At 69.0% G+C, this 56,628-nt stretch carries 52 protein-coding genes (1 of these 52 only partly in view); 20 read left to right on the forward strand and 32 right to left on the reverse strand.

Features of this window, described 5'->3' with window-relative positions:
- Positions 1–112: 112 nt before the first annotated feature.
- From ACWGID_RS31500 to ACWGID_RS31525, 6 genes are all read right to left on the reverse strand, one after another.
- Complete coding sequence (locus tag ACWGID_RS31500) at positions 113–958, reverse strand: helix-turn-helix domain-containing protein (protein WP_452202757.1); 846 nt, start codon at positions 956–958, stop codon at positions 113–115.
- On the reverse strand, positions 955–2,355 hold the full coding sequence (locus tag ACWGID_RS31505) for a polysaccharide lyase 6 family protein (protein WP_452202759.1): 1,401 nt from the start codon (positions 2,353–2,355) through the stop codon (positions 955–957). Before ACWGID_RS31505 ends, ACWGID_RS31500 begins: the two co-directional genes overlap by 4 nt.
- Positions 2,356–2,358: 3 nt before the next feature.
- Complete coding sequence (locus ACWGID_RS31510; RefSeq protein WP_452202761.1) at positions 2,359–3,225, reverse strand: carbohydrate ABC transporter permease; 867 nt, start codon at positions 3,223–3,225, stop codon at positions 2,359–2,361.
- A complete protein-coding gene (locus ACWGID_RS31515) occupies positions 3,222–4,142 on the reverse strand; it encodes a carbohydrate ABC transporter permease (protein WP_452202762.1) in 921 nt (306 codons plus the stop codon). Before ACWGID_RS31515 ends, ACWGID_RS31510 begins: the two co-directional genes overlap by 4 nt.
- Positions 4,139–5,476: a sugar ABC transporter substrate-binding protein gene (locus tag ACWGID_RS31520; protein ID WP_452202764.1), complete on the reverse strand. Its 1,338-nt coding sequence runs from the start codon at positions 5,474–5,476 to the stop codon at positions 4,139–4,141. The genes ACWGID_RS31515 and ACWGID_RS31520 overlap by 4 nt, the downstream gene beginning before the upstream one ends.
- A 158-nt stretch (positions 5,477–5,634) precedes the next feature.
- On the reverse strand, positions 5,635–6,213 hold the full coding sequence (locus ACWGID_RS31525; RefSeq protein WP_452202766.1) for a TetR family transcriptional regulator: 579 nt from the start codon (positions 6,211–6,213) through the stop codon (positions 5,635–5,637).
- Between the two features lie 48 nt (positions 6,214–6,261).
- On the opposite strand from ACWGID_RS31525, the gene ACWGID_RS31530 reads away from it, so the two are divergent.
- The gene (locus ACWGID_RS31530; RefSeq protein WP_452202768.1) at positions 6,262–7,086 is read left to right on the forward strand and encodes a class I SAM-dependent methyltransferase; all 825 of its coding nucleotides are present in this window, start codon (positions 6,262–6,264) and stop codon (positions 7,084–7,086) included.
- 133 nt (positions 7,087–7,219) lie between these two features.
- On the opposite strand, the gene ACWGID_RS31535 is transcribed toward ACWGID_RS31530, so the two are convergent.
- Genes ACWGID_RS31535 through ACWGID_RS31550 form a run of 4 tightly spaced genes read right to left on the reverse strand, consistent with a single transcriptional unit; the run spans position 7,220 to position 11,097 of the window.
- Positions 7,220–7,795 (reverse strand): hypothetical protein, encoded by a 576-nt coding sequence (locus tag ACWGID_RS31535; RefSeq protein ID WP_452202770.1) that lies wholly within the window; start codon positions 7,793–7,795, stop codon positions 7,220–7,222.
- A gap of 8 nt (positions 7,796–7,803) precedes the next feature.
- Positions 7,804–9,033 (reverse strand): ABC transporter permease, encoded by a 1,230-nt coding sequence (locus ACWGID_RS31540; protein WP_452202772.1) that lies wholly within the window; start codon positions 9,031–9,033, stop codon positions 7,804–7,806.
- Complete coding sequence (locus tag ACWGID_RS31545) at positions 9,033–9,725, reverse strand: ABC transporter ATP-binding protein (RefSeq protein ID WP_452202774.1); 693 nt, start codon at positions 9,723–9,725, stop codon at positions 9,033–9,035. Before ACWGID_RS31545 ends, ACWGID_RS31540 begins: the two co-directional genes overlap by 1 nt.
- Complete coding sequence (locus ACWGID_RS31550; RefSeq protein ID WP_452202776.1) at positions 9,715–11,097, reverse strand: efflux RND transporter periplasmic adaptor subunit; 1,383 nt, start codon at positions 11,095–11,097, stop codon at positions 9,715–9,717. The genes ACWGID_RS31545 and ACWGID_RS31550 overlap by 11 nt, the downstream gene beginning before the upstream one ends.
- 256 nt (positions 11,098–11,353) lie before the next feature.
- On the opposite strand from ACWGID_RS31550, the gene ACWGID_RS31555 reads away from it, so the two are divergent.
- The 4 genes from ACWGID_RS31555 (at position 11,354) to ACWGID_RS31570 (ending at position 14,156) form a co-directional block, all read left to right on the forward strand.
- Entirely contained in the window at positions 11,354–11,725 is a 372-nt protein-coding gene (locus ACWGID_RS31555; protein WP_130448290.1) for an RNA polymerase-binding protein RbpA, read from the forward strand.
- Positions 11,726–11,818: 93 nt separating this feature from the next.
- Positions 11,819–12,400 (forward strand): TetR/AcrR family transcriptional regulator, encoded by a 582-nt coding sequence (locus tag ACWGID_RS31560; protein WP_452202778.1) that lies wholly within the window; start codon positions 11,819–11,821, stop codon positions 12,398–12,400.
- The gene (locus ACWGID_RS31565) at positions 12,397–13,536 is read left to right on the forward strand and encodes a GDSL-type esterase/lipase family protein (RefSeq protein ID WP_452202780.1); all 1,140 of its coding nucleotides are present in this window, start codon (positions 12,397–12,399) and stop codon (positions 13,534–13,536) included. The genes ACWGID_RS31560 and ACWGID_RS31565 overlap by 4 nt, the downstream gene beginning before the upstream one ends.
- A 131-nt stretch (positions 13,537–13,667) precedes the next feature.
- Positions 13,668–14,156, forward strand: a complete 489-nt coding sequence (locus ACWGID_RS31570; protein WP_452202782.1) for a DUF6328 family protein — start codon at positions 13,668–13,670, stop codon at positions 14,154–14,156.
- A gap of 34 nt (positions 14,157–14,190) precedes the next feature.
- On the opposite strand, the gene ACWGID_RS31575 is transcribed toward ACWGID_RS31570, so the two are convergent.
- Complete coding sequence (locus tag ACWGID_RS31575) at positions 14,191–14,334, reverse strand: GPGG-motif small membrane protein (protein WP_387779924.1); 144 nt, start codon at positions 14,332–14,334, stop codon at positions 14,191–14,193.
- Positions 14,335–14,503: 169 nt separating this feature from the next.
- Here ACWGID_RS31575 and ACWGID_RS31580 point away from each other — a divergent pair, with 169 nt between their 5' ends.
- Positions 14,504–14,986 (forward strand): SRPBCC domain-containing protein, encoded by a 483-nt coding sequence (locus ACWGID_RS31580; protein ID WP_452202784.1) that lies wholly within the window; start codon positions 14,504–14,506, stop codon positions 14,984–14,986.
- A 3-nt stretch (positions 14,987–14,989) separates the two neighbouring features.
- Here the strand turns inward: ACWGID_RS31580 and ACWGID_RS31585 are convergent, their stop codons facing one another.
- The 10 genes from ACWGID_RS31585 to kdd form a co-directional block, all read right to left on the reverse strand.
- Positions 14,990–17,284, reverse strand: coding sequence for an FUSC family protein (locus ACWGID_RS31585; RefSeq protein ID WP_452202786.1), 2,295 nt, complete (start codon positions 17,282–17,284; stop codon positions 14,990–14,992).
- Between the two features lie 100 nt (positions 17,285–17,384).
- Positions 17,385–18,179, reverse strand: a complete 795-nt coding sequence (locus ACWGID_RS31590; RefSeq protein ID WP_452202788.1) for an MBL fold metallo-hydrolase — start codon at positions 18,177–18,179, stop codon at positions 17,385–17,387.
- A 423-nt stretch (positions 18,180–18,602) separates the two neighbouring features.
- On the reverse strand, positions 18,603–19,598 hold the full coding sequence (locus ACWGID_RS31595; protein WP_452202790.1) for a hypothetical protein: 996 nt from the start codon (positions 19,596–19,598) through the stop codon (positions 18,603–18,605).
- Positions 19,599–19,931: 333 nt separating this feature from the next.
- Positions 19,932–20,423 (reverse strand): FxsA family protein, encoded by a 492-nt coding sequence (locus ACWGID_RS31600; protein WP_452202792.1) that lies wholly within the window; start codon positions 20,421–20,423, stop codon positions 19,932–19,934.
- Between the two features lie 75 nt (positions 20,424–20,498).
- Entirely contained in the window at positions 20,499–22,070 is a 1,572-nt protein-coding gene (gene lnt / locus ACWGID_RS31605; RefSeq protein ID WP_452202793.1) for an apolipoprotein N-acyltransferase, read from the reverse strand.
- Between the two features lie 547 nt (positions 22,071–22,617).
- The gene (gene kal, locus ACWGID_RS31610) at positions 22,618–23,007 is read right to left on the reverse strand and encodes a 3-aminobutyryl-CoA ammonia lyase (protein WP_452202795.1); all 390 of its coding nucleotides are present in this window, start codon (positions 23,005–23,007) and stop codon (positions 22,618–22,620) included.
- On the reverse strand, positions 23,008–23,760 hold the full coding sequence (gene kamE, locus ACWGID_RS31615) for a lysine 5,6-aminomutase subunit beta (RefSeq protein WP_452202797.1): 753 nt from the start codon (positions 23,758–23,760) through the stop codon (positions 23,008–23,010).
- The gene (kamD, locus tag ACWGID_RS31620) at positions 23,757–25,319 is read right to left on the reverse strand and encodes a lysine 5,6-aminomutase subunit alpha (RefSeq protein WP_452202800.1); all 1,563 of its coding nucleotides are present in this window, start codon (positions 25,317–25,319) and stop codon (positions 23,757–23,759) included. The genes kamE and kamD overlap by 4 nt, the downstream gene beginning before the upstream one ends.
- On the reverse strand, positions 25,319–26,896 hold the full coding sequence (locus tag ACWGID_RS31625; protein ID WP_452202802.1) for an amidohydrolase: 1,578 nt from the start codon (positions 26,894–26,896) through the stop codon (positions 25,319–25,321). The genes kamD and ACWGID_RS31625 overlap by 1 nt, the downstream gene beginning before the upstream one ends.
- A gap of 3 nt (positions 26,897–26,899) precedes the next feature.
- Positions 26,900–27,943, reverse strand: a complete 1,044-nt coding sequence (gene kdd, locus ACWGID_RS31630) for an L-erythro-3,5-diaminohexanoate dehydrogenase (RefSeq protein WP_452202804.1) — start codon at positions 27,941–27,943, stop codon at positions 26,900–26,902.
- A gap of 142 nt (positions 27,944–28,085) precedes the next feature.
- On the opposite strand from kdd, the gene ACWGID_RS31635 reads away from it, so the two are divergent.
- The 6 genes from ACWGID_RS31635 to ACWGID_RS31660 all read left to right on the forward strand — a co-directional run bounded on the left by ACWGID_RS31635 (position 28,086) and on the right by ACWGID_RS31660 (position 34,829).
- Positions 28,086–29,552 carry a KamA family radical SAM protein gene (locus tag ACWGID_RS31635; protein WP_452202806.1) on the forward strand — a complete coding sequence of 489 codons (1,467 nt, stop codon included), beginning with the start codon at positions 28,086–28,088 and terminating at the stop codon, positions 29,550–29,552.
- Between the two features lie 136 nt (positions 29,553–29,688).
- The gene (locus tag ACWGID_RS31640) at positions 29,689–29,886 is read left to right on the forward strand and encodes a hypothetical protein (protein WP_452202808.1); all 198 of its coding nucleotides are present in this window, start codon (positions 29,689–29,691) and stop codon (positions 29,884–29,886) included.
- On the forward strand, positions 29,883–30,230 hold the full coding sequence (locus ACWGID_RS31645; protein WP_452202810.1) for an ArsR/SmtB family transcription factor: 348 nt from the start codon (positions 29,883–29,885) through the stop codon (positions 30,228–30,230). Before ACWGID_RS31640 ends, ACWGID_RS31645 begins: the two co-directional genes overlap by 4 nt.
- The gene (locus ACWGID_RS31650) at positions 30,227–31,912 is read left to right on the forward strand and encodes a SulP family inorganic anion transporter (RefSeq protein WP_452202812.1); all 1,686 of its coding nucleotides are present in this window, start codon (positions 30,227–30,229) and stop codon (positions 31,910–31,912) included. The genes ACWGID_RS31645 and ACWGID_RS31650 overlap by 4 nt, the downstream gene beginning before the upstream one ends.
- Positions 31,913–31,973: 61 nt before the next feature.
- Positions 31,974–32,957: a hypothetical protein gene (locus ACWGID_RS31655; protein WP_452202814.1), complete on the forward strand. Its 984-nt coding sequence runs from the start codon at positions 31,974–31,976 to the stop codon at positions 32,955–32,957.
- Between the two features lie 81 nt (positions 32,958–33,038).
- Positions 33,039–34,829, forward strand: coding sequence for a hypothetical protein (locus ACWGID_RS31660; RefSeq protein WP_452202816.1), 1,791 nt, complete (start codon positions 33,039–33,041; stop codon positions 34,827–34,829).
- A 54-nt stretch (positions 34,830–34,883) separates the two neighbouring features.
- Here ACWGID_RS31660 and ACWGID_RS31665 read toward each other — a convergent pair whose 3' ends face one another.
- Together ACWGID_RS31665 and ACWGID_RS31670 are read right to left on the reverse strand one after the other, a co-directional pair.
- On the reverse strand, positions 34,884–35,549 hold the full coding sequence (locus tag ACWGID_RS31665) for an HAD family hydrolase (protein ID WP_452202818.1): 666 nt from the start codon (positions 35,547–35,549) through the stop codon (positions 34,884–34,886).
- Positions 35,546–35,986, reverse strand: coding sequence for an Lrp/AsnC family transcriptional regulator (locus tag ACWGID_RS31670; protein WP_452202820.1), 441 nt, complete (start codon positions 35,984–35,986; stop codon positions 35,546–35,548). Before ACWGID_RS31670 ends, ACWGID_RS31665 begins: the two co-directional genes overlap by 4 nt.
- Before the next feature lie 71 nt (positions 35,987–36,057).
- On the opposite strand from ACWGID_RS31670, the gene ACWGID_RS31675 reads away from it, so the two are divergent.
- Both ACWGID_RS31675 and ACWGID_RS31680 read left to right on the forward strand, forming a co-directional pair.
- The gene (locus ACWGID_RS31675; protein WP_452202945.1) at positions 36,058–36,978 is read left to right on the forward strand and encodes a 5'-3' exonuclease; all 921 of its coding nucleotides are present in this window, start codon (positions 36,058–36,060) and stop codon (positions 36,976–36,978) included.
- On the forward strand, positions 36,975–38,168 hold the full coding sequence (locus ACWGID_RS31680; RefSeq protein WP_452202822.1) for a M20 metallopeptidase family protein: 1,194 nt from the start codon (positions 36,975–36,977) through the stop codon (positions 38,166–38,168). Before ACWGID_RS31675 ends, ACWGID_RS31680 begins: the two co-directional genes overlap by 4 nt.
- A gap of 62 nt (positions 38,169–38,230) precedes the next feature.
- Here ACWGID_RS31680 and ACWGID_RS31685 read toward each other — a convergent pair whose 3' ends face one another.
- Genes ACWGID_RS31685 through ACWGID_RS31700 form a run of 4 tightly spaced genes read right to left on the reverse strand, consistent with a single transcriptional unit; the run spans position 38,231 to position 43,218 of the window.
- Complete coding sequence (locus ACWGID_RS31685; RefSeq protein WP_452202824.1) at positions 38,231–39,184, reverse strand: nucleoside hydrolase; 954 nt, start codon at positions 39,182–39,184, stop codon at positions 38,231–38,233.
- A complete protein-coding gene (locus ACWGID_RS31690; protein WP_452202826.1) occupies positions 39,153–40,472 on the reverse strand; it encodes a hypothetical protein in 1,320 nt (439 codons plus the stop codon). Before ACWGID_RS31690 ends, ACWGID_RS31685 begins: the two co-directional genes overlap by 32 nt.
- A 39-nt stretch (positions 40,473–40,511) precedes the next feature.
- Complete coding sequence (locus tag ACWGID_RS31695; protein WP_452202828.1) at positions 40,512–41,174, reverse strand: response regulator; 663 nt, start codon at positions 41,172–41,174, stop codon at positions 40,512–40,514.
- Positions 41,167–43,218: a sensor histidine kinase gene (locus ACWGID_RS31700; RefSeq protein ID WP_452202830.1), complete on the reverse strand. Its 2,052-nt coding sequence runs from the start codon at positions 43,216–43,218 to the stop codon at positions 41,167–41,169. Before ACWGID_RS31700 ends, ACWGID_RS31695 begins: the two co-directional genes overlap by 8 nt.
- A 164-nt stretch (positions 43,219–43,382) precedes the next feature.
- Between ACWGID_RS31700 and ACWGID_RS31705 the strand changes: the two genes are divergently transcribed.
- Positions 43,383–44,021 (forward strand): hypothetical protein, encoded by a 639-nt coding sequence (locus tag ACWGID_RS31705; protein ID WP_452202832.1) that lies wholly within the window; start codon positions 43,383–43,385, stop codon positions 44,019–44,021.
- A gap of 52 nt (positions 44,022–44,073) precedes the next feature.
- Here the strand turns inward: ACWGID_RS31705 and ACWGID_RS31710 are convergent, their stop codons facing one another.
- The 4 genes from ACWGID_RS31710 to ACWGID_RS31725 are packed head-to-tail and all read right to left on the reverse strand — an operon-like array spanning position 44,074 to position 49,369.
- Positions 44,074–46,167, reverse strand: a complete 2,094-nt coding sequence (locus ACWGID_RS31710; RefSeq protein ID WP_452202834.1) for an ABC transporter ATP-binding protein — start codon at positions 46,165–46,167, stop codon at positions 44,074–44,076.
- Positions 46,164–47,897: an ABC transporter ATP-binding protein gene (locus ACWGID_RS31715; protein WP_452202836.1), complete on the reverse strand. Its 1,734-nt coding sequence runs from the start codon at positions 47,895–47,897 to the stop codon at positions 46,164–46,166. The genes ACWGID_RS31710 and ACWGID_RS31715 overlap by 4 nt, the downstream gene beginning before the upstream one ends.
- Positions 47,897–48,556 (reverse strand): TetR/AcrR family transcriptional regulator, encoded by a 660-nt coding sequence (locus tag ACWGID_RS31720; protein ID WP_452202838.1) that lies wholly within the window; start codon positions 48,554–48,556, stop codon positions 47,897–47,899. The genes ACWGID_RS31715 and ACWGID_RS31720 overlap by 1 nt, the downstream gene beginning before the upstream one ends.
- Before the next feature lie 42 nt (positions 48,557–48,598).
- Positions 48,599–49,369, reverse strand: coding sequence for a TetR/AcrR family transcriptional regulator (locus tag ACWGID_RS31725; RefSeq protein ID WP_452202840.1), 771 nt, complete (start codon positions 49,367–49,369; stop codon positions 48,599–48,601).
- Between the two features lie 155 nt (positions 49,370–49,524).
- Here ACWGID_RS31725 and ACWGID_RS31730 point away from each other — a divergent pair, with 155 nt between their 5' ends.
- From ACWGID_RS31730 to ACWGID_RS31740, 3 genes are all read left to right on the forward strand, one after another.
- Positions 49,525–51,396, forward strand: coding sequence for an ABC transporter ATP-binding protein (locus ACWGID_RS31730; protein ID WP_452202947.1), 1,872 nt, complete (start codon positions 49,525–49,527; stop codon positions 51,394–51,396).
- A 433-nt stretch (positions 51,397–51,829) separates the two neighbouring features.
- Positions 51,830–54,202 (forward strand): DEAD/DEAH box helicase, encoded by a 2,373-nt coding sequence (locus tag ACWGID_RS31735; RefSeq protein ID WP_452202949.1) that lies wholly within the window; start codon positions 51,830–51,832, stop codon positions 54,200–54,202.
- Positions 54,199–55,362, forward strand: a complete 1,164-nt coding sequence (locus tag ACWGID_RS31740; RefSeq protein ID WP_452202842.1) for an SWIM zinc finger family protein — start codon at positions 54,199–54,201, stop codon at positions 55,360–55,362. The genes ACWGID_RS31735 and ACWGID_RS31740 overlap by 4 nt, the downstream gene beginning before the upstream one ends.
- Before the next feature lie 10 nt (positions 55,363–55,372).
- Here the strand turns inward: ACWGID_RS31740 and ACWGID_RS31745 are convergent, their stop codons facing one another.
- A complete protein-coding gene (locus ACWGID_RS31745) occupies positions 55,373–55,792 on the reverse strand; it encodes a DUF4232 domain-containing protein (protein ID WP_452202844.1) in 420 nt (139 codons plus the stop codon).
- Between ACWGID_RS31745 and ACWGID_RS31750 the strand changes: the two genes are divergently transcribed.
- Positions 55,773–56,063, forward strand: coding sequence for a hypothetical protein (locus ACWGID_RS31750; RefSeq protein ID WP_452202846.1), 291 nt, complete (start codon positions 55,773–55,775; stop codon positions 56,061–56,063). The genes ACWGID_RS31745 and ACWGID_RS31750 overlap by 20 nt on opposite strands.
- Before the next feature lie 208 nt (positions 56,064–56,271).
- On the forward strand, positions 56,272–56,628 hold the 5' portion of the coding sequence (locus tag ACWGID_RS31755) for a GNAT family N-acetyltransferase (RefSeq protein WP_452202848.1). It continues 144 nt past the right edge of the window; only the first 357 of its 501 coding nucleotides appear in the window; the start codon lies at positions 56,272–56,274; the stop codon falls past the right edge of the window.

Here is a 56,628-nt window from a genome sequence, read left to right on the forward strand (position 1 = left end):
CATCGCGGTGCGTGGTCAGTGGCCTCGATGCGGAGCATCGTGGGCGCTGGGCACGTGCCGTGAGGTGCGTGCCTGGGCGCCGAAAGCGCCGCCGACCGTCCGACCCAGGTCACTAGCTGGGGCGGTAGAGCTTTCGGTACTCGCTGGGGGTGACTGAACTGACCTGACGGAACACCTTGGAGAAGTACGACTGGTCCATCCCGACGGCGGCCGCGATCTCCTCCATCGGGCGGGCGGTCGCCATCAGTTCGCGCTGGGCCCACTCGATCTTGGCCCGCTTGATGTACTGCTTCGGCGACAGCCCGAACTCGGTGCGGAAGTGCCGCAGGAAGCTCGCCAGGTCATAACCCAACTCGGCGGCGAGCTCCTCCACGCTCGGCAGCGTGGCGAGGTTCTGCTGGATGTACTGCACGATCCCGGACTCACTCGTCTGCTGCGCGGCCAGCCGCACCGAGCCCGCCGGCGCGCTGTCCAGGTAGTGCGCGAACAGCGCGGTCAACGCGGACCGCAACCGCAACGGCGTCGCGAGCCCAGGTGGATCGCGATCGGCCGCGCCGACCTGCTCGAACAGGGCCGCCGCTTCCTCGGGCGCCTTGCTCGGGACGACGTACGGCAGGGTCAACAGCTCGCCGATGTCGCGGTCGCCGATCAGCGCGTTGAAGTGCAGCCAGTGCTTCCGGAACACGTTGTCGCTGATCGTCTCGTAGGACACCGGGACGTCGGCGGGCATGTACACGAGCTCGCCCGGCTTCGGGAACAGCTCCGTGTCCCCCACGACGAGCCGGCCCTCGCCCTCGAGGATCAAGTACAGCCTCGAGAACTGATCGGGCATCAACGCGCGCGACCACTCGCGGTGCACCTTGGTGATCCGCGCGGCGACAACCAGGTCCAGCCGGAGCCGGTCGAGGTACGTCCGGATCGTCTCCTGGTCGGCGTCGACGTGCTGCGCGGTCCTCATCGCGCGTGCGGCCCGACGTCGGAGGCTGTCAGCGGACGGAACTTCACCCGCGAAGGCGAGTACTCGTCCGCGCCGACATCGGCCCGCCCCATCCGGTGGTGCCCGTCGAGATCGAGGTCCACGTCCGGGTAGCGCTGCGACGCCGCGTTGATGGCCGGGCTTCCCGAGCTCAACCGCCGTACGCCGTCCGCGCCCGCCGCGAGCCGCGGGTCGACGCGGGTGAACGCGGCGGCCGGAGCGTTGCCGTCCACGGACTGTCCCCAATGGATGTTGCCCGACCAGGTGATGCCGTCCTGGAACGGCATGTTCACCAACTGCCCGCTGTCCGCCATCAGGAGATTGTCCGTCACCGCGCACTCCAGCGGCGGGAGGGTCCGGTGGCTCTCGCCGATGATCGCGGACCCGCAGTCGAGTACCGAGTTCAGCGCGATCCGGACCCGGTCCGGTGCGTCGTTGCCGGTGCGCGACTTGGACGGCTCGCCCGGGTAGTGGTCGCGGACGCTCCCGCTGCCCAGGACGACGCCGGCGCCGCTGATCCGCTCGAGGTAGTTGTTCACGATCAGGTGGTCGTTGCCGTAGATCCGGATCCCGTTCTGGCCGGACAGCAGATAGTTGCCCTCGACCCGGGTCGCGTTGCCGTGCCGGAGCACGATGCCGCCGAGGCTGTCGCGGATCGTGTTGTGCCGGATGGTGTTGCCCGACGACTTCACCGAGATCGCCTCGGGGTCGCCGTTGGCGCGCTCGAACAGGTTGAACTCGACCACCGCGCCGGCCGTCGACAGCGCTCGCGGACTGACCCCGAGCCGGATCGGCTCACCGCCGTTGTCACCGGGGAACGTGTGGTCGCGGAAGTAGTTCCGGGTGATGTGCACCCCGCGCGCCATCTGATCGGTCCCGGCGCCCTCGATCCCGAGGTAGATCCCGAGCTTCGACTTGTCGTGCCACTCGTTGTGGTCGAGCGTCGTCTCGTCGGCCTGCACCATCACCCAGTGCAGTCCGTCGAGGTCGGCCAGCTGGAAGTCGTTGCGCGTCAGCCGGATCCGCCGGCAGTCGGGCGGTACGTCGAACGTCGTACGCTGCCGGAACGCGAAGCCGCTGAGGGTGATGTCCGACGAGCCGGTCAGCACGAAGCTCTGCTCACCGGTCAGTACGACGCCACCGATCGACTCGGCCCGGATCAGAATCGGTCCACGCTTCCCGGCGACCGCGATCGGAGCTTGTACGTCGTATGTGCCGTTGGCAACTGTGATGACGGTGTCCGGCGTGGCCCGCTCGATCGCGGTGCGCAGCTCGTCCAGCGAGCGAACCAGGGTGCCGGCCGAAGCCCGGCTGGGAAGTGTGACGGTCAGGCCGAGCCCGGCGATGCCGGTGGCGGCGAGGAAAGTACGACGATCCATGTCTCACCCCTTGAGTGCGCCGGAGGTCAGACCCCGGGCGAACGAGCGTTGGAAGAAAAGGAACACCAGCACCGACGGGAGCAGTGCGAGCAACGAGGCCGCGAGGACGACGCCGGGCGTGACCGCCTGGTCGATCCGCAGCGTCCGCAGCGCCAGCGGCAGCGTGTACGACGAGGAGTTCTGGGCCACGAGCAACGGCAGCAGGTACTGGTCCCAGATCATCGTGAAGCCGAACACCCCGATCACCCCGAGCGCGGGCTTGCACAGCGGCAGGATGATCTGCGCGAAGATCCGGAACTCGCCGGCGCCGTCGATCCGGGCCGCCTCCTCGAGCTCCCGCGGTACGTCCTTCATGAATTCGGTCATCACCAGGATCGAGAACGCCCACGCGCCGAGCGGCACGATCATGCCGGCCAGCGTTCCCATCAGGTCCAGGTGCAGCAGCGGCAGGTCGGCCAGCACCAGGGTGAGCGGCAGCGCGAGGATCTCCTCGGGCAGCATCATCGTGGCCAGGATCGCGACCATCACCAGCGTCATCATCGGGAACACCTTGCGGGCCAGCGCGTAGCCGGCCAGCACCGAGACGGCCACCTGGAGCAGCAGTCCGAACCCGACCACGAAGAACGAGTTCAGCAGATACCGCAGTACGCCGTGGTCGAACGCGATCCGGAAGTTGCCGAGCGTCGGCCGGTTCGGCAGCACGCTCAACTGGGTCGGGTCCGACACGTGGCTGAACGAGCCGACCAGCAGCGCCAGCAGCGGGCCGGCGAAGACGACGAACAGACCGATGTAGATCACGAACTTCGCCAACCGGGCCCAGATGCCCTTGCTCTCGGTCAGCCCCAACGCGGTCTCGGTGGCGGCACTCATGCGGCCCTCCTTCGGCGCAGCAGCTGGACGCACACCGTGAGCACGAGCGTCGCAGCGAACAACAGCACCGCACCGGCCGAACCGACGCCGAGGCGACTCTGCTCGAGCCCCAGCTTGTAGATGAGCGTCATGACGACCTCGGTCGAGCCGTTCGGCCCGCCGTTGGTCAGCAGGAACACCTCGGTGAACGTCCGGAACCCACGGACGGCGGCCAGCACGAACAGGATCGCGAACACCGGCCGCAGCCCCGGCAGCGTGACGTGCAGGATCCGCTTCCAGGTCGAGGCCCCGTCTACGGTCGCGGCCTCGTACAGCCCGCGGTCGATCCCGGCCAGCCCGGCGAGGAAGATCATCATGTCGTACGGCGCCCCGCGCCAGATGCCCGTCACGGCGATCGAGGCGAGCGACGTGTGCGGATCGTTGATGAACCCGGACGGACCGAGCCCGATCAGGCCGATCACCTGGTTCATCAGTCCGTCGCTCGTCGGGTGGTACATGATCCGCCACAGCTCCGCGGTCACCGCGAGCGGTACGACGACCGGCAGGAACGCCGCGGACCGGATGAACGTCAGCTTGCGCGTCTGTCCCTCGACGAGCAACGCCAGCCCGAACCCGAGCACCATCGAGCCGAAGGTCTGCCCGACCGCCAGCACGATCGTGTTCCACGCCGCCGACCGGAACCCGTCCGAGGACAGGATCTCCGCGTAGTTGGCGCCGCCGACCCAGGTGTTGCCGAGGTACGGGCGTACCTCCTGGAACGACATCGACACGGCCCGCGCCATCGGGATGAACTTGAAGTAGAGGAACAGGATCAGCGCGGGTGCCAGGAACAGCCACGGCACCCACCACTGACCACTGATCCGGCGCCGCTCCCGGGTCGCGGTCCGCACGACCGGCGCGCTCAGGGATGCGGTCACGACGCGCCGATGCCCTGCTGGCCGAGCGCCTCACCGAGCTTCGTGTCGAGCTTCTGGAGCTCGGAGTTCACGTCCAGGCCGCAGTCCGCGATCAAGGCGTTCACGGTGTCCGCGGAGCTCTGCCGTACCACGGTCCAGTTCGGGATCGAGGGGGCGTAGCGACCGTGCTCGCGGTACACGTCGGCGTACAGCTTCCAGCGGGGGTCGGGGCGGACCGTGCTGATGTCGACGTTCTTGTTGACCGGCAACTGGACGATGAAGGCCTTCTCGCCCTCCATGCCGATCTTCTGGCCCTCGGCGGAGATGGCGTAGCCGGCGAACGCGTTCTGGCCCGCCTCGTTCTTCGAGCCGGCCATCAGGTAGACGCTGCCGCCCTCGGCCAGGACGGTCGAGTCCTTCGGGCCGGCGGGCATCGGCACGACCTCGTACTTGTCCTTGCCGAGCGAGCTGTCGAAGCGCGGCATCAGGTACGGACCGACGACGTACATGCCGGTCTTGCCCGCCTCGAACGTCTCGTTGGTGGGCGGGGTGTCCATCGTCGCGGCGCCGGGCTGGATCACCTTCGACGTACAGGCGAGGTCGCGGAACCACTTGGTGGCGGCGACCGACTCCGGGGTCGACATCGCGGGCTTGTACTTGCCGTCGGGCTGCTTCGCGATGAAGTCACCGCCGGCGGCCCAGAGGAAGTTCGAGAAGTACCACGAGGCGTAGCCGCGCTTGGTGGAGCCGGGCACCGCGAGGCCATAGGTGTCGGCCTTGCCGTTGCCGTCCGGGTCCTGAGTGGTGAAGGCCTTCGCCAGGGCGGCCATCTGGTCCCAGGTCGTCGGCGCGGGCAGGCCGGTCTTCGCGCGCCAGTCCTTGCGGATCAGCAGCGCCGAGGCCTGCGCGGAGTACGGGACGCCGTACGTCTTGCCGTCGGAGGCACGGGCGGCCTCGATGGCGGGCTCCAGCAGTTGGTCGCCGCCCTTGATCTGGCTCAGGTCGACCTGGCGCACGATGCCCTGGCCGACCATCGTGCCGAGCTGCGACGAGTCGTTCATGACGATGTCCGGCAGGTCCTTCTGCGCGGCGCGCTGGGACAGCTTGGTCTCGAAGTCGTCGAAGATCGCCGTGACCTCGACCTTCTGGCCGGTCGCCGCCTCGAAGGCCGCCGCGAGCTTCTTCATTCCCTTCTCCCCGTCACCACCGGGGGTCGTCCGCGCCCACAGCTCCAGCGGGGCGGACGAGTCCTGTGCGGTCTGACCGGCGCCGCCGGTCCCGCAGGCGGCCAGGGTCAGGACCGCTCCGAGCCCGAGGGCGAGCAGTCTGAACGGCCGGATCACGGACACACTCATGCCAGGTTCCTGTCTACGAAGAGGCCGATTTGTACTTTTTTGGCCTCATTTCGTCGCAAGATAGCGCTTTCCAAGCTGAGCCGTCAATGAGTCATCCGATCTCTCCCCACAGACCGTAGGCCGACCCGCGGGTCGGGGACGGCGTGGTTGGGTGGCGACTAGGCGGGGACGACTGAAGCGACGAACGCCCGCACCTGCGCGACCGTCGGGCGTGTCCCGGTGCGGTCGGCGAACAGCAGGTGGGTGGAACCGATCAGGGTGAGACCCAAAGTGTTCAGATCGGCGCCGGCCGGGATCCGGCCGATCGCCTGCTCCGCCGTCAGGTACTCCAGCAGGATCCGGCCGGCATCGGTCAGGATCGGTACGCCGGTCGGCACCGCCGCGCGCAAGCGGGCCCGCAGGCCGTCGCGCGAGATCGTCAGGCTGACGATCGCCACCGCGACCGACCCGAACAGATCGGTCAGCATCGCGGTCAGGTTGTCGACGACCGTCCCGTGGCCGACCGAGTCCCGCAGTACGGCGGCCTGGTCGTCGAGGCGACGGATGCGGTCCAGGACGAGCTCGGCGAGGAAGCCGTCGAAGTCGGTGAAGTGCTTGTGCAGGACACCTTTCGCGACGCCGGCCTCGGTGGTCGCCGCGCGACTGGTGAGCGCTTCCGGCCCGTCCCGGAGCAGCACCCGCTCGGCGGCGTCGAACAGTTGCTCCCGCGCGTCCCGCATCGCCACGCCCGTCGGCATACGCACCTTCCTTGACGCGAGTGGGCAACCGCCCACTATCGTGGGCACATGCCCACTCTACCGTCGCCCGAGCCCGGAGGACCGGCCCGTGCACGCGCCCATTCCCGGCGCGACATGGCCGAATCCTTCGGCACCGATCCCGCTCTCTACGACCGCGCCCGCCCGCAGTACCCCGAGGCCTTGATACACGCGGTCGCCGCCTCAGCGCCCGGAACCGACGTGCTCGACGTGGGCTGCGGGACCGGGATCAGTTCCCGCCAGTTGCAGGCGGCCGGTTGCCAGGTGCTTGGCGTCGAGGTGGACGAGCGCATGGCGGCGTACGCGCGCACCACCGGTGTGGACGTCGAGGTCTCCCCCTTCGAGTCCTGGGACGTGGCCGGACGGGCCTTTGATCTCCTCACGGCCGGGATGGTGTGGCACTGGATCGACCCGGCCGTCGGCAGCGCGAAGGCCGCCGAAGTCCTCCGGCCCGGCGGTCGCTTCGCCGCCTTCTGGTACGTCCTGCAACCGCCTGCCGACCTCGGCGCCGCCTTCGCCGCGGTCCATCGCGAGGTGATCCCGGACAGCCCGGCCGCGTCCCACGCCGCCGCGTCACCCCTCGGCGCGTACGAGCACTTCCTCGATCAGACGGCCGACAGCCTCACCGCGACCGGTGCCTTCACCGACCTCGAGCGCCCGACGTTCCCGTGGTCGCGGGAATACACCCGCGACGAATGGCTCGACCAGCTCCGGACGAGCGGCCTGGCGAAACCGCTCGCCGACGCCGGCAAGCTCGACGCCGTCCTCGAAGGGACCGGCGCCGCGATAGACGCGGTCGGCGGCAGCTTCACGCTCGACTCCGTCGCCGTCGCCCTCACCGCGACCAGGAAATGAACGTGCGCCCGGCCGGGGTGCTGGCCGGACGCACGGATCGTGGCGGATCTGCAGGCCATCACAATCCGGAGATCGCGGCTGCCGGCACGCTCAGGCGGGCGGTGCGTTCGCGATTGTGATGGCCTGGGGATCCTCAGCGCGAGGACGGGGTCGCGCTCGGGTTGTTCGGGTTGCGGAAGCCGCCGCCGAACGAGCCCTGGCGGACGCTGTTCGCGGTGATCGAGCCGTTCGCGTTCTGACCGGTGACGACCACCTGCTCCCCCGCCTTCAGATCTGCGGCGGTCCCCTTCGCGGTGATCTCGTATGTCGTGTCGCCGGTCAGCTTCACCGTGACGTTCCCGGACTGGGTCTTCACGACCAGCTCGGAACTGTTCGCCGACACGACGGTGCCGATCGTGCCGCCGCCACCCTGACCACCTGGCTGCCCCGTACCGTTCGGTCCACCGTTCTGGCCGCGGAAACCGCCGTACCCACCGGCTCCATACCCGCCCGCACCGCGGCCGCCGGCCTGCGGCTGGTTCGACGAGCTGTCCGAGGCGAATGCGGCGTGCAGCCCGGCGCCGCCCCCGAGACCGACGGCGAGCACGACCACACCGGCGAGGATCGCCGTCGCCAGCGGCAGGTTGAGGGTCTTCTTCGGCTTCAGCGCCGCGTCGACTTCCTCGTCGGACCCGATCTGGGCGAACTCGTCGGGCGTCTGGTTGCTCATGGTGCCTCTCACTCGTGTCGTAGTGCGTCGATGGGACGGAGTCCGGCGGCTCGGTGCGCCGGCATGCTGCCGAAGAACAGGCCGACCGCCGCGGACACGCCGAGCGCGAGTCCGATCGACGACGGCACCAGCGCGGGCGTCACGCCGGCGAGCTGGAAGCGGGTGACGATCAGCGCGGCCCCGACGCCGACCGCGCCGCCGATCAGGCTGAGCAGCGTCGCCTCGATCAGGAACTGCCCGAGGATCGTCGGCCGCCGCGCGCCGAGCGCCTTCCGGATTCCGATCTCGCCGGTCCGCTCGGTGACCGTGACGAGCATGATGTTGGTGACACCGATCCCGCCGACCACCAGGCTGATCGCGGCGACGGTCGCCAGCAGCGCGGTGAAGGTCGCGGCGGTGTCCTGGCTGGTCTGCAGGATCTGCGCCGAGTTCGTGATCCGGAACGGCGATGTCTCGGTCGCAGGCACCTGGTGCCGAGCGGTCAGCAACTGTGTGACCTCGGCCTGCGCGGTGTCGACCCGGTCCTTGTCAGACGCCTGTACGACGATCTGGTTCAAGGCGCCGTACCCGGCCTGCGTCGCGCGGAGCGTGGTGATCGGGACGATCGCGGTCGCGTTCGGGTCGTTGAACCCGGTGCTGTCCTTGCTGGACAGGACGCCGAGGACGGTGAAGTCGACGGCGCCGAGTTTGATCGTCTGCCCGACCGCACTCGCCGGGCGGGTGAAGAGCTCGGTGGCGGCGGTCTGCCCGAGCACGATGACGCGCTGCGAGCTGTCGACGTCCGCCCGGGTGAACGACCGGCCGATCTGCACCGGGGTGTTCGTGGCGGGCAGGTAGTCCGGCGTGGTGCCGATCACCTGGTTGACGGTGTAGCTGGTGTCGCCGTTGGTCGCCGTACCGGAGCTGGTCATCACCGGGGCGACCGAGGCCACGTCGGGCGCCAGCTTCTTGTCCGCGAGTGCGGCGGCGTCCTCCAGGGTCAGGCTGTACTGCTGGTTCGCCGGGCCGGCCTGGCCGCGGACGAAGCCGCCACCGCCTCCGGTCGTGGAGACCGTGAGCAGGTTCGTGCCCATCGCCTCCAGCCGGTCCTGCACTGCCTTGCCGGAGCCGTTGCCGACCGCAACCAGCACGATGACCGCGCCGACCCCGATCGACACGCCGAGGACGGTCAGCAGGGATCTGAGTTTGTTCGCTGTCAGACCGCGCAGGGCGGCGCCCATCAGATCGCGTGGTGACATCAGCGGGTCACCTCGTCGGAGACGATCTGGCCGTCGGACACCTGCAACACCCGCCGGGCACGAGCCGCGACCTCGTGCTCGTGCGTGATCACCACGATCGTCCGGCCGTTGGCGTGCAGGTCGTCGAACATGCCCAGCACCTCGTCGGTCGAGTGCGCGTCCAGGTTTCCGGTCGGCTCGTCGGCGAGCAGGATCCGCGGACCCGTCGCCAGCGCGCGGGCGATCGCCACCCGCTGCTGCTGACCGCCGGACAGCTGGTTCGGCCGGTGGCCGGTGCGGTCCGCGAGGCCGACCAGCTCCAGCGCCCGATTGGCCCGCCGGCGGCGCTCGGCCCGGCGCAGGTGCGCATAGGTGAGCGGCAGTTCGACGTTCGCCAGCGCGGTCGTGCGGGGAATCAGGTTGAACGACTGGAAGATGAACCCGATCTTCCGGCCGCGGACGAGGGCCTGCTGGTCCTCGGACAGTCGCGCGACGTTGCTGCCGTCCAGCCAGTACTCCCCGCGGGACGGTACGTCGAGGCAGCCGAGGATGTTCATCAACGTCGACTTGCCGGATCCGGACGAGCCCATCACCGCGACGTACTCGCCGGCGTCGACCCGCAGCGACACGCCCCGCAGGGCACGCACCGTGGTCTCGCCGTGGCCGTAGGTCTTGGTGACGTCCCGGATCTCGATCAGGGACTCAGCGGCCACGGAAGCCTCCGGCCCCGGTACCCGCGCCCGCTCCAGCACCCGTACCGGCGCCGGGGAACTGACCGCCGCCTGGCTGACCCTGCCGGTTCTGACCGTTCTGGGTGCCGGTGCCACCGATCGCACCCTGCAGGAGCTCGACCTGGTCGCCCTCGTTCAGACCCGAGGTGATCTGCGTGTAGCTGTCGCCACGAACGCCGACCTTCACCTCCCGCGTGCCACTCCCGTCAGCCATCGTGACCGTGTACGTCGTACCGCTCGTCGCGATCGCCGTACTCGGGACGAAGAGGGCGTTGGCGGCCTTCGCGGTCTGGACCGTGACGTTCGCGGTCTGGCCGATCCGAGCGTTCGCCGGGAGCTTGGCGAGGCTGAACGTCGCGGAGTACGAGACGACGCCGTTGGTGGTGGTCGGCGTCGGCGAGACCGTCGCCAGCGAGGCGGTCAGCGACGTACCGGGCTGGGCGTTCAGGGTCACGGTCGCGGACTGGCCGGCCTTGATCTTGATCGCGTCGGCCTCCGCGAACGCGGCCACCACCTGGAGCGACTTCAGGTCGGAGATGTCGACGAAGCCGGTACCCGACGTGGACGACGTACTCGAGCTCGTCGAGGATGAACCTTGACCTGAGGTCGAGGCTTGGCCGGTGCCGCTGCTGCTGCCTGAACCTGAGCTGGACCCGCCGGCCACCGAGCCGACCGAGCCGTTGATCGCGGTGACGGTGCCGGCGATCGGCGCTTTCAGGGTGGTCGCGTCGACGGCGGCCTGGGCGGCCTCGACGTTCTGGTCGGACTGCTCCTTGTCGGCCTTGGCCTTCGCCAAGCTCGCCTCGGCGTTGCTGACGGCAACTTCCGGACTCTGACTCTGCCCTTGACCTTGAGACTGTGTCTGAGATTGGGACTGCTGTTGACCGTTGGAAGCAGTGGGGGTCGGGGACGGCGAGGCCGAGGCCTCCTCGGCCGCCTCGAGCGCGTCCTGCGCGTCCTCGAGCGACCCCTCGGCGGCGGTCACCGAGTTCGCCGAGGCGATCTGGTTCTGGTCGGCGATCCGCAGCTGCCGCTCGGCCGCGGCCGGGTCGATCTTCGCGATGGCTGCGCCCTTCGCCACAACCTGGCCGACCTTCACCAGCACCTGGGTCACCGTGCCCGAGGTCTCGAACTGCGGCGACGCGGTCTGGGAGCTCTGCAGGGTGCCGCTGGAGCTCACGCTCGCGGTCACCGCGCCCCGCTGCACGGCGACGGTCGGCCGGGTCGCGCTCGCGGCCGGCGGGTCCTTCTTGAAGAACAGGAAATAGGCGGTGACTGCGATCACCAGGACGATGGCTACCAGAGCCACGTTCACGAAGTTGAGGCCACGGATCTTGTGGCGGGGTAGCACCATGGCAGCAGACGGTAGGCACGGTTGCTGAGGAGGAGATCCTCACTTCCTGGCAACAACCTGTGAACCAGATATCGATTTGGGGCGTCGTACGTCAGGTGCCCGGCGACACACCGTGGTCTGTGAACACTCGATAACAGCGGGTCACGACCGCGTTATCAAGGGCTGTCAGGTGCGTACATATGGCTCGGACATGCCAAAATGGGAATGATCCGGGCCGGCCGACCGTTGGCACGGATGACGATCTCGGAGGTTTGACATGTCTAATCGCGTACTGCGTGGTTCGGGGCTGGGTGGGGTCAGCTTCGAGGATGACCGCGGTGTCGAGTTCGCGCCGCGCCAGATGATCACGTATGACTGCCCCCGCGGCCACGTGGTCGAGGTGACCATGGCGCACGACGCCGAGGTGCCCGCGGTCTGGGAATGCCCGCACTGCGGCAGCGAGGCCGCCCGGTCCACCGGTGAGAAGCCGGAGCCGAAGCAGGAGAAGCCGGCCCGTACGCACTGGGACATGCTGCGCGAGCGCCGGAGCATCTCCGAGCTGGAGGAGCTGCTGGCCGAGCGGGTCGAGCTGCTCCGTAAGGGCGAGATCGGTCCGGCGCACCTGCACCGGACCAAGCGCACGGCCTGAGCCTAAGCACAGGGACCCTCACCGCAACGGCGCGGTGAGGGTTTCTTTGTGATCCGATTTGCCTAAAGGGTTTAGGTAATTTCATAATGAGCTATGGCAAGAGCGGGGTTGAGCGGCGTGCGGCTGGCGCAGGCGGGTGCCGAGCTCGCCGACGAGGTTGGCTTCGAGCAGGTCACCGTGTCGGCGCTGGCGCGGCGGTTCGGCGTCCAGGTGGCGAGTCTTTACTCACATGTGAAGAGCTCGCAGGACCTGAAGGCGCGGATCGCGACAGTCGCGCTCTCCGAGCTGGCCGACCACGCCGCTGCCGCCCTGGCCGGTCGCTCCGGGCGTGACGCGCTCACCGCGTTCGGGAACGTGTACCGCGACTATGCGCACAACCACCCGGGTCGGTACGCCGCTGCCCGGTACCTGACCGCCGCGCCGTCTCCGGAGTACATCGAGGCGGGCCGGCGGCACTCCGAACTGAACCTGGCGCTGCTGCGCGGGTACGACCTCGGCGAGCCCGCGCAGACCGATGCGATCCGGCTGCTCGGGAGCGTCTTCCACGGGTACGTCAGCCTCGAGCTGACCGGCTCGTTCAGCTACAGCTCGCCGGACAGCGCGGACAGCTGGCCGCGCATCCTCGACTCCCTCGACTCCCTCCTCCGCAACTGGCCCGAGAGGCATCTTTCGTGATCACCACCGACATCACCACCGACCTGCTCCGCGGCAGCCTCGACCTCGAGAAGGCCGAGCGCGGACTCCTCCCGCACCGCCTGCCCGCCTGGGCGCGGACGCAGTACGACGACGCTCAGATGTCGATGGTCGAGACGCAACCGTCCGGGGTCCGGCTCGTGTTCCGCACCGCGGCGACCGTGATCGAGCTCGAGACGGTGCCGACGAAGCGGGACTACGTCGGCGCCCCGGAGCGGCCGGACGGCGTGTACGACGTACTCGTCGACGGACAGTTGTTTCGTCAGCTGACCGCGCGTGGTGGTGATGTGATCACCATCGATCTGCGGACCGGCGCGAGCGAGCTCCAGGTCGGCGAGCCTGACACGCTGCGGGTCGACGGGCTGGACGGCGTACCGAAGACGGTCGAGATCTGGTTGCCGCACGCCGAGACGACCGAGCTTGTTGCCCTGCGCACCGATGCGCCCGTCGAGCCGGTGCCGTCGGTGCGCCCGGTGTGGGTGCATCACGGCAGCTCGATCAGTCACGGTTCGAACGCGACGCACCCGACCGGCACGTGGCCGGCGCTGGCCGCGGCTCAGGCCGGGGTCGAGCTGGTGAACCTGGGCTTCGGCGGCAGCGCGTACCTGCAGCCGTTCATCGCGCGCACCATCCGCGAGACGCCGGCCGATCTGATCAGCGTCAAGCTCGGGATCAACATCGTGAACGCCGACGCGATGCGCCTGCGGTCGTTCACCCCCGCCGTCCACGGCTTCCTCGACACGGTCCGCGACGGCCACCCGGAGACGCCACTGCTCGTGGTCTCCCCCATCCTCTGCCCCATCCACGAGGACACACCGGGCCCGACCGGCTGGGATCTGTCCGCGCTGGCCGCCGGCGAGATCCGGTTCAGCGCCACCGGCGACCCCGACGACGTCCCGGCCGGCAAGCTCACGCTGTCGGTCATCCGCGCCGAACTCGCCCGCATCGTCACCCAGCGCGCCCTGTCCGACACGAACCTCTTCTACCTCGACGGCCTGGACCTGTACGGCGAAGCCGACAACCGCGCCCACCCGCTGACCGACGACTTGCACCCCGATGCGCCCACCCACGAACTGATCGCGAGCCGCATCACCCAGCACCCCTTCTTCAACCGCTGACCCGCCGCTGACCTGCTGCCGACCGGCCGCCCGGCCGGTCCGATACCCGGGCGTCGCGCCGGATTCGGGTGTCAGCGCCGGGAGCCACGGGCACTGCTAACGCTGACGTGGTTCAAGGAAAGGCGCGCGACATGATCACCGAATCGTTGACCTACGAGCGGAACGGGGAGGGTTCGGGGGAACGACTCGATCGGCATTGGAACGAACTGCTGCAGGAGTTGCGGCTGGTACTGACCGGCACGCAGATCCTGTTCGCGTTCCTGCTGGGAATCGCATTCCAGAGCCGGTTCCACATCACCGACGAGTTCACGCACGTCGTGTACACCGGCACGCTCGTCGCCGCGGCGCTCGCCGTCGCGCTGTTCCTGGCTCCGGTCGCCCTGCACCGGCAGCTGTATCAGCGGGGTCTGCGTGACCGTCTGGTCACCACCACGGACCTCCTGGCCCGAGCAGGGATGACGCTGCTCGTGGTGTCGGTGTGCGGTGGCATGCTGATCGCGCTGGACGTCGTACTGCGCCGGTCGCTCGCGATCGCCGTGGTCGCCGGCGTGCTGGTCTGGTTCGCGACGTTCTGGCTGGTGCTGCCGGCGTACGTCGGGAGCCGGCGGACCGACTCCTGACTGTACGACGTGCTGCTCAGGTCAGGTGGTCGGTTCAGGTGAAGATGCTGACGCCGCCGGGGCCGACCAGGAGGCCGATGACGATCAGGGCCGCGCCCCAGAGGATCTGGCCACGGAACAACGACACGATGCCGGAGATGACGAGGATCACCGCGATGATCCAGAGGATGAATGCCATGTCTCTTCCCTTGTGACGGACCGGGCGGCTGCCCGGCGGTACGGGTTCTTGCGGCAGCCAGGTGCCCGCGCGAACCAGCAGCGAAACTCGCAGGGACGGCCCACGATGCAGCTACCGGCCGGACTGCTCGGACATGCATCAAAAGTGCTCTGATGGGCACCAGTAACGCATGGCGACCAGAGAACACCGGGTGCGGGCGACCGGCACGGATCGCTCGCCACAGCTGAGGTACATCAAGACGCTGGACTGTGACGCGGAACGTTTGTGGACGCTGATGACGAAACCGGAGCTGCTCAGCGAGTGGCTGGGGGCAACGATTTTCAGCGACACCCAGTACGGGGGTTTCACGGTGACGACCGGCGCCGGCACACAGCGAACAGGGCTCGTGACGGCCTGCGTCCCACAGCACTACGTGCAGTTGGCGTGGGACGACCCGCCCCACGCGCCGAGCACGGTCATCGCGGACGTGGTTCCCGGCACTCATGACGCGCACCTGATCCTCACGCACGGCGGCCTCGCGCGCGAACTCGTCGCGGGCTACCGCGTCTTCTGGACGGGGGCGTTGGAGCGGCTCACGCAGTACGTCGCGGGCCGGCTGCCGAAGCGGGCACCGTCACCGTGGCAGCTCCCCGGAAGCGCCGGCGGCAGCTGACTTTCACGGTACGGCGCGTGCGGCGCGGGGCTCTGCGCTGCGGGAGGGTGCGCTGCGGGGCTCGCCGGTGACCGTGCGATGCGCGGCGGCCGCGAGGCTCGGTTGCAGGCGACGTACGACTTCCAGGTGATCGTTGGTCCACAGGATCCGGATGGCGGTCGGCGTCGCCTGTCCCTCCACGTCGTACAGATCACGTCGTACGGCGTCGACGAGGCGCGCCTTGGTCGCGTGATCGCGCTCCAGCGGGTCGGGCACATGACCGCGTCCGTCCAGGGCTCCCGCGAGATCGGAGTACCACTGCAGCAGCCGGTAGGCCGACGCGAGCAGCGCTGCCTGTGCGGCGGCCCGATCATCGGTCGGCGCGCGTCCATCGGCGTACCGCTCCCACAGCTCGAGTACGGCGTCCGCCGCCAGCCGGATCCCGACGACTCCGGTGACGAGCGCCGTCATGTCGCTGAGCGGCACCCGCTTCGCTCCGCGTTCGGCGAGGTACGTGCGGAACGTGTCGTCGAGTCGGCGCGCCGCGGCGGCTGCCCGGCGCCCGTCCTGCGGAACTGTCGGTCCGGCCGCGCAGCAGGACACGGCGTACCCGACGACGTCCACCAGGTACCGCGCGCTGTCCGCGTACGCCTCTGCCAGTGCCTTCCCGACCGCCTTCGCGGCGCCGTGCGGCCAGAACAACAGGCCGACGAGCAGACTCACTGCGCACCCGAGCGCGATGTCCTCGATGCGGAACAGGATCAGCGACCAGCCTTGGGGTTGAGCGATGTTGAACAGGATCACCAGCGTCACCGTGAACGCCGCCTGCCCGGTCGCGAACGAGATCGCGGCCGGCACGATCCCGGCGATCAGCACCGCGACCGGGAGCAGGATCCACAGCGCCATCCGGTTCTCGCCGATCAGCGCCAGGAGACCGGCGCCGATGATCGAGCCGACCACCGTCCCGCTGATCGCGCGATACGCGTTCTGACCGGTGTTCAACGCGTTGGAACGCAGTACCGACAACGTCCCGAGGATGACCCAGAAACCGTGCTCTACGCCGGTCAGGTTCGCCACCGCAACCGCCCCGGCCAGACCGACCGCTCCCCTGATGCTGTTGTGCAGCCAGACCGAATGCGGCTCGAGGTGCGCCGTGGCGCGTTCGACCGCGCTGGCCACCGGACCACGCAGCGAACTCGGCTCGCGCCCGAGCAGACGCTCCCCCCACGTCCGCTGCTCCGCGGCCCGTGCGGCCTCGACGTTCTGCGCAACCAGCAGGACGGCGAACGCGATCTCCTGCGCGCGGAACGACACGCCCAGGGTGCTGACCAGCTCGGCGATGCCGACGTGTGATCCGGCCGGCAACCGGGACACCGCGCTCTCCTCGAGCAAGGCGACCACATCCCGCAGAGCCTTGGAGGCGGCGGTCAGCTCGTCGACGGACCGAGCCGGATCCTCCAGCAGGTCCGCGCATAGCTCCAGCACCTCCGCGGCCGCGACATGCACAGCGGCAGACTCGGCGTCGCACGTCGGTCCCGGCGTCATACCCGGCCCGGATTCGCCGAGGATCGCGCTCAGCCAGGTGAGCTCGTCCACCAACCGCACGATGGACCTCGACCCGGTGGACAAGCCGGTCGGCCGGTACGGCGTCGAGGTGAACGCACGCCGCAACTCGTCGCTCAGCTTCGCGGCATGCTCCGTCCGTACGACGCAGACCTCGGGCGTGTCCCGTGCCTCGGAGCGCACCTGCGCGGCCGCCGCCCGGCACACCCGAGCCGCGGGAGCCCCGAGCGGATCGGCCGGCGCCCGCGGCCACAGCAGCCAGGCGGCGAACACGGCCGCAACGCCGGCGATCGCTACCCCGGTCAGTCGATCGGGCACGGCGGACATCGGCGCCGGTGTCGCCACGGACAGGATGAACGCGAGCAAGAGCGACGTACTCGCACCGGCGAGGACCGAGCTGACCACTCCGGAGAACAGGACGCTGAAACCGACGACGGCCGTGGCGACGATCGCCGACCACATCGACTGACTCGCGAGGGTGCCCAGCGAGACCAGCACGAGCCACGCCAGCGCGAGCTGGATCTGCGCCCGGATCCGCTGCGCCGCGGTGCCCGGGAAATCGACCAGCAGCAGCATCGCGAACGCACCGAACGCGGCGAAGGTCCCGATCGCCGGCGCCTTCAGGACCTCGGCACAGAACGCGAACAGAATCGGCATCACCACCGCGGTCCTGGCCGCCCGGCGCGTCGCACCGAGACCAGGGTCCCGTCGGCGCAGCCACGCGACGAGCCGGCCGCCGAGTGCCTTCACCCGCATCCCTGACCCTTCGCTCCCCGACCGCCCGACCCCGATCTGTGCCAGTGTCCTCCACCCGGTCGCTCCGGTCACGCGCCCCGGCTGATCGGATCGGGCAACCTCAGTTCGGCCGCTCGGCGCACAGGCAGCCGACCCCGCGCTCGATCCACTCCGGGAGCCGCCAGTCGGGGTGGCGCTCGATCATCAACGCCCGTACCTCGGCCGCGGTGTCGTCCTCGGACACGTTCGAGTCCCGCCGGCGCCAGGTCTCGTCACGCAACTCCGTGAGGTAGTCGTGGACCTGTCCGAGCAGGCGCGCGTCACCGACCGCTCCATGACCGGGTACGACGGTTCTCGGTGCTTCCGCCACGAGGCGTTCCATCACCGCGATCCAGCGCAGGCCGGACACGTCCACGTCGTACGGCGGGAACCACGGGAAGATCGCGAACTGGCCGGCCTCGACGAGATCGCCGGTGAACCTCACGCCCGCGTCGGGGACCGTGATGACCTGATCGCCCTTGCTGTGCGCGCGTCCGGTCGGCCGGAGCTCGACGGTCCGGCCACCGAGGTCGAGCTCGTACGTGCCGTCGTACGTCAGGTCCGGCGTCGGGAGTTCCACGCCCTCCAGCTCGCGGGCGACGGGCTCGCCGAGTTGCCGGAACATCGTGAGGTAGCCCTCCCCCTTGCCGGCCAGGTCGTCGGCCTGCGCGGCGTTGACCAGGTACGTCGCCTCCTCGGCGAACACCTGTGCGCCGAAGGCGTGCTCGGGGTGGAAGTGCGTGGTGGTCAGGTAGAGGCGACGGCCGTTCGCGTACTCGGTGGCGAACTTGAGCACCTGCTCGGCGTTGCGCGGGCCGAGACCGGTGTCGATCACGAGCACCGAGTGGCTGCCGCCGATCAGGCCGATGTTCGGCACCAGGTCCACGTCCTGGTTCGGGATGACAACGAGGTCGCGCGCGACCTCCTGGATGTCGGTGAGGTCGACGATCGGGTCGGCGTACGCTCAGGCAGACCAGGTCCGGGCGCGGGGCCGATCGCCGCTGGTTCCAGTTCCCCGCCGGCACAGACCCGGTCTGGCAGTCCTATTGGAACGGAGGGACACCACGCGAGGGTCCCGTCGTACGCGCCGTCCAGGAATGTCTGCAGGCAGTCCTCTGGAACGGCACGATCGGTCTCACTCCCCTGAGCCACCACGAGCCCGGCGACGAGTTCGCCACCGTCCCGGTCGTCGACATCCCGCCCAGCCCGGTCGTCGTCGCCTGGCTCGACGCGAACCCTCTCAACCTCTCCTTCGTCCGCACCGCCCGCGCCGTCTACCGGTCGACGACACCCACCGGCGCTACTTCTTCTCCAGCGTGATCGTGACCTTGTCCGGCGTCGGCACCACGACGGTGAAGACCTCGGGATTCGCGGCGAACTGCAGCGCACGACAGGACTTGCCGGGAACCGTCCGCACGACGTACGGCGATTCCGCCGTCCCCTCGCCTGCCGAGATCACCACCGGCACCTGCCCTTTCGCCGTCTCACAGGCCTTCAGGCCGTACGTCGCCCAGAACGCCGCCGCGCGCCCGCCCGAGCCGCTCAGCATCGCCACCTGGCCCGCGGCCGAAGCCTGATCGCTCGAGCCACCGCCGGCCGGTGCCGAGGTCAGCGCGAGCTGGAACCCGAGACCGCCGATGCCGGCCAGGAAGGCCCCGACCCACAACACGATGTGCTGCCCGGAGAAGACCTCGGACAGCTTCGTGTACGCCCCGCGGTCGATGAGATCGGTCCGGATCGACTCGTAGAGCACGAGGTTCGCCGCGTTGTCCTCGATCGCCTCCCGATAAGCCTGCTCGCCGGCGACCGCGGCTTGGTAGGCGACCACGTCGTTCGTCTGCTGCGCCGCCACGGCCGCCCGCTCGCATTCGTCGACCTCATCGGGCAGCTCGACCTCGGCCCGGCGGAACGCGGCGAGCTGATCCCGATACTGCTGCAAGGTCGATGCGTCGGCGGGCAGGACCGAATCCGGATGAGCCTCGATTCTGTCGATCAACGTCTGCGGTAGATCGTCGAGACTCATCTCGACCGGCAGCAGAACCTTGCTGACGCTGAACACCAGCAACCCGATGCCGATCAGACCGGCCGCACCGAGCAGTCCCGCGAGAATCAGCTGGAACGCATCGTCGTGGAAGTCGAGACTCGGCCGGGTAATGATCGGTCCGGCGCCGAAGACCACCGCCGCGACGGCAGCCAGCGCAGTGATCAGCCACTTCGCCGTACTGCGCAGCTCGGCCGACGCCGTCACCCATTTGGTGTCACCCGGAGCGGGAGGAGCCGCGTCAGTCGTTGCCACGTCGCACGCCTCGTGCGCGCCGCCGCTCGGCTACTCGTGTACGCAGCGGACCCGGTCGCCGGCCCCGCTTCCAGGTCGTGCCGTCCCACGTCCAGACCACACCGTCGTGCAGCTGCGTGGCCCCCAGATAGTCCCCGGGATCTGTTGGTGCCTTCGGCGCCATGGTGCCCCCTCCCGACGGCTCGCCCCCACCGACGAGCAACCGCGATGCAAGGAGGTTAAGCCCGCGGCGACACGCCAACAAGACTCTGCGACAATGCGGCGCCCCGGGCCCGTCCCTTGTCATCGGCAACCGTGTCGACCACGACCGCCCAGGCGAGGATCAGGCGAGGATCAGGCGTTCTTCTCCGGGTCGATGACCTCGCCCTGGATCACGTCGCCCTGGGGCGTGCCGGGCTGGTTGGGGCGGGGTTGGTCGGGTCGGGCCATGTAGGGGGCGAACCCGGCAGGCGGGGCGAGGTTGGTGACGCGGCGGTTCACGAAGCCGGTGAGGCCGCGGCGGGCCAAGGGGCGGGTGAACGGGAGGATGAAGAAGACCGCGAACAGGTCGGTGATGAAGCCCGGGACGAGCAGCAGCGTTCCGCCGATCAGGACCAGCGCGCTGTCGGTCAGCTCGCGGCCGGGGAGCTTGCCCGACTGCAGCGAGGTCTGCAGGGCGTTCCAGGCCCGACGGCCCTCACGCTTCACCAGCCACGCGCCTGCGAAGGCCTCGAGGACCAGCAGACCGACCGTCGGCCAGCCGCCGATCGCATGACCGACCTGGATGATCACGTAGATCTCCACGATCGGCACGGCCAGCAGCGCCAGCCCGATCAACCACGGCATGTCCCTACCCCTTCCGGCGACTCCCCCCAGTGTTACAGGTCCGCGGTACAGGTCGGGGAGATCAGGCCAGGGAGATCAAGCCGGAACCTTCTCGGGGGTGCGGGCCGGGCCGGCGGCCGGAGGCGGCGGCATGTCCTTCGAACGCTTGCGGCGGCGGTCGATCAGGGCCAGCACCACGCCGAGCAGGCCGAGGCCGGTGAGGATCCACTGCGGCCAGCCGCCGAGGGTCGTGGCGAGCGTGTGACCGTCCCGCACCGGCACCGTGGCGACGTACACGTCCGACACGAACTGCGCCGACTTGTGCTCGACGGTTCCGTCCGGACGGATCACCCCGGAGATCCCGCTGGTCGAGGCGATCAGTACGGTCCGCCCGGTCTCGATCGCCCGCATCCGGGTGATCGCGAACTGCTGCTCCGGCTGACCGGTCCCGCCGTACGTCGCGTTGTTGGTCTGCACGATCAGCACCTGCGCACCGCCCTTGACCACGTCCTGGATGACGTTGTCGTAGGCGAGCTCGAAGCAGATCACGTCGCCGTACGTGACTCCGCCGATCGGCATCACGCCGGGACCGACGCCCGGCACGGTCTGCGCGCCGATCATCTCGAGCCGCTTGATGTACGGCAGCAACTGGTTGCGGAACGGGATGTACTCACCGAACGGCACCGGGTGCCGCTTCGCGTACCGCTGGCCAGGGCCGCTGACCGGATCCCACACGATGCCGGTGGTCTGCCGCTCGTTCGGCCCGGGGCCCTCGGTGACGGCACCGACCAGGATCGGTACGCCGACGGCCTTCACCGCCTGCTCGATGTCGGCCCGCGTCTCGTCGTCCTTGTACGGGTCGATGTCGGTCGAGTTCTCCGGCCAGATCACCACGTCCGGCTTCATCTCGGTGCCGGCCTGGACCCGCTTCTCCAGGTCCAGGGTCGCGTTCAGGTGGTTCCGCGTGACGGTCCGGGCGCGGCCGAGGAACTCCAGTCCCTTCCCCGGCACGTTCCCCTGCACGATCGCGGCCTTCACGGTCTTGCCGTCGCCTTCGGTCGACAGGTGGATCAGCGTCGGTCCGAACACGATCACCAGTCCGGCCGCGAGGGCGACCGCCCGCAGGCGCAGCGTGCTGCCGCGCCGGAGGACGGCGTACACGAGGACGCCGACGAAGGCGACCAGGAAGCTCAGCCCCGCGATCCCGACGAACGTCGCCAGTTTGCCGAGCGGGACGGCGGCGAACGCCCAGGCGAGCTTGCCCCACGGGAAGCCGCCGAACGGCACGGACGCGGTCGCGAACTCGGTCGCCACCCACAGACAGGGGATCCACAGCATCCACAACCGCAGCTTCAGCACCTGCGTCGCGAACAGCCCGAAGACCGCGTAGAACAGCCCCTCGAGGATCGCCAGCGCGATCGCGGCGTCACCGCCGATCACGCTCAGCCAAGGGACCATCACCGCGTAGTACGCGATCCCGAAGCCGGCGCCGACCAGGAAGCCGGCCTTCATCGAGATCCCGTTCAGCGCGGCGAGGAAGAGCGGTACCGCGACGATCGTCAGCCACGGGTGGTCGTGTGGCTCGAACGCGAACCCGAGCAGTACGCCGGCCAGCACGGCCACCGCCACTCGTGGCAGGAGCCGCCCCAGCGCCTTCAACCGGTCCACGCGGTAACCCCTTGTCCTCACTCACCGGCCGGACGCCGGTCGCACGACCGTACAACGTCCCGGACACGCCAATGTATCCGGTCAGTAGCCACTGGGCACCGAACGCGGAAAGTACTGGGGTCGTCCACAGAGAGTGGTCAGCAGGAAGAGGAAAGAGGCTCGGCGCGCCTTCGGACCAACCGGCGACTGCGCTGGCTGCGAGCCGTCCGGCTGTTGTCTACTGGCCGCCGAGCCTCTTCCACCTCTGCCCCGCGGGGGGCTAACCACCGGCGATCTCAGCCCCCGTCGACTCAGGCCTGGCACTGGCCTGGTCAGCGTCGCGGGATCATCCGGCAGCCGAACTTCGTGTAACCGTTGCACTAACGGGATATGACGACTCCCAAAACGATGCTCGCTGAGAGCGACGGTGTCAACCTCTCCCCCGGCTCTTTGAGCCCGTTGTAACACTATCGCCTGTCCTGCAAGGGAAAACGAGATTCCCTCACCAGAATGACGTTACAGAGCGATGTCGGCACGCCACGTGATCGTTACCCAGGGCAACCATTCGTCACCGAACCGGAACAACGACCGTTCCGGTGGCTTTAGTGATCTGCAGCGGCTCGGTAAGCACCTCGGCGGCCGATTCGGATTGGTCCGGACGTCCGCGGCAGACGACGTACGCGCTGAACTCGAGCTCCCGGCTCCGGTTGCCGACCCGGGTGATCGTCGCTGTCACCTCAACGACGTCACCGGCCCGCAGCGGCTGCAGGAACTGCACGTCGGAGTACGACGCGAACAGGCCCTCGTCACCGTCGGACTGGATGCACACCTCGGTCGCGACGTCACCGAACAGTGCGAGCACGTACGCGCCGTCGACCAGGTTGCCGGCGTAGTGCGCGTGGCTGTAGGGGACGTACCGCCGATGCGTGACGGACAGTCCGATAGTTGCCTTTGACACCTATGCGCTCCTCTTGGCAGGGACTCGCTTGGTCACCAGCGCGTCGACGAGATAACTCGCCACCTCGCCGGGCGTCGTACCGCGGCCGAAGACCCGGTCGACACCGAGCTCGCCGGCCATCTGTTCGGTGAAACGGGGGCCGCCGGCAACCAGTACCGGCCGGGCGTCCTCGGAGTACGCCTCTCGGAACGCCGCGGACATCTCCTTGGTGTTGAGTACGTGCGCCTCGCGCTGCGTCACCACCTGGGACACGAGGATGGCATCCGCCTTCTCCGCCCGAGCCCGCCGGACCAGCTCCGGTACGGCGACCTGGGCGCCGAGGTTCACGACCTTCACCTCGCGGTAGTACTCCAGCCCCTTCTCGCCAGCGAACCCCTTGATGTTCAGGATCGCGTCGATGCCGACCGTGTGCGCGTCGGTGCCGATGCAGGCGCCGACCACCGTCAGCCGGCGGCGCAGACCCTTGCGGATCGCGAGGTTGACTTCCTTCGGCGACAGCAACGGGTAGTCGCGCTCGAGCACCTCGACCTTGTCGGTGTCGACCAGATGGTTGACGGGTCCGTAAACGACGAAGAAGGTGAAATCCGGACCGATCGCCTTCGCGTGCACGACCAGCGCCGGGTCCATCCCCATCTTGTTGGCGAGCTGCACTGCGGCGCCCTCGGCCCGCTTGTCGTGCGGAACGGGCAGCGTGAACGACAGCTGGACCATCCCGTCACCGGTGGTGTCGCCGTACGGCCGGATGATGCTCATCCCACGCCCTCCTCGAGCAGCTCGATCGCCGGGTTGTAGTACTCCGTCGACTTGCGCGCGACGCCGTCCAGACCACGACCGGCGTCCTGCGGGCGCTTCATCAGCCCGAAGGTCCCGTCGGCGATCGCGTTCAGCAGCCCGTCGTCGACGATCTCCTCGAGCAGCTCGACCGACTCACCGAGCACCTGCCGCGCGCGCTGCGCGATGAACCCGTTCGGCTCGGGCCGGAAGTCCTCGTGAAGGTTGCCCGCGGCACCCAACACGTAGCGGACGTTCTGCAGGGCCAGGTCGCGGTCCGAGATCCACGGCGTGACGACCGCCTCGGTCATCATCCCGACCAGCAGGATGCCCTGCCCGGTCATCGCGCCGACCAGGTTGAAGAACCCGTCCAGCAGGTACCCGCGGAACACGTCGCCGGTCATGTGCCGGGTCGGCGGCATCCACTTCAGCGGCGCGTTCGGGAACAGCTGCCGCGCCAGCATCGCGTGCGCGAGCTCGAGCCGGAACGAGTCCGGGATGTCCGGGTTGATCTCGAAGGCGTGCCCGAGCCCGAGTTGCCAGTCCTCGAGCCCGGCCTCCTTGGCGAAGTACTCGTTCAGCAGCTGCGACACCGTCACCGTGTGCGCGGCCTCGACCGCGTCGGCGGTGGTCAGGTAGTTGTCCTCGCCGGTGTTGATGATGATCCCGGCGCGGGCGTGGATCTGGCGGCTGAAGCGCTGGTCGACGAACGTCCGGATCGGGTTGATGTCGCGGAACAGGATCCCGTACATCGAGTCGTTCAGCATCATGTCCAGCCGCTCGAGCCCGGCCAGCGTCGCGATCTCCGGCATGCACAGACCGGAGGCGTAGTTCGTCAGCCGGACGTAGCGGCCGAGCTCCTTGGACGTCTCGTCCAGGGCGGCGCGCATCAGCCGGAAGTTCTCCTGCGTCGCGTACGTGCCCGCGAAGCCCTCCCGGGTCGCGCCCTCGGGCACGTAGTCGAGCAGCGACTGGCCGGTCGAGCGGATCACCGCGATGATGTCGGCGCCCTCACGGGCCGCCGCCTGCGCCTGCGGGATGTCCTCGTAGATGTCGCCGGTGGCAACGATCAGGTAGATCCACGGCCGCTGCTCGGGATCACCGTGCCGCTTGATCAGCCGGTCCCGCTCGCGCCGCCGCCCGTCGATCCGCTTCATACCGGCCGCCGCCACCTTCCGCGCCGCCGACCGGGCCCGGACCGCGTTCCGGCCCTCGGGCATCCGGAACGTCACCGAACCGGATGCCGCCTTCTGCGCCAGCACGGCCAGGTCCTCGGCCTCGCCCCGGACCAGGGCGTCCCAGACCGGCAGCGCGAGACCGTGCTCGAGCCCGACGTCGGCGCGGACGGTGTCGGCGAGCCGGTTCACCCACGGAATCCCTTCCGTGTCCGCACCGGTCAGTCCCGCAAGCCGCAGTACCGCTCGCTCGACCGACACCGTGGTGTGCTGGCGCGCGAGGTTCACGATCGGTTTGCCGGCCTTGCGCGCGAGGCTGCGCGCCTTCCGGACGGTGACCGGATCGAGGTCAAGCTTCTTCGGCATCACAATCCCTCGGATTCATAGATGACACGGCCCCCGACCACGGTCCGCACGCAGGTCGGCGTCCCGTCGCTCAGATCCGGCAGCACCGGTACGCCGGCTCGCGGGTCCGTCGACCATGCGGCGACCCGCTCGTCCGGCGTCTGCACCACCAGGTTCGCGTCGCTCTGCCAGATCGCGTACGTCGCGGCGCTGCCCGGTGCGAGTACTCCGGCGTCGTCGATCCCGGCGGCCCGCCAGCCACCCCGCGTGTGCGCCTGGAACGCGGCGCGCACGGTGATCCGCTCGGACTGCTCGTGATGGAACGCGGCCGCCCGAACGGCCTCCCAACCACCGAGCTCCGTCACCGGCGCGTCCGAGCCGAACGCCAGTACGACGCCCGCGCGGGCCAGCGACCCGAACGGGTTCATCCCCTGCCAGCGGTCGCCGACACGCTCGGCGTACATCCCGTCCGGGCCGCCCCACAGACGGTCGAACATCGGCTGCACGCTCGCCACCACACCGCAGCGCGCGAGCGTCGCGATCGTTGCCTCGTCGACCATTTCGACGTGCTCGAGGCGGTGCCGCGCGGCGACCAGCGCCTGGACGCCAACCTTCTCTTCGGCGAGCTCGAACCCACGGGCGATGTTGTCCAGCGCCTGGTCGCCGATGCAGTGGAATCCGGCCTGCACGTTCCGCTCGGTGCAGGCGATCACGTGTTCGGCGATCTGCTCGGGCGTCAGGTACGCGTGACCGCGGTGGTCGGCGCGGTCGGCGTACGGCTCCCTCAGGGCTGCGGTGCGCGAGCCGAGTGCACCGTCAGCGTTGAGGTCGCCCGCCAGACCGGCGAGACCGTAGGTGCCGACGTGTTCGAAGGTGCCCGGCTCGCCCCAGTACAGGGTCGCTGCCAGACCGAGCTGCTCCGCGACCTCGCGCACGATCGGCAGCTCCCAGAGCGGGCCGATGTGCGGCGCGGCCATCTCGTGGAACGCGCCGATCCCCTTCGCGGCCATCGCCTTCAGCGCGGCCTCGATGTCAGCACGCCGCTGGTCAGGCCCGACCAGATCACTCAACGCGTCCCGAACCTTGTGGTTGGCGTCGCGCTCGACCCGGCCGCTCTCGTCGAAGCCGTCGCCTCGGGCCACGTCGATCAGTGCGGACGAGACCACGCCGGAGTGCCCGTCGACGCGCGACAGGTACACGCGGCGGCCGCCGCCTGCGCGGTCCAGCTCCGCGGCTGTCGGCGGCCGGCCCTCCGGCCAGGTCGTCTCGTCCCAGCCGCCGCTGTCGATCACCGCGTCCTCGGGCAGATTCGCCGCGTACGCCGCGAGGCGGTCGAGCGCGTCGGTCAGCGAGGTGGTGCCGGCGAGGTCGAGGCCGGTCAGCACCGCACCGGTCTGCGCGGTGTGGACGTGGGCGTCGACGAAGGCAGGCGTCACCAGCTTGCCGTCCAGGTCGATGACCTCGTCCGCGCCGTCGGCGTACGGACCGGTGCCGGTGTCGTCGCCGAGCCAGGTCACCACCCCGTCGTCGAAGGCGATCGCAGTCGCGTGCGGGTCGGCGGGCGAGTAGACGGAACCGTTCGTCAGAAGTGTGCGCACGTACTAATCCTCCGCCAGCCTGTTCTCGAACAGACCACGGACACCCGGCTCGGCCCGCAACAACTCCAGCGCGTACTCCGCATGGCCAGGCACGTACCCGTTGCCGACCAGCATCGTGACGTCGGCCGCGAGACCTTCCGCGCCGAGCGCCGCCGCGGAGAACGATGTCGCCATCGAGAAGAAGATCACGGTGCCACCGGCCGCGGTCGACAGCACAGCGCCGTGCTCACACCCCGGTACGTCGACGCAGACGACGGTGATGTCGGCGGGTCCCCCGGCCTGCTCGACCGCCTGCGCCAGCGCCACCGGGTCGCGGGCGTCGGCCAGCGCGACCGCGTCCGCGAGCCCGGCTCCGGTCAGCAGGTCGTGCTCGGCCTGGAACGGCACGACACCGATCGTCCGCGCGGCGCCGGCGGCCCGTGCGGCAGCCAGCGACAGCGAGCCCGACTTACCTGCGCCACCAATTACTGACACGACAGGCTTTATGCCTTTGTCGACATACGAACGCACCACGCGCGCGGTCAGCGCCGGCGCCCCACACACGTCCATCACAGCCAGTGACAGTTCGGGCTTCAGGTCGTCCGGGAGCTTGGCGACGATCGACCGGGCGAACAGGATCGCGTGCCCCTGCGCCGGGACCTGCTCGCTCCGGCCGTCCCAGTCCTTCAGCGCGTCCGTGATCTGCAACGGGGTCAGCGTCAGCGACACCAACGTCGCCACCCGGTCGCCCTTGCGGACCCCGAGCGGTGACTCCGGACCCGCCTCGTCGACGACTCCGACGAGCATGCCGCCCGAGCCCGTCACCGGATTCTGCATCTTGCCGCGGGTCTCGATGATCTCCAGGACCGCGCGACGGATCGCCGTACCGTCGCCACCGTGCGTGTCCGCCAACTGACGGTACGACGCGGCGTCCAGGTTCAGCCGCTCGACCGCGATGCGGACCTCGTCGGGCCAGATCTCGGGACGTGCGTCGAGTCTCTCCGCCGCCTGCGGCAGTACGCCGGACGGCGCGAGTACACGGTGCAGTCCTACCGGGCTCGATGACACGGGTCCTCCTCTGTGCGGTCAGGCAAAATACTACTCAAACAGGGCCGTGACGAGAATTCTTACGGCGTACTGTTGGATGTAGGGGAAGTTCTATCGCTATCCTCACATGAGACCGCATCCTTTGATCCCCCGCGGAGGACCCGTGACCGACCTGATCACCCCGGAGCTGGCTCGTTCCTCCGAACCCGGTGACGGCCAGCCGTACCTGTACCGGCGCGCCGAACTGGCCGAACCGGACTGGACCCGGCTGCCCGGCTGGAAGGACGTGACGGCCGAGGAGTGGCGCTCGGTGCAGTGGCAGCGGTCGCACTGCGTGAAGAACGTGAAGCAGTTGCGCGACGTGATGGGCGACCTGCTCGAGGAGCGGTTCTACGAGGACCTGACCCGCGACCAGGCCGAGCGCGCGACGATGTCGATGCTGCTGCCGCCGCAGATGCTGAACACGATCGTTCCTTCGGGGGCGGCCGACTACACCGAGGCGTTCTACGCCGACCCGGTCCGCCGGTACATGCTGCCGGTGTTCACGGACCGCCGTACCGACTGGCCGTCGCACCCGCACGCGACGCGGGACTCGCTGCACGAGCACGAGATGTGGGCCACGGAGGGGTTGACCCACCGTTACCCGACCAAGGTGCTCGCGGAGATCCTGCCGACCTGCCCGCAGTACTGCGGGCACTGCACCCGGATGGACCTGGTCGGCAACTCGACGCCGGTGATCGACAAGCTGAAGTTCGTCGCGAAGCCGCAGACCCGGCTCGACGACATGCTCGACTACCTGCGCCGCAACCCGGGGGTCCGGGACGTCGTCGTCTCCGGCGGCGACGTGGCGAACATGCCGTGGCCGCGGCTCGAGGCCTTCCTGATGAGCCTGCTGGAGATCGAGAACATCCGCGACATCCGGCTCGCCACCAAGGCGTTGATGGGGATGCCGCAGCACTGGCTGTCCGACGACGTCCGCAGCGGCGTCGAGCGGGTCGCGTCGGTCGCGCGCACCCGCGGCGTGATGCTCGCGATGCACACGCACGTGAACGCGGCCCAGTCCGTGACGCCGCTGGTCGCCGAGGCATCCAAGGCGATGCTCGAGGCCGGCCTGCGGGACGTGCGCAACCAGGGCGTGCTGATGCGCGGCGTGAACGACTCCGTCCACCAGCTGCTCGACCTGTGTTTCGCGTTGCTCGACGGCGCGAACATCACGCCGTACTACTTCTACATGTGCGACATGATCCCGTTCTCTGAGCACTGGCGGGTGTCGGTGCGCGACGCGCAGCACCTGCAGCACGGGATCCTCGGGTACCTTCCCGGCTTCGCCACCCCGCGGATCGTTTGCGACGTCCCGTACGTCGGCAAGCGCTGGGTGCACCAGCTCTCGGAGTACGACGAGGTTCGCGGCATCTCGTACTGGAAGAAGAACTACCGCACCGGGATCGAGCAGCAGGACCCGGAGGCGCTGAACCGGACCTACGAGTACTACGACCCGATCGACACGCTGCCGGCCGAGGGTCAGAAGTGGTGGGGCCAGCACACCGGCACCACGCTCGCCGAGGCCGAGGCCCGCGCCGCCGCCTCCCGCGAGGCAGCCGAGGCCCAGAAGCTCCTCGACATCAACTGATTCCCCCGAACTGCCTTCGGTGCCACAACTGCAGGGGGTGGCACCGAAGGCTTCGTCGTATCCGGCTGTTGACGACTTGCAAAGTTCTTCAATTCGCTACATGCTGAAACTGTCATGTCGGCGAAGGGAGGACCCCGTGAGTGGCAACGAGTTCGCGCTCGACCTGCGCCGCCGGGTGCGTGAGGCCAGGCAGGCACAGGCCGAGGCAAGAGCAGCAGGAGATCTGTACGCCGTCGATGTCCGCGAGGGTGAACTCGACAGCCTCCTGCGGCTGGCGATGGAGAACGGCGTCGACCTGACCGGTGACCGCGAAACCGCGGACGAGAGCCGGTGAGCGCTCCGGTCCCGCTTTACCAGGCGAAGGCGGAGTTCTTCCGGATTCTGGGGCATCCGGTCCGGATCCGTGTCCTCGAGTTACTGCAGGACGGTCCGCGGCCGGTGCGTGATCTGCTCGCCGACATCGGCATCGAGGCGTCCAGCCTGTCCCAGCAGCTGGCCGTACTGCGTCGCTACGGCATCGTGGTGTCGCACCGCGAGGCGTCGAGTGTGGTGTACGAGCTCGCGGGCGGCGACGTCGCGGAGCTGCTACGGACCGCGCGCCGGATACTGACCGAGTTGCTGGCCGGCCAGAGCGAACTGCTGGCCGAGCTGCGCGAGGCCGAGGCCGTCACGCGATGAGCCTTGGCGCCCGGGCCCGTGATCTGCTGCCGGCCCGCGACGACCTCGCCGCCATGCTCCACCAGCCCCGCCGCGACCTGGTCGCCGGCCTGACGGTGGCGATCGTCGCCTTGCCGCTCGCACTCGGGTTCGGGATCTCGTCCGGGCTCGGTGCCGCGGCCGGTCTCACGACCGCGGTCGTGGCCGGGGCGATAGCCGCCGTGTTCGGCGGGTCAGGTCTGCAGGTTTCGGGACCGACCGGAGCGATGACGGTCGTGCTCGTGCCGATCATGCACGCGCACGGAGCCAGCGGTGTGTTGACGGTCGGGTTGCTGGCCGGCCTGATCCTCATCGGCCTGGCGATCGCCAAGGCCGGCCGTTACATGGCGTTCGTTCCGGCTTCGGTGGTCGAGGGCTTCACCCTCGGAATCGCCTGCGTCATCGGCCTGCAGCAAGTCCCAGCTGCGCTTGGTGTCCCGACCCCGGACGGCGACCAGGTCGCCGTTGTCGCTGCCCGCGCCCTTGCCGAGGCTGCCCGGCACCCGCACTGGGTCACCACAGCTCTTGCCACCGGCGCAGCGGTCCTCATTCTCGTCGGGGCTCGGCTGCGCCCCGCCGTACCGTTCTCGATCCTTGCGGTGGTCGCCGCCACAGTGCTCGCCGAAGCCGCCGGTCTGGACGTGACGCGGATCGGTGAGCTGCCTACCGGCCTGGCCGCACCGACGCTGTCGTTCCTCGACCCCGCCGCGCTCTGGTCGCTCACGGGCGCGGCGGTGGCCGTCGCCGCGCTGGCCGCGCTGGAATCCTTGCTGTCAGCCGCCGTCGCCGACGGGATGGGCGTCAACCACAAACACGACCCGGACCGGGAACTGTTCGGACAGGGCCTGGCCAACCTGATCACGCCACTGTTCGGCGGCGTGCCCGCAACCGGCGCGATCGCCCGGACCGCCGTCAACGTCCGCTCCGGAGCAGGTTCGCGTCTCGCCGCGCTGGTGCACGCCGCCGTCCTGGCCGCGATCATCTACACCGCCGCGCCGCTGGTCAGCAAGATCCCGCTGGCCGCGCTCGCCGGCGTCCTGCTTGCCACGGCCGTGCGCATGGTCGAGGTCGGATCGGTCCGCGCGATGACCCGCGCCACCCGGTCGGACGCAATCGTGCTCGTCCTGACCGCGATCGCCACCTTGGCCCTCGACCTGGTCAAGGCCGTCATCCTCGGCCTCGTCGTGGCCGGCGCCCTCGCGCTCCGTGCCGTCGCCCGCAGCGCACGCCTGCGGCAGATGCCGCTGCACCCGGACCTGCCCGGCGACCACAGCCCCGAAGAACGAGCCCTCCTCGACGAACACATCGTTGCCTACCGCATCGACGGACCACTCCTGTTCGCCGCCCATCGGTTCCTGCTGGAACTGTCCGAGGTCGCCCACGTCTCGGTCGTGATCCTGCGGATGTCGGCCGTCAGCGCGATCGACGCCAGCGGCGCCCTGGTCCTCAAAGACGCAATCGAGAAACTCCAGCACCGCGGCATCACCGTCCTGGTCTCCGGCATCCAGCCCGGTCACCACCGCCCCCTGGACGCCCTCGACGTCATCAACACCCTCCGCGCCGAAGGCCGCGTCTTCACCAACACCCCCGACGCCATCCACGCCGCCCAGACCCACCTCCACCACAACGGCCTTCTGCAACTTCCTGCAATCACCCCCGAGTAACCCATTAGATGCACGCAGCAACCGCTACGATCACACCTCGCCACCTACCCGGGGAGCTTGTGTGCGGGGATTCCACGCAGCCGTTGCAGCCACCGCTTTCGTAGCCCTGGCCGGCTGCTCCGCGATCCCCCCGGTCGACACCGTCACCACGCAAAGCCGTCCCGCGATCAGCAACGACGCGGCGCAGGCGGTGATCAAGCACTACACCGAGGTCAACAACACCGCCAACCATCGCCGCGACGACAAACTCATCGCGACGGTCGAAGGCGGCAACCTGGTGCGGCAGAGTCACGCCTTGTTCACGATCGATCGAGCCACGGACAAGGCCGGCAAGAATCTGGCCAAGCCGATCTCCTTCACCAACTCGGTCGTCGGCGCTCCGTCGTACGGTGGGTATCCGATGCGTTTCGTCACCAAGATGGACGCATCGAATTCCAAGGACTACCTGCTGGTCGGCGTGTGGGAGCGCGCGAGCGCCGGGAGTCCCTGGCTGCACACGTTCTCGGGTTGGGTGCCGAAGGCCACCAAGCTCCCGGAGCTCAAGGAGCTGCGAGAGGTGACGTCGACCGACGCCTCTCGGTGGGTCGCCGCACCGGGCACCCTCGCCAACCAACTCGCCGACTATCTGACGGTCGGGGCGAAGTCGCCGTACGCCGCCACGTTCGCGCCGTCGAAGGACATCAGCGAGCTGCTCGCCGAGGTCGCTGAGGGCAAGTCGATGGTCGTCAAGTACCCGAAGCAGTACCGGAAGGTCACCAACACTTTCAAGGTCACGGATCCGCCGGCCTCGTTCGCGACCAGTTCCGGCGAGTTGCTGGTCTTCGTCACGCTGACCGACGAATACGAGATGGGGATCGGCGAGGGATACAAAGTGTCCTGGTCGACGCCTGACGTGAACGCATTCAGTCCGGCCACCACGTATTACGAGAACGTGCTTTCCAACGTCAGCCTGCACGACGTCGTACTCGTCGTCCCACCGAAGGGTTCGGGGAAGGTCCGCGTCGTCTCCTTCGGCAGTCAACTGATCGATGCCGGTGGGTACTGAGGTTGGGCCGGGTGAGCGCTACCATCACGCGTCGTCTGTCATGCGGTGTGTCTGGGGCATGCCGCGATCTCGGGAGTTCTTGTGCGGGTTGTCCGCTCGATCGTTGGTGTTCTGCTGGCTCTGATCGGTCTGGTCGTCGCGGTGGTTGGTGGTGCGGCGGCGTTCTGGTTGATCGGTCCCGATGACACGGTTCATTCCGGTGATCAGCACCTGGGCAGCAAGGGGCTGGCGATCGCGAGTACGCCGGACTTGCTCAACCGGCACGGTCCGGTGCTGCACGTCGACGTTCACTCGACGAAGAACCAGCCGGTCTTCGTCGGCGTGGCGCGGGACTTCGACGTCAGCAGTTACCTGAAGGGCATCGGGCACACGAAGCTCGTGCAGGTGCAGTACCCGATTGCGTTGAGCACCCAGGACGAGAAGGGTACGGCGGGCCCGCTGGCCGCACCGAACTCGCTCGACTGGTGGGTCGCGAAGGCGAACGGCGCCGGTACGCAGTCCATCGCCTGGCCGATCGAGGACGGCCCGTACGACGTGGTCGTGATGAACGCCGACGGGAAGACCGCACCCGACGTCCAGGTGAACCTCGGGATCGAGATCCCGCACGCGTTCCGCAATGCGCTGCTGATCTTCGTCGGCGGGATCGTTCTGCTTGCCCTGGGCATCCTTCTCGTCCTGCTCCGGCGGCGCTCCCCCAAGTCCTCGAACAAGAGCACCGGCGCGACCGACCAGCAGTTCCCGCACCAGGGTGGCGGGGGCCAGTATCCGCAGTCTCATGCCCCCGCGCCGCAGCAGCCTGGCGTGCCGCCGCAGTACCCGCCGAACCAGTACCCGCCCAACCAGCAGCCGCCGGTTCAGCAGCCGCCTGTGCAGGGTGGGAGGCCGCAGCGGTCGTCTGGTGCGGTCAAGCGAGTGCTGGCCGTCGGGCTGACCCTCGGGTTGGTGACGGGGTGTTCGGCGGTGCCGGCGGTCGACACGGTGACCGCGTTGACCCGCCCGGCGATCGGGCACGACACGGCGGTGCAGGTGATCGCGCACTACAACGCGGTCAACAACACCGCGAACCGCACCCGCAACAGCAATCTGATCGCCACCATCGAGGGCGGCAACCTCGTCCGTGAGAGCCAGGCCGGCTACAAGGTCGACCAAGCAGCGGGCGCCAAGACCAGTCCCGCGTTCACCTACACCGCCCCGGTCGTCGGCGCCCCGCAGTACGGCGGCTACCCGATGCGCTTCGTCAGCTCGTCAGGGATCTCGGACGACAAGACCTATCGCCACGTCGGCCTCTGGGAACGCACGTCCGCCGGCAGCCCGTGGAAGCTCATGTTCGCCGCCGGCGTACCGACGGCCGTCAAACTGCCGTCCGTCGACGGTCTCCGGCCGGCGACCAAGGCGGACGACACCAAGCTCGCGACCGCGCCGCAGACGGCCGCGACCGCGCTGGCGACGTACCTGACCATCGGGACCAAGTCGCCCAAGGCCGCGGCTTTCGTGCCGAGCTCCGAGATCACCAGCCTGATCAACGAACTCGCGAAGGTGCGGGCGGGCCAAGCGAGCACACCGAACTCGGTGCGCAGCGTCGCCGACGTGTTCACCGCTCCCCAGGCGGCACCGGCGTTCGTGACCAAGTCCGGCACCGGGATCGTCTTCGTCACGCTGACCCACGAACACACCCTGATGGTCGCGAAGAACTACAACTTCTCGTGGGCCGCCCTGCCGATGACGGCGTTCAGCCCGGCGACGGCGAAGTACGAGAGCGCCCTCACCTCGACGACCCTGCACGACCTGGTCCTGCTGATCCCGCCGAAGGGCAAGGGCAAGATCCAGATCGCCTCGCACGAATCCCAGGTCGTCGACGCCGGCGGCTACTGACACCCTGGGGAGGATTTCCTACCCTGAACGGGCCGAAGATCCTCCCCAGCCTCATCATTCCGGGGCCAAGAGGTCGGCCAGTTCGGCGTAGGACCTGATGGAGGGGCCGGCCCAGGCCGGGGCGCTGTTGGAGTGTTCGAGGGTGCGGATCGTGTGCATGCCCAGGGCGGCCGCGGCAGACAGTTCGTTGTCGCGGCCGTCGCCGACGTAGACGCAGTCGGTGGGGTGCGCGCCGAGCGCGGCGCACGCGGTGAGGTAGATGGCGGGCTCGGGTTTCGCCGCGCCCACCTCGGCGGAGAAGGCCGTCGTGTCGAAGTACGGCGCGAGCGGGCTGTGGAACCACTGCAGCTGCGTCTCGGCGGTGATGTTGCTGACCAGACCGATCCGCCACCCGGCAGACCGGAATGCGGCCAACGTGCCGAGAGTCGTCGCCGGTGCCGCAGCGAGTAGACGCTGCGAGAGCGTCCGGCGCAGACTCGTTGCCTCTTGCACCTGTTCGTCGCTCGGTGCTCCCCCGCAGCGCTCCGCGATCACCCGCAGCGTCGTCGGCAGGTCGCCGTACGCCCCGATGAAACGCTCGTACGACGCCGCGTCGAAGGCCCGCTGGAAGTCGATCGGATCGACCCCGAGCAGCTCGCCCATCCGCGAGTTCACCACGTCCCGCTCGGAGTCCCCGCCCGGGATCAGGGTGCTGAAGAGGTCGCTCAGCAGCACCTTCACAGGGCCGGGGGACGGCGCTCGTACGGCGTACTCAGGACGATCGTGGTCGTCGTCGACACGTTCGCCCGGGCCCGGATCACGGCCAGCAGGTTCTCCAGGGCGGCCGGGGACGCGACCCGGACCACCAGGACGTAGCTCGAGTCACCGGCCACCGAGTAGCAGGACTCGATCTCCCGGACCTCGCGGAGCCGCTCCGGCGAGTCGTCCGGTTGCGACGGGTCGATCGGCCGGATCGAGATCATCGCCGTCAGCGGCAGCTCGAGCGCGGTGTGGTCGACTTTCGCCGCGTACCCCTGGATGATGCCGCGCTGCTCGAGGCGCTTCACCCGCTGGTGCACGGCCGACGTGGACAGGCCGGTGGCCTTGCCCAGGTCGGTGAAGCTCATCCTGCCGTCGGTCGCGAGCAGCCCGACGATCTTTCGGTCCAGGTCCTCCATCCTGAAGACCCTACTGCCGAGACGGCCGGGCATGAAAGCATCGCCCTATGGCTGAGACAGGACAGCGGCTGATGCTGCTCGACACGGCGTCCCTCTACTTCCGCGCGTTCTTCGGGGTGCCGGACACGATGAAGGCCGCCGACGGTACGCCGACCAACGCGATCCGCGGGCTGCTCGACTTCATCGCCCGGCTGACCGAGAACCACCGGCCGACCCACATGGTCGCCTGCTGGGACGACGACTGGCGCCCGTCCTGGCGGGTCGCGCTGATTCCGTCGTACAAGGCGCAGCGGGTCGAGTTCGTGTCGCCGAAGGGCGAGCAGGTCGAGGACGTCCCGGACCGGCTCGAGGTCCAGGTGCCGTACATCCGCGCCTGCCTGGACGCCCTCGGGATCGCCGTCGTCGGCGCGCCGGACCACGAGGCCGACGACGTGATCGGCACGCTCTCGCACCAGGCGACGATGCCGGTCGACGTCGTCACCGGCGACCGTGACCTGTTCCAGCTGATCGACGACAGCCGCGGCATCCGGGTCGTCTACACCGCGGCGCGCGGGGTCGGGCGGGCCGATGTCTACGACGAGAAGGCGCTGCTCGCGAAGTACGAGATCCCCGCCCAGCGGTACGCCGACTTCGCCACGCTCCGTGGTGACGCGTCCGACGGCCTACCGGGGGTGAAGGGTGTCGGCGAGAAGACGGCCGCCTCGCTGGTCACGGCGTACGGCGACCTGGACGCGATCCGCGCCGCGGCGGCGGACCCGAGCACGCCGATGGCGCCCGGGGTGAAGAAGAAGATCGTCGCCGCGGCCGACTACCTCGACGTCGCGCCGAAGGTGGTCGCGGTGGCGAAGGACGCCCCGGTCGGGACGTACGACGCGACGATCCCGCACCAGATCAAGGACCCGGAGAAGTGGCTGGATCTCGTCGAGCTGCTCGAGCTGGGCGGCAGCGCGCAGCGGGTGATGTCCGCGCTGAACCTGGGGCCGAAGGCATGAGCCGCACCCGCGAGCTCGCGGAGCAGTTCCGCGACGAGGTGGTCGCTCTGCGGCGGGCCCTGCACCAGGTGCCGGAGTACGACCTGGACCTGCCGAAGACGCAGCACCTGATTCTCGACGCGCTCGACGGGCTGCCGCTGGAGATCACGCTCGGCAAGGAGCTGTCGTCGGTGACCGCGGTACTGCGGGGCGGTCGCCGGCCGGGTCCCGTCGTACTGCTGCGTGGGGACATGGACGCGCTGCCGGTGACCGAGCGGACCGACGTTCCGTTCGCGTCCCGGCATCCGGGGATGATGCACGCGTGCGGTCACGACCTGCACGTCGCGGGGCTGGTCGGTGCGGCGAAGGTCCTCTGCGCGATGCGGGACGAGCTCGCCGGTGACGTGGTCTTCATGTTCCAGCCGGGCGAGGAGACCAGCGGCGGGGCGCCGATCATGATCCGCGAAGGGGTGCTCGACGCCGCGGGCCGGCGGGCGGACGCGGCGTACGGACTGCATGTCGGGGCGTCGTCGCAGCCGCTCGGGATGTGGAGCAGTAAGCCGGGATCGTTCATGGCGGCGGCCGATCAGCTGCACGTCCGGGTGATCGGGGAGGGGACGCACGGGTCGACGCCGTTCCGTGGCAAGGATCCGATCCCGGTGCTGTGCGAGATGGTGACCGCGCTGCAGACGATGATCACCCGGCAGTTCGACGTGTTCGACCCGGTCGTGCTGACCGTGGGGCGGATCGCCGGCGGCACGAAGGAGAACATCATCCCCGACGACGCGCTCTTCGACGCGACGGTGCGGACGTTCTCCGAGAAGACACGCGCGAAGGTGCAGCAGTCGTCGATCCAGCTGGTCGAGTCGATGGCGGCGGCCCACGGGCTGGCGGTCGAGGCGGAGTACCAGATCGGGTATCCGGTGACGGTGAACGACGAGGCGGAGTACGACTTCGCGCGGGAGACGATCGTCGACCTGTTCGGCGCCGACCACTTCCGGCAGCGCGCCAACCCGCGCTGCGGCGCCGAGGACTTCTCCTACATCCTGCAAGAGGTCCCCGGCGTCTACGTCAACCTGAGCGCCTGCGCGATCGACGCCCCGGACGCGGCCGCCGACAACCACTCACCGCTGGCCAACTTCGACGACTCGATCCTCCCCGACGGCGCGGCCCTATTGGCCGAACTCGCCGTACGGCGTCTCGCTCGCTGACGGCCTGTGCGACGGCTGGCTGGTTGTAACCCGCCAGCCGTCGAACAACCTGCTAGCGGCCCTCAGCTCAGGGCCTCGGTCAGCCAGCGCATGAAGGCGGCGTAGTCGGCAGAGATCGACATCGAGATCTCGGAGCCGCCTTCGTTCAGGCTCATCCGGGCGATGTCGTCGAGCGCGACGTGCTCCCGCACGAACCGCACGCCCGGCCAGAGCAACGCCGCCGCCAACGTCAGCGCGTCGTGCTGCATGGACCCCGGGTACTTCGCCATCCACCGGTCGAACTGTTCCCGCAGTACCCGCTCCCAGGGGCGGGCGTCCGGCTGGCCCCAGCGTTGGTAGAGCGCGGACTCTGCCGTGATCTCCATCGCCGGGTTGAAGGTCACGTCCGACACCACGAACGTCGGGTTCCACAGGCCGAGTTCCGGCAGCATCCGGATCGCTGCCTCGGGGTCCACCCGGAAGTTGTGCTCGGCGCGCGACGGGTCGCGGTAGTTGATCGCCCCGCCCATCTGCGTGACCACGAACCGCGGCACCAGCAACGGTTCCTCGCGCTGTAGGCGGGCCAGATTCGACAGCGGACCCATGCCGACCCAGCGGATTTGTCCCTCGATGCCCGCGCAAACCTCGTCGATCACGCCGACGACGTCGGGGTCCTGCCGGGGCACCTCGGGCGGGCAGACGCCGTCCATCACCCACATGCGGCTGTTGCCCAAATCGGACCCGGCGACGACGCGTACATCCGGCCGGCCGACCAGATCCAGCAGGTACCGCACGAGCCGCGCCCGCTCCCCGCCGTACTCGTCGCTCGTCACCACCAACCGCAACTCCGGCACCTTCCGAGCCGCCACGATCAACGCCACCGTGTCATCCGGATCCCCACCCAGATCGGTATCAATAATCATCGGCGCCTTCGCAATAGCCGGCATCCCAACCCGCGGCGGCGGCCCGCCCTTCAGCATCTCGTCCGCCATGTCCTCCAACCCCTCAAAGCCCGCGGTCGTCTCGGTGAGGGCCATCCATTCCTCTTCCGGGTCGCTTCCCGTCCCGCCGCCCATCACTACCTCCGCTTGCCCGAGTCGAGTTCAGAACATTCTCTACGAAGACCTTCTTGTCCCCGTCCCCGCCACACTGCTCGTACGCCGTCCAGATCGTCTGCCGCTGCGCCTCGGGTACGTGCGCCCGGTCGAGCGCCCGTTGCAGCAGTGCGACCTGATTCTTGTCCGCGCGATGCACGAACGAGTCGAGGACCTCCGCCAGTCGTGGATCGGTGGATCCGCCGCTGATCCAGGCTCGGATCTCGGTCCGGTACCTCTGCGCACCGTCGTCCAGCCAGGCACGGTAGTTGCCTCCGGCATCGCGCACACCGGCGACATCCGCCGCGAGGTCGACGACCGCATGGAGGTTCACCACCTTGACGCCTTCACGCACCGGAAGATGCTCGAGCCGCGAGGAGATCCGGCCGCGGCTCAGCCCTTCCAGAAGCGCCGGATGATGGCGCTGACCGGTCTGTTCAGGGCCGGCCGAGCCGATGCGGACCGGACTCGACATCGGCCCGTCGAGGAGCTCCTCGACGCTGTTGATCGCAAGCTGATGCGAGAACGTCCTGGAAGCATCCGCAGGCAGCTCGTAGTGCGGCAGGCCACCCCGCGTCTCCGGAGCCGTCAGGTGCACCTCGTACCCCTTCTTGCTCCCGGGATGCGGATCGTACGGCGACCCGCCGTGGAACGCGTACCGGCCGGTGAAGGTCGTCTCCGGATACACCGCCGACAGAAGCTCCTGCGCCGTTCCCTTGTAGCTCGTGTCGAACAGACTCACCCGGCTCCCCGACCGACCGACCGGCACTTGCCGCGAGTGCAGATACTCGGTCAGGACCCGGAAGCCACCGACGGTGTCCGCCGGATCCACCCTCGATGCCACCCGCCGGAACTCGTCGACCTGCGGGAACTGCATCCCGTGGTGGTTCTCGAGATCCTGCAGAGCGTTCTCGACCAGAGCCCGCGACACCACCAGGTTCGAGCAGTTCTGCCGGATGAAGTCGCGATCGAGTGTTCTCATCGCCAGCGCCAGGTGGTGCCCGTCACGGCCCAGACCGAGGATCCTGTCGGTACGACGGGATCCGACATCCTCCCGCAGATCGGCCAGCATGTCGTCGGCCACCCGGACCATCAACGGTGCCGGGAATTCGTAGGCGACAAGATAGGCGTCCCGCAGGGTGGTCAGGTCGGCCGGGTCCGTGAGGCCGAGCTTCGCCGCGATCAGCTGCGCCCGTTCGTTGCCACGTCGCCGTACCTCGTCCGCGTCCATTGCCCAAGTACGCCACATTTGGCCTAAGGCGCGCGGAAGTTATCCACAGGGGTTGTGGCCGAGGCCGGCGTTGCGGGCTTGGATGATGGCTTGGGCTCGGTCGGCGACGTGGAGTTTGGCGAAGATGTTGGAGACGTTGTTGCGGACCGTTTTCGGGGACAGGTAGAGCTCGGTCGCGATCTGGGCGTTCGAGCGGCCGGCCGCGACCAGGGCGAGGATCTCGTGTTCGCGGGCGGTCAGTTGCGGGAACGGGCCGCCGGACGGCGCGGCCGGTGTCGCGGCGAAGAACTCGGCCACACGCATCGCGATCGCCGGCCCGAAGATCGCCTCGCCCTGGGCGACGGCGGTGATCGCGCGCAGGATCTCGCCCTGGTTGGCGCCCTTCAGCAGATAGCCGCGGGCACCGGCGCGCATCGCGGCGAACAGTGTCTGGTCCTCCTCGGCCATCGTGAGTACGACGATCCCGATGTGCGGACTGTCCGCGGTGATGGACCGGGTCGCCTCGATCCCGTCAAGCCGCGGCATCTGCACGTCCATCACCACCACGTCCGGCTGCAGTTCGCGAGCCCGTTCCACCGCCTGCACCCCGTCGGCCGCCGTACCGACGACCTCGATCCCGTCCAGCGAGCCGAGCAGCATCGCCAGCCCGTCGCGGTACACCGGGTGGTCGTCCGCCAGCAGAACCCGCACCGCCTCACCCATGAGCAACCTCCGGTACGGCGTCCAACGGCAACCGGACCCGTACCTCGGTGCCACCATTGACCGGGCAACTCACACTGCACACTCCCCCGAGCTCCGCGGCCCGTTCCCGTAACGACAACATCCCCACGCCCGCCCGCACGTCCTCCCCGATCCCCGTCCCGTCATCCGTCACCGTCAGCTCCAGATCCCCCGCCACCCGCAGCACGATCGAGCACCGCGACGCCCCAGCGTGCCGCGCCACGTTCGTCAACGCCTCGGACGCAATCCGGTACGCCGCCACCTCGACGCCGGCCGGTAGCGACCCGATCGGATCGGCCTCGACGGACACGACCAGCCCGCTGAGCCGGAAGCGCTCCGCCTGCTGCTCGATCGCCCGTACCAGCCCCAGCTCGTCCAGCGCCGGCGGCCGCAGATCGTGCACCAGCCGGCGTACGTCGGACAGCACCGCACCGACCTCGCTGGTCGCCTGCTCGAGCATCCGGTCGGCGTCGTCCGGCGCGGACCTCGAGAGGTTGCGCGCGGTTTCGATCCGCAGCGCGACCGCCCCGAGACTCGGCCCGAGGCTGTCGTGCAGATCGCGCCGGATCCTTCGCCGCTCCTCCTCGCGGGCGGCCACCAACCGACTCCGGCTGCGCCGCAACTCCCCGCTCAGCTCACTCGCCCGCGCGGCCGCCGCAGCCTGCCGGACCAGGTCGCCGAGCAGCCGCTGGTCCCGCACCGACAGGCGCGTCCCGTCGCCCGGACAGAACACCAATCGGCCGATCGACTCACCCCGGTACCCGACCGGCAACGCGTGCAGCGGACCCGCGACGCGTCCGTGTTCGACGATCGCCGTACCGCCGTCGGACCGTTCGATCTCGACCCGCACGTACGGGAGCCGGAACGCCTCGGCCAGCGACCTGGCCACCGTGCGCAGCTGGTCGTCCGGATCCGCCGCCGACTCCAACCGCTCCGCGAGCGCCGACATCGTCGCGTACGGATCGTCCCGCGATCCGCGCACGAGTCGACGGGCCCACCGCCACAACCGACTCCGCACCGGCGCATACAGCACCGCGACCACGGCGATCGCGACCAGGGCCGCATCCCGCTCACCGAGGACGCCGCCGGCGATCGCGAACACCGCGAGGTCGATCCCGACCACGAGCACCGCGAGGACGCCGTACAGGAAGGTGGCCGAGAGCAGGCGGTCGACGTCGTACAGCCGGTGCTTGGTGACCGCGCCGACGATCGCGGCCGACGTGAGGGCGATCGCGAGTCCGAACAGGACCGCGGGTACGGCGGGTGGGTTCTCCATCGGCACGATCAGCACCAGCATGTCGACCAGCGCCGCCCACATCAGCCACCGGATCTGTGCCCGCCGCTCGGCCAGCGCCCCGCGGTACCGGTGGACGGTCACCGCGAACGGTACGACGAGACTCACGATCACCCCGGCATACGCGACGGGCAGTACCGCGGCCCACACGCCGTACGGCAGGTTGATGCTGATCGGGTCCAGCGCCAACCGCTCGATCTCCGGCGGCAGCGCGGCGCCGTGGTACCGCTCCATCACCCGCATCGGCGCGATGAGCAGCAACACCGGCAACAAGGTGGTCAGAGCCAGGCTCGCGATCGACAACCGCCGCCAGAACTTGGCCGTCGGCAGCCGCCCGTCCGGGAAGAACAGGATGAGCACCGGCAGCCCGAGCAGCAGGAACGCGCCGAAGCGTGCGTAGAGCCAGTACGCCGCCGACGCGCCCGGCAGACCGGGATCGGTGTAGATCGCGTACGTCGCCCAGCTCGACGCGAACCCGTCCACGATCCACAACAGACCCGACCCGGTCAGGATCCAGGCGATCGGATGGCGCGGTAGCCGACGCAGGAGCAGCAGTCCCGGCACGACCTGCGCGAGCCCGGACAGGGCCGCCGCCCAGCCAGCCTCCAGCTCGGCTGCCGCAGGTGCTCCGGCGCCGTTCACAATGTCCAGCGCAACGGTGGCAGCACTCAGCAGGAGCGCGACCGCACCCAGCGCCGCCGGCCCCCAGCCCCCGCGTCTCCCCTCCCCCATCGCTGCATTGTGACCCAGAGTGTGTCCCGCCGTCGCGGGTCCGCTGTCCCGACTTTCCACGGGACACCATCAGGGACACCAGAAGGGACGCCGGACCCTGCCGCCCGGGTCACCCGCTCCCGGAGAGTTCAAGGCACAACGAACCTCAGGGGGAGGAACCCGCAATGACCACCACACCAGCCAGGGCCCGCACCGATGTCGTGCCGGCCGTGCAGCCGCCGACCGGCCTGGCCGATTCCACGATCCGCAAGCTCGGCCTCGGGCTGACGGCTGGAACGCTCGCCTGGGCCGCGAGCATCTTCGCCTTCACCACCGTCGCCGACGGCGTACCGGGCCGGATCGGCGACCTCACCGGTCTCGCCTTCCAGCTGGGTGTGTTCTGCCTGCTGGCGGTCCAGTGCAGGACCCGCGCGACGGGCCCGTCGACCGTCCTGCTGAAGGTCGAGGCAGTGATTCTCGGGATCGCGAGCGTCTGGTCGCTCCTGCACGGCGTACTGCCGTCGAACCTGCAGGACGCCGCGTGGCTGGTCCCGATGGATATCTGCTGGCCGCTCTCGATGCTGGGAATGATGGTGATCGCCGTCAAGATCGCACTGGCCGGCCGCTGGCGGGGCCTGCTGCGCTGGTGGCCGCTGGCCGCCGAGAGCTGGGCGATCGTTACGGTCCCGTCGCTGTTCCTGTTCGGCGACGGCGTGGCCCGCTGGGTCGGCGGTTTCCACCTGCTGATCGGGTACGCCGCCCTCGGCGTACTGCTCGCCGTACGGCCGGAGCTCGTGAAGAACTCAGAGCTCGTGAAGAACTGAAGACGCCGAAAGGGCGCCACCCGTCACGGGTGGCGCCCTTTCGCTTTGTCGATCAGCGGGCCATCGGCCGGCCGGCTGGTGCTGCTGCCGGAGCTGCGATGGCAGCCGCTTCTTCGTCGATGTCTACTACGGCGCCGCTGAACTGGGCGTTGTAGAGGCGGGCGTAGGCACCGTCGACGGTCAGGAGCTCGTTGTGGTTGCCCTGTTCGACGATGGCGCCGTCCTCCATGACCAGGATCAGGTCGGCGTCGCGGATGGTGGACAGCCGGTGGGCGATCACGAAGCTCGTGCGGTCGGAGCGCAGGGCGGCCATGGCGCGCTGCACCAGGACCTCCGTGCGGGTGTCGACCGAGCTCGTCGCCTCGTCCAGGATCAGCAACTGCGGATCGGCCAGGAACGCGCGGGCGATGGTGAGCAGCTGCTTCTCACCGGCGCTGACGTTGCTGCCTTCCTCGTCGATGACCGTGTCGTAGCCGTCCGGCAGGCTGTGCACGAAGCGATCGACGTACGTCGCCTTCGCCGCGGCCAGCATGTCCTCCTCGGTGGCGTCCAAGTTGCCGTAGAGGAGGTTGTCCCGGATGGTGCCGCCGAACAGCCAGGTGTCCTGCAGCACCATCCCGATCCGCGACCGGAGATCGTGCCGGGTCAGCTCGGTGATGTCGACACCGTCGAGCGTGATCCGGCCGCCGTTCAGTTCGTAGAACCGCATGATCAGGTTGACCAGCGTGGTCTTCCCGGCACCGGTCGGACCGACGATCGCGACCGTCTGACCAGGCTCCGCGATCAAGGACAGGTCGCTGATCAGCGGCTTCTCCGGGTCGTACGAGAACGACACGTGCTCGAACTCGACCCGGCCGCGCGCGTTCGTCACCTTCTCCGGCGTCGCGTCGTCCGGCACCTGCTCCTTGGCGTCCAGTACTTCGAACACCCGCTCGGCCGAGGCGACACCCGACTGCAGCAGGTTCGCCATCGACGCGACCTGCGTCAGCGGCTGGGTGAACTGCCGCGAGTACTGGATGAAGGCTTGGACGTCGCCCAGCGACATCGTGCCGGACGCGACCTTCAACCCGCCGATGACCGCGATCACCACGTAGTTCACGTTCCCGATGAACATCATCAACGGCATGATCAGACCGGAGATGAACTGCGCCCCGAACGCGGCCTTGTAGAGCTCCTCGTTCTTCTCGGCGAAGTTCGCCTCGATCTCCTTCTGCCGGCCGAAGACCTTCACCAGCTCGTGACCGGTGAACGCCTCTTCGATCTGGCCGTTCAGCGCTCCGGTGTGCCGCCACTGGGCGACGAACCGGACCTGCGACCGTTTCGCGATCGCTGCCGTCAGCACCATCGAGATCGGGATCGTGACCAGCGCGATCAGCGCCAGCAGGGGCGAGATCACGAACATCATCGTGATCACGCCGATCACCGTCAGCAGCGAGGTGAGCAGCTGGCTCAGCGTCTGCTGCAGGCTGGTCGAGATGTTGTCGATGTCGTTCGTCACCCGGCTGAGCAGCTCACCGCGCGGCGCACCGTCGAAGTAGCTCAGCGGCAGCCGGTTCAGCTTGTCCTCGACGTCGGACCGCAGCGTCATGATGGTCCGCTGTACGACGCCGTTCAGGATGTACCCCTGCGCCCACGAGAGGAAGAACGCACCGGCGTACAGCAGCAGGACGCCGAGCAGGACGTTGCGCAGGGCATCGAAATCGATGCCGACGCCGGGGATCAGGTCGATCCCCTGCAGCAGGTCCGCGAGCCGGCCGTTTCCGGACGCGCGGGTCTGCTCGATGACCTGCGCCTTGGTCAGCCCACCCGGCAGGTGCTTGCCGATCGCGCCGGCGAAGATGATGTCGGTCGCGCGACCGAGGATCTTCGGACCGAGCACCGACAGCCCGACGCTGCCGATCGCGAGCAGGACCACGACGGTGACCTGCGCCCGGTGCGGCCGCAGCCGGCCGAGCAGCCGCTTGGCCGATGGCAGGAAGTTCAGCGACTTGTCCCCCGGAATACCTCCGGGCGGACCGAACCCACGACCGGTCGTCGGCCGCTCCGTCGCCTTGACGGTCTTCGCCGCCTGCCCATCCGCAGGAGCCGGACCTTGTCCGTTCGCCGGACCTTGTCCGTTGGGGGACGGCTTCTGTTCGTCGCTCATGCCGCCTCCTCCGCGGACCGCTGGGACTCGACGATCTCGAGGTACGTCGGGCAGTTGTCCAGCAACTCCTGATGCGTGCCCTGACCGACGATCGCGCCGTCCTCGATGACGATGATCTGGTCCGCATCGATGATCGTCGACACGCGTTGCGCGACCACCACCATGCAGGCGTCCCGGGTGACCGGTCGCAGCGCCGCCCGCAATCGCGCGTCGGTCGCCAGGTCGAGCGCCGAGAACGAGTCGTCGAACAGGTAGATCTCCGGCTTCCGGACCAGCGCCCGCGCGATCGCGAGCCGCTGCCGCTGCCCACCGGAGACGTTCGTGCCGCCTTGCGCGATCGGCGCGTTCAGTCCTTCCGGCATCGCCTCGACGAAGTCCTTGCCCTGGGCGATCTTCAACGCCGACCAGAGCTCCTCGTCGGTCGCGTCCGGGTTGCCGTACCGCAGGTTGCTCGCGACCGTCCCGGAGAACAGGTACGGGCGCTGTGGGACCAGCCCGATCCGCTCCCACAAGGACTCGGGCTCGATCTCGCGGACATCGATCCCGTCCACGAGCACCCGTCCTTCGGTCGCGTCGAACAACCGGGGTACCAGCGACAGCAGTGTGGTCTTACCCGCACCGGTGCTGCCGATGATCGCGGTCGTCTGGCCCGGCGAGGCGACGAAGCTGATGTCCCGCAGGACCGGCTCGGCGGCGCCCGGGTACTTGAACGAGGCGTGCTCGAAGGCGAGCTGGCCGCGTCCGGTGAAGGTGGTGATCGGCGTGACCGGCGGCCGCACCGACGAGTCGGTGTCGAGCACCTCGGAGATCCGGTCCGCGCAGACCGACGCCCGCGGCACCATGATCATCACGAAGACGCCCATCATCACCGAGAACAGGATCTGGATCAGGTAGCTCAGGAACGCGGTCAGCGCGCCGACCTCCATCGTCCCGCTCTCGATCCGGGAGGCGCCGAACCACAGCACCGCCACGCTGGACACGTTCAGGATCAGCATCACGGTCGGGAACACCAGCGCCATCAGCCGCCCGGCCCGGATCGCGGTGTCGGTCAGGTTCCCGTTGGCCTCGCCGAAGCGCTCGACCTCGTGCGGCTCGCGGACGAACGCGCGGACCACCCGGATGCCGGAGATCTGCTCGCGCAGCACCCGGTTCACCCCGTCGATGTTCTTCTGCATCTTCCGGAACTGGGGCACCATCCGGCTGGCGATGAAGCCGACACAGCCGGCCAGCAGCGGTACGGCGACCGCGACCAGCCAGGACAGTCCGACGTCCTCGCGGACCGCCATGATCACGCCGCCGACCATCGTGATCGGCGCGGCGACCAGCATCGTCGTGGTCATCACGACCAGCATCTGGATCTGCTGTACGTCGTTGGTGCTGCGCGAGATCAGCGTCGGCGCACCGAACTGGTTCACCTCACGGGCGGAGAACTCCCCGACCCGGTGGAACACCGCGGCCCGGACGTCCCGCCCGAACAGCGCGGCCGTCTTCGCACCGAAGTACACCGCCGTCACCGTGCAGGCGATCTGCAGCAGACTGACCGCCAGCATCCAGCCGCCGGTGGCCATGATGTAGCCGGTGTCGCCCTTGGCCACACCGTTGTCGATGATGTCGGCGTTCAGGCTGGGTAGGTAGAGGGAGGCGATCGTCCCGATCAGCTGCAGGACGACCACCAGGGACAGGTTTCCCGCGTACGGACGCAGGTGCGTACGCAAGACGCGAACTAACATCAATCATCCCCAGAGTCGTGACGATGGGCTCCGTCGAGTGCGTACTCGACAGGCCCTCCGGTCGCCGGGTGCTCGTGCGTGCGGACACCGTCGAGGGCGAAGTCGACGATCTCCTCCGCGGTCAGCACCTGACCGCCGGAAATCATTGGGTGGGTCGCGGAGAACGTGATCATCGCGATCCGCCGGACCACTTCTTCGGGCGTGAACCGCAACTGGGCCGCGTCCGGGCGGATCAGGTCGGCGAACAACTTCTCCGCCGCCTCGATGTCGGCCTTCCGCCGGGCCTCGTCCTCGGGCGAGGGCTTCCAGGACGGCGGGCGTGCCATCCGGAGCGCGAACAACAGTTTGAAGACGCCGCGTAGCCGGCTCTGCTGGGCGTCGACCGCGGCGACCATCCGGTCCCGCAGTTCCAGCTCCGGATGGATCCGCCGGAGCATCTCGGTCAGCGGAGCGGAGTCGAACGCGGTCCGCAGCGCGGCCTCGATGAGGGCGTCCTTACTCCCGAACGCGCGGAAGATGGTGCCCTCGGCGATGCCGGCCGCCTCGGCGATCTGCTTGGTGCTGACCTCCGGGCCGAACTCCTCCAGCAACGGCAGCGCGGCCTCGACGATCGCGGCGCGCCGCTCCTCGGGGGGCAGTGGGGTTGCTCGTGGACTCACGAGATCCAAGGTAACTGAGTGAGTACTCACTCACAACTTCGTTTACCGGTCCGGCGTAGACCGGTTCGCCACCAGCGCGAAAACGCCGTCCAGCACCCGCTGCAGACCGTACTCGAACGCGTGATCGACATCGTACGGCGCGTCGAACTCATTCCCGACCGTGGTCCCGACCCGGGCCGCGAGCGGGAACTTCGCCAGGTCGGAGATCTGGTCCAGGTGCGGGACGTGCGCCAGCCACCACTCCTTATCCGTCATCCCGGACCGCTGGATCACCTGCCGCGCTTCGACCGCCGTTCGCACCGCGCCGTGCACGAAGCCGTTGACGAGCGCGACGGTCGCGTCCATCTCGACGTCGGTGAGCCCGATCCCCTCGACCGCGGACAGCTCCCACTCGTACTTCGCCATCACGTTCGGCCCGAGCGGCGGCCGGCTGATCGCGACCTGGAGCAGCCACGGGTGCCGTAGATACAGCTCCCGGTTCTCGCGAGCGACCTCTTCGAGCGCCGCCCGCCAGTCCCCCGGTACGGCGCGGCGCGGCAACTCGCCGTACACGGTGTCGAGCATGACGTCGAGGAGCTCGCCCTTGCCCGGGACGTAGCGGTACAGGGTCATCGCGCCGACACCGAGCTCGTCGGCGACCCGGCGCATCGACATCGCGGCCAGTCCCTCGGCGTCCGCGACCCGCAGCGCGGCCGCGACGATCTGGTCGACGGTCAACGCCGGCCTCGGGCCGCGGGTCGGCCGCGGGCGGCGGCGCCAGAGCAGCTCGAGGCTCTTCGCCGGGTCGCCGCTGCCGCTGTGCTCCTGATTCATGTGCGTGATCCTGATCGATCGGCTATTCTTCGTACAGTGTACGCAGTTGACCTCAGGTTAAGTCGAGGTTCTAGCGTCGGGATTTGTCGGTGGTGTGCGGAATCATCGACGACCCCAGCCGACCGAGTCAGCGGAGCACTGCCGTGAGTATGGAAATGACCGCGTGGAACTCGCTGTACCACGCGATGCACGCCCAGGACGACAAACGCCCCTTTTCCCGGGTGACGCTACGGCGGATCCTCGCCTTCGCGCGCCCCCACCGGACCCAGCTGATCTGGTTCCTGATCATGAGCGTCGGTGCCGCCGTGCTGGCGGTCGCGACCCCGATCCTGGCCGGCAGCGTCGTCAACGCGATCGTCGGCGGGAAGGCCTTCGACGTCGTACTGCGACTCTCCCTGCTGATCGCGGTGATCGCCATCGCCGAGGCCGGGCTGAGCATGCTGACACGGTGGCTGTCGGCGCAGATCGGTGAGGGCCTGATCCTCGATCTGCGGACGGCCGTGTTCGACCACATCCAGCGGATGCCGATCGCCTTCTTCACCCGAACCCGGACGGGCGCGCTCGTCTCCCGGCTGAACAACGACGTGATCGGCGCGCAGCGAGCGTTCAGCGACACCTTGTCGGGCGTGGTCGGCAACCTGGTGATGCTGGTGCTCACCCTCGTGGCGATGCTGCGGATCTCGTGGCAGATCACGCTGCTCGCGCTCATCCTGCTGCCGATCTTCGTCATCCCGGCGCGCCGGGTCGGTTCCCGGTTGGCCGGTTTGCAGCGGGAGGCGGCCAACTACAACGCGACGATGAGCACCCAGATGACCGAGCGGTTCTCGGCGCCGGGCGCGACGCTGGTCAAGCTGTTCGGGCGGCCGGCGCGGGAGTCGACGGAGTTCGCGGTGCGGGCGCGGCGGGTGCGCGACATCGGCGTCCGGACCGCGATGGTGCAGTGGCTCTTCGTCACCGCGCTGACGCTGGTGTCGGCTCTGGCCCTGGCTGTCGTCTACGGGCTCGGCGGGTTCCTGGCGCTGCGGGATCAGCTCGATGCCGGCGCGGTCGTGTCGATGGCGCTGCTGCTCACCCGGCTGTACTCACCGCTGACCGCGCTGGCGAGTGCGCGCCTCGAGGTGATGACGGCGCTGGTGAGCTTCGAGCGCGTCTTCGAGGTGCTCGACCTCGAGCCACTGATCAAGGACAAGCCGGACGCGGGCCGCGTGCCCGAGGGACCGGTCGCGGTGGAGTTCGCCGACGTGAGCTTCGCCTACCCGTCGGCGGACAAGGTCTCGCTCGCCTCGCTCGAAGAGGTCGCGAAGCTGGACACCCGCGGCGGTGTCGAGGTGCTCCACGAGGTCTCGTTCCGCGCCGAGCCCGGGCAGATGATCGCGCTCGTCGGATCATCCGGAGCCGGCAAGTCGACGATCGCGCAACTCATCCCCCGGCTGTACGACGTGGACTCGGGTGCGGTGAAGCTCGCGGGGGTCGACGTCCGTGACGTGTCGGCGGAGTCGTTGCGGCAGACGCTCGGGATGGTCACCCAGGACGGGCACCTGTTCCACGACTCGATCAGGGAGAACCTGCTGCTCGCGCGCCCCGAGGCCGCGGAGGAGGATCTCTGGGACGCGCTCGAGCGGGCGCGGCTGGGTGAGCTGATCCGGTCCTTGCCGGACGAGCTGGACACGGTGGTCGGCGAGCGTGGGTATCGCCTGTCGGGTGGCGAGCGACAGCGGTTGACGATCGCGCGGTTGCTGCTCGCGCAGCCGCGGGTGGTGATCCTCGACGAGGCGACCGCGGCGCTCGACTCCACGAACGAGGCCGCCGTGCAGGCCGCGCTGACCGAAGCGCTGGCCGGGCGTACGGCGGTGGTCATCGCGCACCGGCTGTCGACGATCCGGGCCGCCGATCAGATCCTGGTGATCGAGGCCGGGCGGATCGTGGAGCAGGGCCGGCACGCGGAGTTGCTCGCGGCGGGCGGGCGGTACGAGGAGTTGTACCGGACCCAGTTCGAACAGCCCGGGACCGAGACAGTTCCGGTCTGACGTTTCATTCATCGAGTAGGAGGTTGCTGGGTTGGTGGGCACGGGGAACGAGCTGGCTGGATGCGCGGTGGTCTTCCAACCGGCTGATCCACCACGGACAAGCCAGATCGCCTTCTGGGATCCCTCGGGTGCCCCACTCCCGCTGGGCGTGGGAGAGCAGGTCGACCTGCAGCTGGTAGTCGACGGTCAGCTTCAGCAGGTCGCAGCGATCCAGCGACCTGTTTCCGAGGCGGTGCCTGTCCTCGGGCGGATGCGGCGTGCGCCGGGTTCGCATCCGTCGGCGGCCTTCTGGGGAGGGGCGTCGCTGGTCGCACTTCAGCTGGTTGCCCGGGGCAAGCTCCTCCCCGGCGTCTCCCCCGCGGGCCACGACGCCTGGCGCGTCGGCCCGCTGGACCCCGAGGACATCACCCGCGTCCTCACCCTCGCCGAGTCGATGCCCGCCTCGGCCCGTGCGCTGCCGCTGCCGGGAGACGAGGTACGGCTACCGGTCGCCGAGGACGTGGTGCGGGAGTTCCTGGATGCGGTCGCCGACGGGATGCCTCGATCGCCGGCCGCCGCCAAGGCACACCAGACGAACCTGTTCACCGCCACCGCACCGCAACGCGCCGACCGTCTCCGTCCCTGGGCGGACGAAGTCTCCGCCGGTCTCGACACCGGAGTCCGCATCTCGCTCCGGATCGACATGACCGAAGCGCTCGCCTTCAGCGCCGCCGTCCAGCTGCACAGCCTCAAGGACCCAACGCTCGTGCGCGACGCCGACGACGTCTGGGCCGAGGACGTTCCCGGCTTCGGACCGCGCGCCCGTATCGACGCCACCCTGGCGATCCGGCGTGCGGCCCGTGTCTGGGCGCCACTCGGTCGCCTGCTCGACTCCGCCGTACCGGATCGGATGGAGTTGGCGGATGAAGAGGTCGCCGATCTGCTCGCTGGGTCGGCGCAGCGGTTGGCTGCGGCCGGTGTCGACCTGCACTGGCCGCGTAGCCTCGGCCGCGCGCTCAAGGCCCGTGCTGCGATCACCTCGGCGGATGGTCCGCCGAGTGACATGCCCGGGTTCTTCGGCGGTGCGAAGACGCTCGACTTCAGCTGGCAGGTTGCCCTCGGCGACGATCCGCTGACCGAGGCCGAGCTCGACCAGCTCGCCGAAGCCACCCGCCCGGTGGTCCGGCTTCGCGACCAGTGGATGCTCATCGATCCCGAGCTGGCGCGCAAGGCCCGCGAACGCGTCCTCAAACCTGTCACGGCCATCGACGCGCTCGGCGTCGCGCTCACCGGCACCGCCGAGATCGACGGCCAGCAGGTCACCGTCACGCCGACGAAGTGGCTCGACGATCTCCGCGCCCGGATCGCCGACCCCGACCGCGCCGACGAACCGATCGAAGCGCCGCCCGGTCTGAACGCCACCCTGCGCGACTATCAGCTCCGCGGCCTCCGCTGGCTGGCCCGGATGACGTCGCTCGGCCTCGGTGGCTGCCTCGCGGACGACATGGGCCTCGGCAAGACGATCACGCTCATCTCCCTACACGTTCAACGCCAGCAGTCCGACGACACCGCCGGCCCGACGCTCGTGGTCTGCCCTGCCTCGCTCCTCGGCAACTGGGAGCGCGAGGTGCAACGGTTCGCGCCCGGCACTCCGGTGCGGCGGTTCCACGGCACGTCTCGTTCACTCGACGACGCGCGCGAGGGGTTCGTGCTCACGACGTACGGCACCCTGCGGCGCGACGCCGTACGGCTGGCCGATCATCGGTGGGGGCTCGTCGTCGCCGATGAGGCGCAGCACGTGAAGAACCCGACCTCCGGTACGGCGAAGGCGCTGCGGACCGTCCCCGCGCAGGCGCGGGTCGCCCTGACCGGTACTCCGGTGGAGAACAACCTCTCCGAGTTGTGGGCGATTCTCGACTGGACGACGCCCGGGCTGCTCGGGCGGCTCGGCAGCTTCCGGAACCAGTGGGCGACGCCGATCGAGGCGGACAAGGACGAGCAGGTCGCGGCGCGGCTCGCGAAACTCGTGCGCCCGTTCCTGCTGCGCCGGCGGAAGTCGGACCCGGGGATCGCGCCGGAGTTGCCGCCGAAGACCGAGACCGATCAGCCGGTGTCGCTGACGCGCGAGCAGGTTGCGTTGTACGAGGCAACGGTTCGCGAGTTGATGGACGAGGTTCGCGCGAGTGACCGGATGGCGCGCCGCGGGCTGATCGTGAAGCTCCTGACCGGTCTCAAACAGATCTGCAACCACCCGGCGCAGTACCTCAAAGAGCCCGGCGACGCGCGGCTGACCGGTCGCTCCGGCAAACTCGAGCTCCTCGACGAGCTCCTCGAGACCATCGTCGCCGAGGACGGCGCAGTCCTCGTCTTCACGCAGTACGTCGCGATGGCCCGGCTGCTCGAGCGGCATCTGGCGGAGCGCGGGATACCGACGCAACTGCTGCACGGCGGGACACCGGTGCCTCAGCGCGAGGAGATGGTGGATCGCTTCCAGGCCGGTGAGGTCCGCGTGTTCCTGCTCTCGTTGAAGGCTGCGGGCACCGGGCTGAACCTGACGCGTGCGGATCACGTCGTGCACTTCGACCGGTGGTGGAACCCGGCGGTCGAGGATCAGGCGACGGACCGGGCGTACCGGATCGGGCAGACGCGGCCGGTGCAGGTGCACCGGTTGATTGCCGAAGGCACCATTGAGGACCGGATCGCCGGCATGCTCGCCGCCAAGCGCGAGCTCGCCGAAGCGGTGCTGTCGGGCGGCGAGGCGGCCCTCACCGAACTCTCCGACTCCGAACTGGCCGACCTCGTCGAGCTCCGGGCAGGTGCCCGATGACTGAGGCACAGGGATTCCCGGCGTTCGGGATGCAGCGGCGGAGTACTCGCGGGCGGTCCTGGTGGGCCCGGGCGTGGGTGCAGGCGTTGGAGGACACGTCGCTGGACAACGGTCAGCTCCGCAAGGGCCGCCAGTACGCGAACTCGGGCCAGGTCGGCACCATCACGATCAGTCCGGGCCGGATCGCGGCGACCGTCTACTCCCCCGAGGACACCTACGAGTCCGTCGTGTACGTCGACGAGCTGAGCGACGACGACTGGCGCCGGTTCCAGGAGCAGGTCGCCGCGCGTGCAGGGCACATCGCCGCGTTGCTCGACGGCGAGATGCCGCACAGCCTGGTCGAGGCCGCGGCCGACGCCGGCGTCACGCTGCTGCCGGGCATCGGCGATCTCGACCCGAGCTGTACGTGCGACGCCTGGGAACTCCCCTGCCAGCACGCGGCCGCGCTCTGCTACCAGGTCGCCTGGCTGCTCGACGCCGACCCGTTCGTCCTGCTCCTGGTCCGCGGCCGCACCCGCGAGGCCCTCCTCGACGATCTGCAGGCCGCGTCCATCCAGCCTGTCGAGGAAGCGGGCGTCTCGGTCGCCGACGTCCTGTCCGAGATCCCGGCCGAGCTTCCCGGTCCGCCGGAGCTCCCGGCGAAGATCGGTCCGGATGAGCTCGCGGTGACGGGCATCGAACCGCCCGACGGCTTCGGGCCGCAGGCCCTGCAGGTGCTGGTGCTCGACGCCGCCCGCCGCGCGCGCTCGATCCTGAACGCGCTCCTGCACGGCACCGCCGAGCCACAGCCGCTCGACGAGTGGCAGGACTCCGTCCGGCTGGCCACCGACTTCCCCGAGCTCGTCACCGCACTGACCGAGTCCACCGGGCGGAACCTTGCCCCCGGCATCGAAGCCTGGCGGTACGGCGGCGCGCCCGGCCTCGACGTACTGGAGCACACCTGGACTCCCGATGCGGCCGACCTGAACCGCGCACGGACCGAACTGCTCGCTGCGGACGACGACCTGACCATCACGACGTCAGCGAACCACTTGACGCTCGGCGCGGACAGTCAGCTCCGGCTCGATCGCCACGGCCGCTGGCACCCGTACCGGCTGGTCGACGACACGTGGACACCGGCCGGCCCGCCGTCGAAGGACCCGCTGGTCGTGAACTGGTAGACCGGCTGCGTCAGGAGGTGACGGGGCGCATCGCCATGCCCTCGGTGCCTGCCCAGGTCGTGACGAGCTGGCCGTCGTCGGCCTCGAAGGAGGTCACGGGCATCTTCACCCGGACCGGCTCCGGCGCCGGGGCCTCGCCGCCGGGGCTTCCGAGGCTGATCGCGATGAACTTCACCGTGTAGGTGTCCCTGTGACCGCCGGTGGCGAGCACGCCGGCGTACGCCTTCTCGCCGGGAGCGATGGTGATGACCTCGCCGGGTTCGGTCCCGGCCTTGACCGGGGCCGGGCGCTGGGCGTTCCCGAGCGTGACCTCCGGGTAGTTCGCGACCTCGCACTTCGTGGCGCTCGTGTTGGTGGCCTCGAGCATCAGGTGCCGGACCTGCTCACCTTGCGCGTCGTAGTTCGTGACCGTGAACTTCAGGTCGTCCATCGCGCACAGCTCGACGCTCGCCTCGCTCGGCTTCTTGGAGGTCGTCGACTTGGCCGGCTTCGCCGACGGACTCGTGCTCGCCGAAGCGGTCGGCGTCTCTGAGGTCGCAGCGGTCGTTGCCGTAGACGACGGCGTCGTACTGGCTGAAACAGTTGCGTCGGAAGGCTTTCTCCCGTCCGTCGCATTGGCCGAGCCACACGCCGCGGCCGTCAGGAGCGCAGCGGTGACCCCGGCTCCCACGACGTACGTTCTCCATTTGCGAAGACCTTGACGATTCCCCCGAGCGACAACCTTCATAGCAACTCCCCTTGTCATAAGCGTCATCGGAAACTCAGGAGAATTGACGCCTCACCCTCGGTTAAAGTTGGGTTCGACTTCGGAGGAGGTGAGTTGATGACCGCGCGATCCCGCGCTGCGGCACGTCCGGGAGCGCGCTCAGTCCTGCAGCTCATCCACTCATCCTCCGGAAGGACATTCCGTTGTCCCAGCTGTCCTGGAACACCCGTGTCGAGACGCCGTCCGACATCCAAACCCTGCGCTCGCTGACCCGCGATGCCTTCGGCCGGCAGTACGAGGTCGACTTCCTCGACGCGCATCGCGCCTCGCCGGCCGCCTGGATCCCCGGCCTCTCGTTCGTCGCAACGGTCGACGACCGGCCGATCGCCTACGCGCTCCTCACCCGCTGTTACGTCGGCGACGTACCGGTCCTGTCACTCGGACCGGTCGCCGTGCTTCCGGCGTACCAACGGCAAGGAGCCGGTGGTGCCGCGATCGAGGCCGCCCTGGCGACAGCGCGTGATCGTGGTGAGCGGGCGGTCGTGGTGCTCGGTCACGAT

Source organism: Kribbella sp. NPDC054772, from assembly GCF_053611945.1.

What these genes read in the sequence shown, in the direction of transcription:
- ACWGID_RS31500 (WP_452202757.1), bottom strand. Translation starts at nt 958, where the DNA reads ATGAGGACCGCGCAGCACGTCGACGCCGACCAGGAGACGATCCGGACG.
- ACWGID_RS31505 (WP_452202759.1), bottom strand. Translation starts at nt 2,355, where the DNA reads ATGGATCGTCGTACTTTCCTCGCCGCCACCGGCATCGCCGGGCTCGGC.
- ACWGID_RS31510 (WP_452202761.1), bottom strand. Translation starts at nt 3,225, where the DNA reads ATGAGTGCCGCCACCGAGACCGCGTTGGGGCTGACCGAGAGCAAGGGC.
- ACWGID_RS31520 (WP_452202764.1), bottom strand. Translation starts at nt 5,476, where the DNA reads ATGAGTGTGTCCGTGATCCGGCCGTTCAGACTGCTCGCCCTCGGGCTC.
- ACWGID_RS31525 (WP_452202766.1), bottom strand. Translation starts at nt 6,213, where the DNA reads ATGCCGACGGGCGTGGCGATGCGGGACGCGCGGGAGCAACTGTTCGAC.
- ACWGID_RS31530 (WP_452202768.1), top strand. Translation starts at nt 6,262, where the DNA reads ATGCCCACTCTACCGTCGCCCGAGCCCGGAGGACCGGCCCGTGCACGC.
- ACWGID_RS31535 (WP_452202770.1), bottom strand. Translation starts at nt 7,795, where the DNA reads ATGAGCAACCAGACGCCCGACGAGTTCGCCCAGATCGGGTCCGACGAG.
- ACWGID_RS31540 (WP_452202772.1), bottom strand. Translation starts at nt 9,033, where the DNA reads ATGTCACCACGCGATCTGATGGGCGCCGCCCTGCGCGGTCTGACAGCG.
- ACWGID_RS31550 (WP_452202776.1), bottom strand. Translation starts at nt 11,097, where the DNA reads ATGGTGCTACCCCGCCACAAGATCCGTGGCCTCAACTTCGTGAACGTG.
- ACWGID_RS31555 (WP_130448290.1), top strand. Translation starts at nt 11,354, where the DNA reads ATGTCTAATCGCGTACTGCGTGGTTCGGGGCTGGGTGGGGTCAGCTTC.
- ACWGID_RS31560 (WP_452202778.1), top strand. Translation starts at nt 11,819, where the DNA reads ATGGCAAGAGCGGGGTTGAGCGGCGTGCGGCTGGCGCAGGCGGGTGCC.
- ACWGID_RS31570 (WP_452202782.1), top strand. Translation starts at nt 13,668, where the DNA reads ATGATCACCGAATCGTTGACCTACGAGCGGAACGGGGAGGGTTCGGGG.
- ACWGID_RS31575 (WP_387779924.1), bottom strand. Translation starts at nt 14,334, where the DNA reads ATGGCATTCATCCTCTGGATCATCGCGGTGATCCTCGTCATCTCCGGC.
- ACWGID_RS31580 (WP_452202784.1), top strand. Translation starts at nt 14,504, where the DNA reads ATGGCGACCAGAGAACACCGGGTGCGGGCGACCGGCACGGATCGCTCG.
- ACWGID_RS31585 (WP_452202786.1), bottom strand. Translation starts at nt 17,284, where the DNA reads ATGCGGGTGAAGGCACTCGGCGGCCGGCTCGTCGCGTGGCTGCGCCGA.
- ACWGID_RS31600 (WP_452202792.1), bottom strand. Translation starts at nt 20,423, where the DNA reads ATGCCGTGGTTGATCGGGCTGGCGCTGCTGGCCGTGCCGATCGTGGAG.
- kamE (WP_452202797.1), bottom strand. Translation starts at nt 23,760, where the DNA reads ATGAGCATCATCCGGCCGTACGGCGACACCACCGGTGACGGGATGGTC.
- kamD (WP_452202800.1), bottom strand. Translation starts at nt 25,319, where the DNA reads ATGCCGAAGAAGCTTGACCTCGATCCGGTCACCGTCCGGAAGGCGCGC.
- ACWGID_RS31650 (WP_452202812.1), top strand. Translation starts at nt 30,227, where the DNA reads ATGAGCCTTGGCGCCCGGGCCCGTGATCTGCTGCCGGCCCGCGACGAC.
- ACWGID_RS31670 (WP_452202820.1), bottom strand. Translation starts at nt 35,986, where the DNA reads ATGGAGGACCTGGACCGAAAGATCGTCGGGCTGCTCGCGACCGACGGC.
- ACWGID_RS31675 (WP_452202945.1), top strand. Translation starts at nt 36,058, where the DNA reads ATGCTGCTCGACACGGCGTCCCTCTACTTCCGCGCGTTCTTCGGGGTG.
- ACWGID_RS31680 (WP_452202822.1), top strand. Translation starts at nt 36,975, where the DNA reads ATGAGCCGCACCCGCGAGCTCGCGGAGCAGTTCCGCGACGAGGTGGTC.
- ACWGID_RS31685 (WP_452202824.1), bottom strand. Translation starts at nt 39,184, where the DNA reads ATGGCCCTCACCGAGACGACCGCGGGCTTTGAGGGGTTGGAGGACATG.
- ACWGID_RS31690 (WP_452202826.1), bottom strand. Translation starts at nt 40,472, where the DNA reads ATGGACGCGGACGAGGTACGGCGACGTGGCAACGAACGGGCGCAGCTG.
- ACWGID_RS31695 (WP_452202828.1), bottom strand. Translation starts at nt 41,174, where the DNA reads ATGGGTGAGGCGGTGCGGGTTCTGCTGGCGGACGACCACCCGGTGTAC.
- ACWGID_RS31700 (WP_452202830.1), bottom strand. Translation starts at nt 43,218, where the DNA reads ATGGGGGAGGGGAGACGCGGGGGCTGGGGGCCGGCGGCGCTGGGTGCG.
- ACWGID_RS31705 (WP_452202832.1), top strand. Translation starts at nt 43,383, where the DNA reads ATGACCACCACACCAGCCAGGGCCCGCACCGATGTCGTGCCGGCCGTG.
- ACWGID_RS31710 (WP_452202834.1), bottom strand. Translation starts at nt 46,167, where the DNA reads ATGAGCGACGAACAGAAGCCGTCCCCCAACGGACAAGGTCCGGCGAAC.
- ACWGID_RS31715 (WP_452202836.1), bottom strand. Translation starts at nt 47,897, where the DNA reads ATGTTAGTTCGCGTCTTGCGTACGCACCTGCGTCCGTACGCGGGAAAC.
- ACWGID_RS31725 (WP_452202840.1), bottom strand. Translation starts at nt 49,369, where the DNA reads ATGAATCAGGAGCACAGCGGCAGCGGCGACCCGGCGAAGAGCCTCGAG.
- ACWGID_RS31730 (WP_452202947.1), top strand. Translation starts at nt 49,525, where the DNA reads ATGACCGCGTGGAACTCGCTGTACCACGCGATGCACGCCCAGGACGAC.
- ACWGID_RS31735 (WP_452202949.1), top strand. Translation starts at nt 51,830, where the DNA reads ATGCCCGCCTCGGCCCGTGCGCTGCCGCTGCCGGGAGACGAGGTACGG.
- ACWGID_RS31740 (WP_452202842.1), top strand. Translation starts at nt 54,199, where the DNA reads ATGACTGAGGCACAGGGATTCCCGGCGTTCGGGATGCAGCGGCGGAGT.
- ACWGID_RS31745 (WP_452202844.1), bottom strand. Translation starts at nt 55,792, where the DNA reads ATGGACGACCTGAAGTTCACGGTCACGAACTACGACGCGCAAGGTGAG.